The following is a 57,671-nucleotide window of genomic DNA, read 5'->3' as shown; positions in this document are numbered from 1 at the left end:
TATTTACCGTCAGGAAATTTTCAAAGACCTGGAAAATAATCCGAGGCTTTTAAAATGCTGCAAGAGTTTTACCGGCAATATAATTGAAATGCAAAAGACTTTGGAGCTGGCAGAGAGTATCGATGATCCAGTAAAAAAAGGCAGCTATCTTCTCATCTCGGGAAGACATTATTGTAATGCCATAAATGGAATGCAAAGGGAGTTGTCCCAGGCAGATATTAAATCGACGGGACTCCTGGAATTGCGGAATATTTTACAAAAGAGTAATGAGGACGTGGAATTTGAAAGCTTTTCTACTCGTGTAGATGAGGCATATGGAGAATTTAAAAAGCTTAGGATAACTCTCTCCATGAATGACAATGAGATACAAGTCATAGGTCAAGAAGAAGAGGAGACAACTGAGTCCGTTCAGGCAAGATTGGAGCATTTTTTAGAGGCTTTTGATGTTATTCCTGACGAGAAAAAGAAGAAAAAGTATGTAAATAATATATTCCCTTCGCCGTTGGAAACGAGCAAGTTTGAAGATTTAATTGTATCGATTCTAGGTAGAAGTAATCCGGAGGCTTTTCTTGCATTAAAGAAATTTGCAAGTATAAAGTTGCCTTTTGGACGAGATAGTTTTGATAATCTCAAAAATGAGTTGTTGTTTTTTGTGGCAATATTTGAATTTGAGAAACAGCTGAATAATTTTGGATATACTCTAAATTATCCTCAGGTTGACACTGAAGCTAATCTCCAAATTACAGAAGTATATGATCTGGCACTTGCATGGCACAATAGATTGATAGATTACAATGTGGTGAGAAATGATGTAGACTATAACGGATGTAATTTCCTCGTGATAACCGGGCCAAATCAAGGGGGAAAAACTACGCTGGCGCGTGCTGTGGGGCAGACTATTTATCTGACTATGCTTGGGTTCAAAGCACCATGTAAGGCTATGATTACACCTGTTTATAGACAACTTCTCACACATTTCGAAGTGGAAGAGAGCTTGGAGAGTGGTGCCGGTAAGCTCAAAGATGAGTTGAAAAGGCTGAAGCCGATGATGCTTGATAATAATTTTAACAATTTTGTAATTCTCAATGAACTATTTACCACAGCTACAACCTATGATGCTATTATCATGGCGAAAAAGGTCATAGACCATTTTGTAGATCATAAATGTTCCGGCATATACGTTACACACATCAAGGAAATCGCCGATGAAGACGAGATAGCGGGAATTAAAAGTATGGTTGCTCAGGTTGATGGTTCTAGGGAAAATAGGCGAACATATAAGATTTTGCCAATGAAAGCGAAGGGGCTAGGTTACTCGGAAAATGTTCTGAAAAAGTATAATCTAGATCTAGAAAGCCTAACAAAGCGACTTAAGAATATGGAGAAAGGTGATTGAGATGAGACCATTTTTACTATATAGAGATAAATCCTTGAAGAATGCTCGCATGTATAGCTCCTTCCAGGACTTGCAAAAAGATCTGAATCTTAATGTTGTTATGAATGTTATGACCGGTAAAAGTCCAGAGAAAATCGAGGCAATCAAGACAGTGATGATTACCCCCCTTGAAAATGCGGATGAACTTGAGTACAGATATGCCATCAGCGATGACTTGTGGGCCAACAAAGGGCTTTGCAAAGAACTTACAGACTTAGCTGATATGGCATATAACGAGACTAGACAATACAAAGCTGAACTCGAGCAAAATCGTGGGAAAAGTTCGGAGCGAGCAGGCGTCATATTAGCAGTTTTAAGATATGTGGAGCTTGCGCTGGATATATTTGCCAATCTCAAAAGTATAATAAATAATAAAGATTATACGATTAGCTCAGAGGGATTGAGAGCATTTGGTCAGCGCATTAACAAGCTTCCGATAGAAGAAATGATAGAATTTCATAAGCAGCTTTTTTTCTATGTTACCGGGGGCGAGGGAGTTTTCTCGCTTCGTCTCAGTGGCGGTTTGAAAATCGATGAGAGTATTTTCCTCGACTGCAATACCAAGAAGCATCCAAAGCTAAGCAACAGCTCCAAGTCATTCAAGAAATTCTACTACCGCGTCTCAAAAAAGGACAAGGTATTGATTGAGGGAGAAGAGTTAAACAAAGATATCAAAGTATATATAGAGGCTCACATCAAAAAGATAATTGATGAATATAATGATTTTATTGATGAGCTCATGACTTATTTTTTTGATTTATATAGAGAAGTTAACTTTTACAATGGCATAAATAATTTTAGGGAGCGCATGGGTCAATTGGGATTTTCTCTTTGCAAGGGGAACGTGTCAGAAGATAGACACAAAAAGTATTTTGAGGATTTGTATGAGATAAGTCTCGGAATATTTTCTCAAAAATATCCCGTGCCCAATACATTTACCACAGATAAACTTATGACACTTATCACAGGCGCAAATCAAGGCGGAAAGTCCACTTTTCTACGAAGTATAGGCATTGCCCAGGTCCTAATGCAATGCGGAATGCCAATACCGGCAAAAAAGTATATAAGTCCGCTATATTCCAATATTCATACTCATTTTACGAGAAAAGAAGATGCTCAGATATCGTTAGGTCGTCTAGAGGATGAGTTGAATCGAATGAATACAATAATAAACAATCTGTCCGAGGATAGCCTTGTTCTGCTCAATGAATCCTTTGCTAGCACGACGGAGAAAGAGGGCTCTAAAATTGCAGAGAATATCTTAGTTCCATTGTATCAGAACAAAATCCAGGTTATGATGGTGACTCATCTTCATGAATTTGCAAGAAAAATGTTCGAATCAAACAGTCAAGATATAAAGTTTTTGATTGCTGACAGACGCCCAAGTGGAGAGAGAACCTATCGTATGATTGAGGGTGAACCCCACTATTCAAGCTACGGAACAGACTTGTACAAGGAAATGATCGGAGATATTTAAATTTTTCTACAAAACTTGTTGACAAACATTCGTTCGTGTGATAATATATATTCAGAACAGAGGTTCGGATAGTTTGTTCGGATAATATGTTCGGTAATGAGAAAGTATTTTAACAAGTTGTGTAGGAGATGATTTATTATGAAGAAGAGTTCAGTTAAATATATTATTGTTTTTTCTGCAATTGTTATTGCCTTTGCCTTAGGAATATGGGTAGGTAATTATTCTAATGCAGAGCAGACATATTCATTAAATTTTGATAAAGTGGTTTCATATGATTCTGTTTGCATCGGATCAGGTGATACGATTTGGTCGATTGCCGAGGACAGAATGGAAGTGAGTGATGAGGCATCACTACAGACTTACGTAGAAAAGATTAAGTACGTCAATGACATGGCATCAGATGAGATTCATGCTGGAAAGTATATTATTGTACCAAATTTTGAGGTATACAGATAAGTTCTAATTAAGCTAATTCCTAATACATACTCAAACATATATCAAACTATCGTATAACATTGACATATTATTGTCAATGTTATATGATATTCTTATGCAGTAGAAAAAAAGTTAGGAGTGTGTATAGATGACTAGAAGTAGTAGATATTTCAAAATCACTTTGAAATTCTTAGTATTGCTGACTGTTTTGTTTATAGGAGCATGTTGCGTCATAAGTAACAATTCTAGTGCTGCTACAATAAAGCTTAAGATTAATGGCGGAAAAACTAAGAAGTACAAGAAAAAACAGTTCGTTGTTAAGTATAATAATAAAACTGTATCAAAGAAAAAGTTCAAAGGAATTATCATCAACGGATACAAGTATGTAGCTTATGATGATGTATTAAAAAAATGTGGTATCAAGGCCACTATAAGCTCTAATAAGAAGACTATAACAGCTTCTAGAGATGGACAGACTGCCTTGTTTACCATAAAGAGCAAAACTGCTAAGGTGAATGATTCTTCTGTCAAAATGAAAGCAGCACCTGCAAAGGTGAGATTTGTATCAAAGAAGAAAACAAAATATTATGTACCAATTAAGTATGTAAGCGAGTATCTTCACTTAAATTACACTGTATCAAAGTCGACGATTTATGTGAATAGCTCGATTGCAATAAATTACAATAATGCAGATCATATTTCAACAGTTGATGGAAAATTTAAATATAATGATAATGTTCACTCATTGAAAACTATGCCTGTAGTTAAAGCTGAAAATGCTATATATGTTCCGGTAGAAGAAGTTTGTAATGAGATTATGGGTCTTGAGTACAATTACGATGCCAAGACCGGCAAGATTGTTATTACAAACAATGATACGGGAAAAACGGTAAAGCTTACTAAGGGTGAGTTGAATCTAACAATTGATGGAAAAGATGTGGCTATGAAGACGACTGCGCTTGATATTAAGCGTTTGGATACTCAGACAAGCGTTCTATGTATTCCAGCTAATGTTGTATTAAAAGGACTCGGATATTCATACACATGGAATAAGAAAAGCGCACAGCTTACTATTCAAAGTCAAACTTTCTTTGATTGGAAAGGAGAGAACTCCGATAAAGAAGATTCAAGTGTAAATTATATTAAATCAGTCAAATCTGAGTTTGTAAAGCTCACAGGTGGTATTACTTTTTCAATTGCAGGAACCAATACCGACCTTATGAACAAAGTCACTGTAAAGAGAAATGATTCTGTTATTTCTATAAAGTTCCCAACAACTACTAAGTATAATCCTAAAAACTATACTTATGAGGGCTTTATAGGAAGTGTTAAGAAGTTTGAAGTTATAAATAATGGTAATGGTGAAATCGAGATGAAGATAACTAGTGATAAGACACTTGACTTCGCCTATACAAACCTTGATAATACGCTTACTGTTAATGTTATGTTACCTCAGGTTAATAATCTTGGTTCCTATGAACTCAAGATTCCAAAACCTACCGGAGCTACTATATCTAATGTAACAAATGAGGATTTGTACTCAGTTGAGAATCCATCATATAAGTTCAAAATTATGATTAAGGGAAGCCATGCAGCGTTCTTTAAGAAGAATCCTGCAATCATTAACTCAAACGTTATTAAAAAGGTTTCTGTGAGTTCTTCATCATCGAAGACAACATTTACCATCAAGACCTCTAAATTACAGGGATATAAGATATATGAAACTAATGACAGTTTTGTTGTTAATATCGGAAATCCTAAAAAGATTTATAAGAATATTATTGTTTTGGATGCCGGTCACGGTGGATATGATTCTGGTGCTACTAACAAGGGCACAAAAGAAAAAGATCTAACATTCAAGATGATGTATACTCTTATGAAGAAGAAATTTGCAAGCAATGCTCCGACAATTAAAGCATATTGGACCAGAAGAACTGATAAGTTTATCACCCTTGCAAGTCGTGCTGCATTTGCCAGTAAAGTTGGCGCAGATGTATTCGTAAGTTTACATATGAATTCAGCTTCCGGCGGATCTGCAAATGGTACAGAAGTTTACTATTCAACTAATAACAATAAAAGTAGCTTCTCCGGAATTACCAGTAAGAAGATTGCTTCATTGTTTAAAAGTAATTTGGTAAATAAGTTGGGGATGAAGAGCAGAGGTGTTAAGACCGCCGGATATTACGTAACAAAACGTAATACTGTACCGGCCGTCCTTATTGAACTTGGATTCTTATCTGGAAGCTCTGATTATGGAAAACTTGTAAATTCAACATTCCAGTCTAAGGCAACCAATGTAATATATAATTGTATTGAGTCCTTATTTAGTAAGTATTCTACTGGAAGATAAAAACTCCTTATAATTAATCCTTTCGTAAGGTTACAGCATTTGCGGCACGCCGTTTCTTCTCATCGGCTAGTGCCGCATAGTGCTTTCTGGTGGTATTAACATCATTATGTCCAAGTACTTCAGCAACAAGATAAATATCACTTGTTTCCTGATACAAATTGGTTCCATATGTGCTTCTAAGCTTATGTGGCGTTATATGCTTTACTGTTGTAACATGCTTGGCGCAATCGGTAACAAGGTTTTCAACAGCTTGAACTGTAATCCTTCTTTTTTGTATAGAAAGAAATAGAGCCTCTTCATGACCTTCTTTGGTTACAATATGTTTTCTTTGCTCGATATAATCGCTCAATGCAGATGCAACCTCATCTCCAAAGTACACAAAGTCTTCCTTGCCTCCCTTGCGTATGATCTTTATTCTATTATTTTTAAAATCCACATCATTTATATCAAGTCCTACACATTCAGATACACGAATACCTGTTCCCAGTAGAAGAGTAAATAAGGCAAGATTTCGCACTTTATTCTTCTCAAAGTATGTTTTTTTCATTCCAGTCAGATTATCAGCACCATGCTCAACATAATCAAGTAAATCAGCAACTTCGTCATAATCTAGACGAATAATCTCTTTTTTATGAAGTTTTGGCATATCTATAATCACTGTAGGATTATTATCAATCAATTCACGCTTATAATAATATGCAAAAAAACTCCTGAGAGCTGCAAGTTTGCGATGAAGACCTTGTTCATTATTAGTATGCACAACGCCGTCTTTGTCCTCATAATACTTTAAATACTCAAGATATTCTTCAATATCAACCGCTTGAAGCTTTTCAAGATCATCTAAACGTATATCAGTGATTTCTTTATTCTTAAACGTAGGATTGCTTGTAATCAAAAAGTAGAAAAATATTCTGATATCATAAACATATGATATTCTTGTTTTTGCAGATGTATTTGGTTCTATGGCACGAAAATAATCCTTTGCAAATACCGGCATAGTACTCAGGACTTGCCTGAGCTTAAGAGTGTTTGCACGTGCGGTTTCTTCGTGATAGTTTAAATTATTCTTTGGATTGCTCATAATATTCACCTCAATAAATATTATATCATATCCCCATTTTCCTTTCAAGTCTTTTTGAAAAACTGGAGTTTGTCCAAGAGAGCTATAAGACTATCCCATCTATTGTCTTACGAAAGACGTGAGTAAGACCAGCAATATGCGTTTATTGTCTTACGAACGCGTGAGTAAGACCAGCGCTATGCGATTCCGAATACATTCCCCCAAAAAAAATCCACCAAATAACTAGTATCTGGTGGATTAGGCATTTAAATTTAAATTTAAATAAGTTTTTTTAGTTGTTCCTTATCTTCTGAAGATAATTTTGCATTAGACAAATAATCTCTAATAAATGTTGAGATAGAATCTTCAAATAAATTCTTTAACAATACGTTAGTCTCAATTTCCTGTACTTGTTTTTTAGAAATTGATGCTTTACAAAGGAAACCTGGATCCTCACGAGTTATTGCACCTTTGTCTATTAGACGTTTAATGTAAGTATATGTTGTATTCTTTTCCCATCCGATATATTCTTTGATAATCTTAGCGATGTCTTTGGCAGCCAATACCTTATTGCTCCAAAGCAACTCCATTACATTAAGTTCCCCCTCGTGTAGACGGATCTCTTTGTTCTTTTGTACATTCATCCACGTGTACCTCCTCAGTTAATGCGCGTAATACCAATTTCCATTATGACATTTTGATTAATACATTGGTTTGGATATAGTATATCCAACTATAACTACTTTCAATATAACTACCACAACACTACAAATATTTTACTCATTATCTACCTTTTTCTATCAATGTAGAAAGCTTTCTCATGCCAACAAATGCTACAATTGTGGTAACCTGGAAAATGCCACATAGTATCCATTGTTGTATCTTGTGATTCTATACTAGTAGAATCACGATTTAACGCATAAGGTACATAACTTTTTTACTATATAAACCAAAAAAATGGAAACTAATATTATTCTACTACAATAGAATTAAAAAGTCAAGAGTTATCCGACAGAATTCTTAAAAGATTATCAAAATATTCAGGTCTTTTTGCTTCGAATTCAACATATTCTTTGGATGTAGGATGGATGAATCCAATATTTTTTGCATGTAAGGTCTGTCCCTGGAGATTTTTAAATTGTTTATCTACTATTCCATATAAAGTATCACCTAATAATGGATGATTGATGCTCTTCATATGTACTCTAATTTGATGTGTACGACCTGTTTCTAAGTTGAGTTCTATATGATTATATCGTTGATTCAGATGGCTTATAACTCTATAATGAGTTATTGCCGGTCTTCCATCAGGAACTACTGCTCTCTTTTTTCTGTTCAAAGGGGATCTACCGAGAGGTTTGTCAATTGTACCCTCATCTTCTTTGAAATTATTTAGAACGATTGCTTCATATGTCCTAGTTATAGAATGTTCTCTGAGCTGATCTGCTATAAATCTGTGAGCTTTATCATTTTTGCATACGATAAGAGCGCCAGTTGTATCTTTGTCTATTCTATGAACGATACCTGGTCTAAGAACGCCGTTAATTGCTGATAGATTGTCTTTGCAGTGATACATTAATGCATTGACTAATGTTCCGCTATAATGTCCATTTGCCGGATGCACAACCATATCTTTGGGCTTATTGACGATAAGAACATCATCATCTTCAAAGATAATATCTAGCGGAATATTTTCTGGCTTTATATCTAATTCAACAGGCTCTGGCACGGTAACCTCTATATCAGTTCCATCTTTGACTTTAAAGCCCGTTTTGGATACAATTATCCCATTTGCCTTGACATTTCCTTCTTTGATAAGCTTTTGAACATAGGAACGCGAAAAATCGTTAAATCGCTCGGTGAGGAGTTGATCAATTCTCATTTCTTCATCAAGTTCTGTCCTAAAAGACTTTACTTCAGGCATGTTCTTCTTCCTTTCCTTTATCCTTAGCTTTATCTTCGGATTTTAGACTATATATAATAATCAATGCAGCTGCTATACACACATAGCAATCGGCGACGTTAAATACGGGGAAATTGATGGCTGATACATATATAAAATCCACTACATATGTATACAATACGCGGTCAATCAGGTTTCCTATAGCACCGGAAATCAGTAGAATTATTGCTATTCTAAGCAATAGATTTCCTTTTGTATAGTCTGATTTGATCAAATATACAATGCTGATTATTATAATAATGGCAGTTATAATAATAAATATAACTCTAGCGCCTTGGAACATGCCCCATGCTGCTCCCCTGTTCTCAAGGTAGTGCAACTGCAAAAAGCCCTTTATAATATCAATATCCGGCTTTTCCTTGAGAGTATTTACTGAAAATATCTTAGTTATTCTGTCTATAAAGACAAGTAAAACAAACATTACAAAAAATATAATGTTTGTTTTTAATTTACTTGTTTGAGTTGTCATCAAATTATCTCCCAATAATATTAAAAGTCATCTACGGATCCAAGAAATTCAAATGGATCATCGGAATTATTTCCACCTTTGTTATTCTCGTTCAAATCTTTGAGCAAGGAATCTAAGGTAGGAATACTTCCTGTGGTATTACCGAGCATAGAATTGCCGGCTTTATCAGTTGTAGAATCATCTCTGACTTCTGCAGGTTGACTAGATGCCTTTGATTCATCTGATACAGCTTCCTTAACTTGGCTCAACTTATCTACGGCAGCCTCCTTGACTTCACTTGCTTTTTCCGCAACAGCTTCCTTGGCTGTCATGGCTTTCTCAGCAACATTTTCTTTTACCGCATTAACTTTTTCTGCGACATCAGCCTTATTGTTTGCTGCCATCTGTTCCTTCAATTCACTGATAGAAGGAACTCGAATCGTTTCTTCTGAAACCTGTTTTGGCTCCTCAGAAGGTTTATCCTCTTCTACAGGTGCTGCCTCAACTTTTGGCTCGACTTTTGGCTCAACCGAAGCAACTTCAGGAGCACTATTACTCTTCTCGCTCTCTTCTATCACCTTGCTAGTCTCTTCGAGAGTCGTTGTCAAGTCAATAGTATCTGCATTGAGAATCTTATTCTCAAGTTCTACGCTGGCTAACTGCTCATCTGTCATCTCTGTTGCAGACACAGTCTCCAATGTCTTACTAAGAGAAGGATCAACCTTTAAAGAACTTGTGTCTATAGTGGCAGTCTTAACTGGTTCTATATTGATATTCGAGTTGAAATCTACTGTTGCATCAAACTCCTCCGGAGCCTTGATATCAAATTTCTCGCTATTAACAAGTTCTTTGTGTGCATCCAAAGCAACATTAATGCTTGCTTTGTATTTTTCGTATATATCTACAAGCTCTTGGCACTTTGCTTTAAGCTCGTCATACTTAACCTTTGTATCACTTAAAATTGCTTCAGACTTTTGCTTTGTCTCATTTAATACTTCTTCTGACTTAAGATTAGCCTCATCAATTGCAGCATTTGCCTTGATATCAGCATCTCTCAACAGAGTCTCAGCCTTGGTATTGGCATCTTCGAGAACTGCTTTTGCATTATCATTGGCACTTTTTTCAATCTGTGCAGCTTTTTGAATTGCAGCATCCTTGGTCTCTTTTGAAGTTTTCTCAGCTAAAACCAAAGCTTTCTGAAGTGTTGATTCAATAGAACGATAATATTGTATACCATCACTTAACTTCTTAATGTTTTTGTTGAGTTCTATTCTTTCAACTTCTAGCTTGTCTTTGGCTTCAAGAGCCTCATTGTAATTAGAGTATACAACTTCTAAGTATGCATCCATCTCATCGGCTTCATACTTTTTTCTTTTTGCCTCTACTTTCTTTTGTTTTAATTCATCAAGTGATAGCATAGTATAATCCTCCTAAATCATTTTCTAGAAATCTTTTGAAAGAGTTGGGATGGATGGTTCATCATCCGCATCCTCTAAAAGTCCACCAACAATATTTACACCATTTGGTGAGAATATATATATAGATCTTGAAATTTCATGATAATTTCCGTCGATGGCATAGATACAACCTGAAATAAAGTCCATGATTCTCTGACCTTCGTCAATATCATAGTCCTCAAGATTTACGATAACTGGCTTGCCCTCGATAAGAGTTTCACAAATTTCCTCTGAATCTGTAAAAGTAGTTGGCTGGAAAAGCTTAATCTCTGACATTGATCTGTTCAAGGAAACCACCTTTCTGCTGTTCAAGAATCCCGACTTAGGTCTAGAATCCTCATCCACTTCTCTTGAGACTGGTCTAGGCTTTGGCTGAGCTTTGCGAACAGGTCTTGGCTGCTCTTCTGGCTCATTATAGCTGTAATCATCGTAATCGTCAAAATCATCCTCATCAGAATCTAATTTGAAAAAATTCAATACACTTTCTAATCTAGGCATCGTTAATAATTCCTTTCTCTTTTCTTTAATGGTATTCTCGACTTCCAAAGATTCCGGTTCCAACTCTAACAAAAGTTGCACCTTCTTCGATGGCAACTTCATAGTCACCTGTCATCCCCATTGAAAGTTCTCTCATATTAATATTATCAATGTTTTTACCGTTTATGTCAACTAGTAATTTCCTTAAATTCACAAAATGTTGTCTATTTTTTTCAGGATCATCAACATATGGCGCAATTGTCATAAGACCTTTGACTGAAATATTGGGAAAAGTAGCAATTTCTCGCAGAGCATTTTCCACTTCTTCCGGCATAAATCCAAACTTGGATTCTTCTTTGGCAACATTGACTTCTATCAGAATATTTGCAACTTCGTCATTCTTCGCATATTCTTTTTGAATCTCCTTGGCAAGTCTTACTGAATCAACAGAGTGAATCATTTCGACTAGTCCGGGCAAATTCTTGACTTTGTTGCGCTGTAAGTGACCTATCATGTGCCAATGTGTGTCTTCCGGGAGATCAGGATGTTTTTTTACGATTTCCTGAACTTTATTCTCTCCAAAAGTGTTCACACCAGCTTCTATCGACTCTTCCATCATCTCAATTGGCTTTGTCTTGCTGACGGCAATAAGTGTCACTTCACTTCTATCTCGTCCTGCTTTTTGACAGGCTTTTTGGATATTTTCCTCAACTTTAACAAGGTTTTCCTTAACCATTTTTGTATTCCTCCATATTTGGTAATAAATTACTGAATAAAATCATTTTCAGAAATCTGATCCGGGTTAACTACTATATGATCAAAGTTTGCAATTCCACCTTTGGTATTCTCCGAAATAATGATATATTCATTGTTCTCATATACGGATTCTATCTTCTTAAACTGACAATATCCTGAATTCACGCAGTAAACTCCCTTGACTTTAATAGTTTCGGATACTGTATAGGAATTGGCAGTCTTAGGATTCAAAATATTCTCTCCGGGAGCTATCAAGGATTTTTCTACGTAATATTTGCCATCATCTACAGAATAATTACTTATCTTGGTAAATTTTCCTGTACTGGCAAGTATAACTCCCTTAGAATCAAAGTCATTGTCTCCTGCAGTTGTTATATATTGTTCAGGAATGACAGATAATTCCTTAGTTATAATGGACGTTTTAGGTATCTTTAGACCATCGGCGGCATTTAGATTGAGCTGCACATCGATATAACGGTCATTGAGATATTTGCCCATAAAACGGGATGTAGATAGTGATACGAACCTAGCATCGCCGTGAATTAGAAATTCAGTTGATGCATTAAAGGACACACCATCTTTCTTGATAGTTACTCGAATTGATTTTTTATCTTTTATTGAATTGTATATTTCTTCCGTAATCGGAATGACAATAGACCACCGTTGTGAGTTAACAAGCTTGTATACGGCAGTTCCCTTTTCTACTTTTTCCGATGAGCGAAGCTGATTCTTGTTTGGAGCAGCTACACTCTCAAAGGTCTCTGAAGAAACTGATTCAACAGTCAAATCCTCCATTCCATCAATCGAATAAGAAACAATTCCGGATTTATTGGTTTTGACTTTAGTGAACTCAGACTTAATGGAACCGGACTTCATCATTTTGTTGAAATCACTGTATAAGTTGCTTCTACTCTGCTCAAATACCATATTCTCAAGTTCATACTTGAAACTTGAGATATCATCATAACTTGAGGGCTTTTGATCGTTGTAATAATCATCGATTAACTCCCTCATATTGGCGATATTATTGATATTGCTAACTTCCTTGGACTCGACCTTTTTTAGCAGTTCGCTTATCTCATTGTTGCTGTCAATGGTATAAATAACCTCATTTTTGGCAACCTTGCTTGTATCTGCATGGAAAAAGTTGATAAATCCATCTTGCTTTGTTCGATATACTGTCTCATCTCTAACTGCAACACCTGTGATACTGCTGTTATCAGAAATCTTAGTCTTATTGACTTCGTATATACTCACATGCTTTTTTGAAACATATGTTACAAATATAAATACAACATATATCAAAATAACCAATGTGATGAGCGTGGCAACATGTGGTCTAAATGGTTTTTTTGTTAGTTTAACAATCTTTGAACTAGCCATTCAGAACAATCCTTTCTCTTATTTTAACAAATCACGCCAATCAAGATCACCGCGATCAAGGGCCTTAATCATAAGTTCAGCTGTCGCAAGATTTGTAGCAAGCGGAATATTGTGCACGTCACAAAGCTGAAAAAGTGTTGTGACCTCTGGTTCATGAGATTTCTTGGTAAGTGGATCTCTTAGAAAAATAACCAGGTCAATATCATTACTCTCAATTTGAGCCCCCAATTGCTTCTCTCCGCCCAAGTGTCCGGCAAGATACTTGTGTATATTGAGATTTGTTACCTCTTCTACCAACCTACCGGTTGTAGCTGTGGCATATACATTATGTTTGCTTAGAATGCCTCTGTAGGCAATACAAAAGTTCTGCATCAGGATTTTTTTCGAATCGTGTGCAATCAATCCAATATTCATGAAAATCCCCCATTCATTTTATATAATCTAATAATTTGTTTCTTGATCAAGCGTTTCCACGAAACTTCCCACACCACCTCTATTTGGCTGTATTCCTATGTTAATGAGTATACCCACAGCCATGGAACTACTGATTAACGACGAAATACCATTACTCAAAAAAGGTAAAGGGAGTCCTGTATTCGGTAAGAGCGATGTTGCAACTCCAATATTGAAGAATACCTGAAAACAGAACATTGATCCTATTCCCAGTGCAATCATCATACCTTGATAATCCTTTGCTCTCTTTGCAGCGATAAATGACTTTATAATTATGACAGATAATAGTGATAAAATAGCCAAACAGCCTATAAAACCGAACTCCTCACTTATAGGCGTCCATATAAAGTCACTTTCTATGACATCAACGGCAGTATAATTTCTAGCTCCCGATGAACCCTCTATTAACATTTTACCATAAAGCTTACCAGATGCAATGGATAAAACAGAGTTATTTTGCTGATACATAACACTCAAGGCTGCTGATTCAGGATTGAGCCATCCCGTGATTCGACTCAACTGATATCCATGCAGAAGCTTTTGGTTGGGTTGTTGTACATACCATATCAAAAAACCTGCTATAGGTATTAATACGGCCGCTATAGGTGCGATTATTTTTCTTCCAATTCCGGATGACATAAGCATAATAACGAATACCATCACAATTACAACACTTGATGACAAATCGGATTGCACCAAGATAAAAAGTGTCGGAAGAAGTGCCAGGCCACAAGCCATAAAGAAAATCTTAAATGATTGCAAATCGTCCTTATAGTGGGCGAAAAATGTGGCCAAAGTTAATATGATAATGATCTTTACAACCTCGGATGGCTGAAACATCAAAATCTTGAAGTCTAGCCAACGATAGGAATCTGTACCTGAGTTAGAACCCAGCGGGGTAAACTTGGTACAAAAGACGGATATAGTGCCTATAACATACAGTATTGGCACATATGAGCACATGGTATGATAGTCTATAAGAGAAACCACCACCATAATCACAACCGTCAGAGAAATAGCAATAAACTGCCTCTTAAATGACGATGCACCTATAATTGACAATACATAGGAACTGATTATAGATAAAAGTGTCACTATAATCAGGATGCTATAGTCATATTTTTTCCAATTATACCGCTTGGCTTGCTTCCATCGGTTAAAAAATGCTTTTATCTTTGTTAAAATCAAAGCTTTCTCTCCTTAATATTAGTCGTGAACCCCACCGGAATTACTTGCTGCAGCAGCTGCTGTATTTTTCAACAAGTTCTTGCGGGCATCCTTATCCTTACTGTAATAGTATTGATAAACAAGGCTTGCAAGAGATGCAGCATTGCTGGAGGTAAATCCATTAGGCATAACAACAGTTACAGATATCTCAGGATTGTTATATGGAGCAAAACTCACAAACAAAGCATGGTTAGGCTCATTGGCACTAATCTGCGCTGTACCGGTTTTTCCGGCAACTTTTTTATTAACTTTCTTGAACAAATCTGTAATACTTCCGTTGTTTACCACCTTATACATACCATTTTTGATGGCCTTTAAAGTGGATTTCTTGACATCAAGCTTGTTTCTCACCTTTGCATCATTTTTCTGGTTGCTCTTGGCTTGACCATCATAGATGCTATTGATAAGTGTGAGGTCATAGCAATTACCGCCATTGGCAATAGTTGAAACATATCTTGACAACTGAACAGGCGTATAACTGTTAGTACCCTGTCCAATTGCAGAACGAACAGAGTCGCTGTCAGACACATTTGGATCGGTCTCAGACAACTCAATACCTGATTTACTTGTCAACCCAAACATATCTGCATATTTCTTTAAAATATTCAGACCCTTTTCATTATTTACAACGCCGCCGGATTTGCCACTCAATCTGTAACCTAATTCATAGAAGAAGTAGTTACATGAATGTTGAATCGCCTGGCTTACATTGATTGTGCCGTGACTCACCGATGACCAACATTTAGGAGAGGGATTGATCTTGGTAAATTCTACCCTATCCTTGATAGTTGTATATGGGTCAATTATTCCCTCTTCAAGTCCAGCTGTAGCTGAGACCATCTTGTAAGTCGAACCGGGAGCAGTCTTCTGCTGGGTCGCTCTGTTTAGAAGCGGTGAAGCACTGTTATCATTAATTTTGCCATAATAACTGGCATTTACTGAATTGGCAAATTTGTTATTGTCATAGCTTGGATAAGATACCAATGACTTAACTTGTCCGGTATTTGGAACAGTTACAACAACGGATGCTGAACATGGTGTGAGACCAAGTTCTCCGGGTGATATCTCAAGTGTCTTAATCTTAGAGCGTATAAATTGGTATGGAGAAATCATACCTGTTCTAAGTTTTGCCTCAGTATTCTTGTCATGTTTTAGATATCCCTGCTTGTAGAGAATAAGACACAACTCTCTTCCGTTGACAGTTCCGTTGTATATCAAAGTATGATATATCAACTTGTCGAATGACAGATTATCGTCTAGAGATGAGAATATGTAATCTATCATCTTTTGATAGATCTCTTCGGTTCTATAATAATCATCACCGATATCCAGTTTATCAAGATCTATCCAATCGTTAGAAATGGCATAGATCAAAAATTTACTCAAACTGATTTTACCATTGGCATATGCATTATAAGTGGCATCTGTCTTATCCATCTTATTTGTGGCTATAATCTCATCATTTCTTAACATTGTATAAACAAAGTCAAGGTAGCTCTTAGTGGACTTTGACAAGGCCTTGCCGTGAGTTCCGTTATCGTAACTCAACAGAGACTTGAGCCTATTAATAATACCTCTCTTGTGAGATGAGAACTTACTATAGACATCTCTCTCAATATCTGATGCGTCTTTCTCAGCGAAAAGTGATATGTCCACCAGACTATTTTCAACAATAGCGCAATATGCATCATATATTGGGACTTTGATATTGTCCGCCTTCTTGCCCTTTGATCCGGCTCGCTTGCTGTTAGTCAACTTAGAAATTAACACTCCTGCTATGGATTTTTCAGTCAACTTGTATACAGCCTTCTGAAGATCTGAATCGATAGTCAAGTAAATATCATCACCGGCCTTGGCGTCAACGTGATCTTTGGTATCAACAACTCTGGAACTACTGTCCACCACAAGTGTTTCGCTTCCCTTCTTTCCGCGAAGAACATCTTCGTAGGTTTTCTCGATACCTGTCTTACCAATTTGGTCAGTAGATGTATAAGTTGTATCATTATTTTCCTTCATGGCTTCCAGAGCCTCTGAAGAAATCAATCCGGTATATCCTATAATATGCGAGAAATAATAGCTATTATAGTATACTCTCTTGGAATCTTCTAGGACTTCAACTCCTGTTAAGTCCGCAGAGTTCTCCTTGATTGCAGCAACCGTCTCCTGTGAAACATCGCTACTCATAATAACCGGCTCGTATTTTTTGTATGTATTCATCATGAGAGCATATCTAATTCTCATGATATCAAGAGCTTCTTCGTTGGTATAAACTTTGCCCTGAGCTTTCTCAGCTTCAGGATTGAAGAATCGAATTTGATTGACTTTTGTGCTATTTCGAATATAATCAAAACACTGGGCAGCAGTCATCTCCTTCTGCTCTGCAGTTAGCTGATCCACAGAATTTAAAAAGTATATTTCCCTTTTGAATCTCATCTGAGCATTTTCATCTACATTAAAGGCAAATTCGCCTTTTCGATTAATCTCAATCGGAAAATCCACAGAAATCTTGTCACCATTTTTCTCTATAAGTTTAATACACTTCAATATAATATTATTGAGTTCAGTATTGTCTTTGACCTGTCCTACATCCTCAATAGTTATGGCAAAACTCTGTTCATTTGAAGCCAGAAGTTTTCCGTTGCAGTCAAAAATCTGTCCCCTGGAGCTCTTGAGAGTTCGGCGTTTTTCTTTGTTGATTGTCGCCTTCTTCTCATAAACTTCTCCTTTTACTATTTGTAAGTAAAATAGTCTGCCTATCAGCGCTCCAAATAGAACAATATATATAATAATCAGAAGGAAAATACGTGATTTAATAAGTACTTTTATATGATCCAGTAGTCCTGAAAACACTATTCTTTCCTCCTTTTCTCATCTGTTACGTTTTCCGATAGTCTTTCTATCTTCTCCAATAACCACACAAAAACAACCGCAACTAACAATGTATAAACTAGTTCCGGTATTATTCTCGTATTAAAGAAAAACATAAAATTCAAACGTCCTCTTGGTAAATATTCAGTGATATAATAGTATACTCCATAGATAATATCACTTGCTCCAATCAGGATACAAGGCAATACAAAGTGTCCTGAGAAATATATTTTCTGGCAATAGCCACAAAAGAAACCAAGAGACATTAATATCAATGCCAACAATCCGATGATGCTTCCATAGACCAAGTCATACATCATGCCACAACAGAATCCTATTATGAGACCTGTGGTTCTGCCGCGCATATAGGCATACATAACCGTTACAATCAGCAGCAAGTTGGGCATGACGTCAGCAAGTTTTAGATACTGCAAAACTGTAGTCTGAAGAAGAAAACAAATCAACACCACTAGAATGGGCATTCCTCTCTTCTTAATCATATTTCTTAATATCCTCTATTTCAGATGAATCTTTCAAAGTTGTGATAATAAGTACCTCTTTGAGCTTATCAAAGGAAACTGCCGGTATAAGATATGCAGTTTTGGACAATCCATCAGACTCATCACTTATATTTGATACATATCCAATCAACAGACCCGGAAGAAACTTGTCACTTATCTGGGATGTGACGATGGCATCTCCCTCCTGCGCCTTGGCAGAGTTGTTGATGAGATTTACATCTATATATCCATTATAGATACTCTCCATATTACCCTTAACAATACATGTTTCACCAGTTTCTTCAAACATGGCACTTACATTACTCTTGTCATCGATAATAGCGCGAACCTTGGCATAATGACTTCCAACTTCAGATACAATACCTACAAGTCCTTTTCCGGCAATGACATTCATGTCCGGTTTGATACCATCTTCGCGTCCCTTGTCAATTGTAAACAGATGAAACCAGTTATTACCATCTCGGCTGATAATTGTAGCAGCAACTTTTGGATAATCCGGATACTTTTGATCCAAATCATATAACTCACGATATGTATCTAGGTCATTGTTCTCTGTAGCTAAAACTGAATTGTCATAGTTCAGTTCGTCTACTTTTTTCTTGAGTTTTTTGTTCTCTTCTATGAGATTCTCCTTGGTTCTAAACAACTCAACTTGGCTTGAGATCTTCTCTCCAACGGAATTGATTCCACGTTGCATAGGAGAAAGCACATCACCTACTACCGTCTTAGGTCCCATGAACTTATCTGAGAACTTGAAACTCAGCACTATCAAGCAAACGCAAGTAATGCACAAAATGACATATATGTACTTTGGATGAATAGAAGGTCCTTTTCTTCTTTTCTTAGCCAAAATTATTCACCGTCTTTCTTTAGAGTGCAAGCTTTGCAAGTTCCGGATTTTCGATTACGGCACCAAGGCCCAAAATAACTGTATTTTCAGGCTCTTCAAAAACATTTACCTTCAAGCCAAGCTCATCAAAGATAAATTGTCCGAGATCCTTGATCCTGCTGGATCCACCTGTGAGATACAAACCTGACTTATAAATATCAGATGAGATTTCCGGTGGTGTCCTCTCAAGAATAATCTTGATTGAATCAACGATATTCTGGAACAACTCACTGAGAGCCTCGTGAATATCCTTAGAAGTGACAGTGATTTCACTAGGCAAACCTGTCACAAGATTTCTACCACAGATTTCCATAGATTCGTCAGTTTCATAGGCTGACGCAATATTTTTCTTGAGCTGTTCTGCACTTCTCTCACCAATCACAAAGTTCTTATCCTTACGAATCTTGGCGATAATCGCTTCATCAAATCTGTTACCACCTACAGGGATGAGTCTACTTAATACGATTCCGCCGAGAGACAAAACTGAGATCTCAGCTGTATTAGCTCCGATATCTACTACCAATGTTCCGATAGATTTACGAATATCAAGATTCATGCCAAGCGCATCTGCAATTGGCTTTTCAACGATGTGAATTTTCTTGGTCTTGAGAGTGGTATTGGCAATCAAATCAAAGTATGCACGTTTTTCAACCTCTGTAATATCTGTAGGAACGGCAACAAAGCACTCAGCTCCCTTAAATCTCTTCTTTCCGTTCAACTCGGCGAAGAAATAGTCGATAAGTGCTTGCATATTTCCGATATCCGCGATAACACCATTTTTGATTGGATATGAAACTTCAAGATTCTCCGGAGCTTTCTCATACATTTCAAAAGCCTCGTCTCCTACTGCAAAAACATGTGATTTCCTATAAATCGCGATAACACTCTTCTCGTTGAGGATGATACCCTCTCCATTTTTATATATCTTTATTGAACTTGTTCCAAAGTCGATTCCTAAAGCTTTAAAAGACATTCTTCTTACTTCCTCTCATTTTACTTGTAAAAAATCATACATAGTTATTCTACCACATTTCTTTTCAAATGTATATACCATTTTTAAGTGACTAACACTCTATCAAATTTTTCTTCACCATTTGATCTAGAGATTTGATGATTCCAAATTTTCCATGTTGCCAAGTTAGTCCGCCCTGGAAATATACACTAAAAGGCTCTTCGATAGGGGCATCTGCGCTTAATTCTATTGATGAACCCTGTATAAAATTACCTGCCGCCATAATTACATCACTGTGATAACCCGGCATGGCATATGGTTCCGGCATAACATAACTATCTACGGGAGCTCCCGCCTGAATCCCCTCACAGAAGGCAATCACTCGCTCTTTATTGCCAAGGGCGATGGCCTGTATAATGTCATATCTCTCTTCATCTTTGCCGGGACTTGTCTCAAATCCCAAGTTTTCATATATATTAGCGGCAAAAATAGCCGTTTTGAGCGCACTTGCCACAACTGTTGGTGCAAAGAAAAGTCCTTGGTAGAAAGATCTATTGATATCTAGAGAAGCACCGACTTCTTTGGCGAGTCCCGGCGCCGTAAGCCTTGATGCACAGAGGTGAATCAAATCCTTCTTACCAACTATATATCCTCCCATTGGGGCAAGTCCGCCACCTGGATTCTTGATAAGAGATCCGATAACCATATCTGCACCCACTTCTGAAGGCTCTATTGTCTGAACAAATTCTCCATAGCAATTGTCAACCATGCAGATTACATCAGGCTTAATATCCTTGATAAAAGCGATGAGTTCACCTATTTTCTCGACAGAAAAAGTCTTTCTCATTGCATATCCCTTAGATCTTTGAATAGTTACAAGTTTTGTCTTGGAATTGATAGCCTTCTTGATATTTTCATAATCAAAGGAACTATCCTCTAACAAATCTACCTGATTATATGTAATCCCAAACTCACTTAAGCATCCCGGCTCTTTTTTTCCGTTGATTCCAATTATGCCCTCCAAAGTGTCATAGGGTTTTCCAACCGGACTAAGCAGCTCATCGCCCGGTCTGAGAATCGCAGATAACGCAATTGTCAATGCATGGGTTCCACATGTGATCTGAGATCTCACAAGTGCATCCTCGGTTCCAAAGATATCTGCATATACTTTTTCCAATGTATCTCGACCATCGTCGTCATATCCATATCCGGTACTGCCGTTCATGTGTTCAGCACTAACTCTATTTCGATTAAATGCATTGAGTATTTTTATCTGATTATACTCCGCAACCTCATCAATTTTTTTAAATCTGTCTTCGAGTTTTTGTGAAATATTCCGCGTATAATCAATGACTTTTTTTGATATTCCATTTTCTAAATAAAGCTTTTCAAGTGTACTCATTTTATATTCCTTCTTTATAATATTTTTTTATTATATACTCTGCCACCTTATCATCATTTTCAAACTCATCTTTGTCAATGAATATGGTTTCTTTTTCTCGTCTGAACCACGTCAATTGGCGCTTTGCATAGTGTCTTGTGTCTATCTTGATCTGATTTTTCAGTTGTTCTAAGTCTATCGCACCATCAAAATAGTCAAAAAACTCTTTGTAACCAATAGCCTGCATCGATGTGAGATTTCTATCATATCCCTGTTTGACAAGATTTTTAACTTCTTCAAGAAGTCCCATATCAAACATTATATCAACTCTTCTATCGATATTTTTATATAGTTTCTCTCTGTTCATATTGAGAACAAAGTAGTTGAAATTATACGGAGATTGGTTTTTACTCTGCTCTTCATTATGGCTGGAAAACTTCTCTCCCGTGTTGTTATAGTAATCAAGCGCCCTTATAATTCTCTTGTAGTTATTGGGATGAACTGTCCCTGCATATTCCTTATCAACACATAAGAGTTTTTCATATAGCTCTTGTCCTCTTCCTGTATCAACCAATTCCTGCAATTCACGTCTATATGACTTATCACTCGACTCCTCTGTAAAGTTTATGTCATATAATAGAGCTTGTATATAAAATCCTGTCCCGCCTGTAATTAGCGGAATATTTCCACGAGATATAATCTCTTGGATCTTATTTTTGGCCATTTCTTGATATTGAAATACATCAAAATTCTCCCCGGGATTTACAACATCAATAAGATGATGTCTAATATCTCCCATTTCTTCTTTTGTAATCTTCGCTGTTCCTATATCCATCCCCTTATATATTTGCATTGAATCTGCAGATATGATCTCACATCCAAGTTCTCTGGCAAGTTTTAAGGATATTGCGGTTTTTCCGACAGCTGTCGGGCCAGCGAGAACAATCACTCTACTCTTTGGCAATTGATTACCTCCAAAATCATCAAACAATTCGCTTGAATTTCTTCTCAAATTCATACTTAGACATGGATATGGTTGTAGGCCTTCCATGTGGACAGTGATAAGGCTCGTCTGCTCGGAGCATTTCTCTGATTAATTCTTCAGCTTCTCTGAAACTCAGGACATTATTGCCTTTAACTGCCGCTTTACAGGCGATTGTAGCACATCTATCTGTAATTAGTTCTATCTTACTGCTGAGCGTATCATTTAGAAGTCCATCTAATATAGCATAGAACAACTCCTTGGTATCCAGCTTGATAAAGTGATAAGAGACTGTAGTAATAGCTATATCATCCCCGCCAAAATCCTCGATTTCAAAGCCCAAATCATAAAATGCATCTCGGTATTCATCGATCAACTGTTTTTCCCTGGCTGTCAAGGTGATAACCACTGGCTTTAACAGCTGTTGATGGTAGATTTTTTTGTCCTTTAAGTCCTTAATTATCTTCTCATATAACACTTTCTCGTGAGCGGCATGCTGGTCTATTATCAGCATCTCATCATTGTACTCAATCATCCAATAAGTACCAAATACCTGACCTATTAATCTGAATGATTCTTCCGTCTCTTCCTTGAAAATATTCCGCTCTTCTTTATTATTGATGAGCTCCAGCATGGTCTGCTGCATTTTCTTGGTATCAAGCTTCTTGGCTTCTTCAATTCGCTTTTCTTCAAATGGTTCAGGTGCCTTATAGCTAATTTCCTCTATATCAGGATTTGCTGCGGCAACCGGAACCGGGATTTCCGGTTCTCTCGGTGAAACCAAGGTAACCTCAGGCTCTCTTGGCGAAGCCAAAGTAACTTCAGGCTCCTTAGGCGCAGCTAAGGTAACTTCAGGAATTACTGTCGCCTTTTTAAGAGCTTCTTTGATAGAATTTGCAAAGAGATCGTAGACCTCCTCTTGATTCATAAAGCGAACTTCCATCTTGGTTGGATGAACATTTACATCTAAGAGAGAAGATTCTATCTCCAAAAACAGAGTTGCAAATGGAAATCGACCGCCCATTATATATCCGGAAAAGCCGGATTCTATGGCTTTAAATAACAACGGACTCTTGACAATTCTTCCGTTAATATAAGTATTAATCAGAGAACGAGTATTGCGATTAATCTCCGGTTTTCCGATATAACCACTAAGTCTCATGTCATACATAGTCGTATCAATCGGCAGTAGAGCCTTGGCAATTTCACTACCATATTGAGAAAAAATATTATTCTTGACATTTCCATTGCCGGATGTGTTGAGTTTGTTCTTTCCATCCACAATAAAGTTGAACCTGATATCAGGATGAGAAAGGGCAAAATGCATCATAACCTCACCTATTCGAGTTGATTCTGTCCTCTCAGATTTGAGAAACTTCAATCTCGCCGGTGTGTTATAGAAAATATTCCGAACGATAAAAGTTGTTCCGTCCGGCGCGCCAACCTCTGTAAAGGATATCTTCTTGCCTCCGTGAATCTCATATCGATTGCCAACCATAGAATGCTTAGCCTTCGTAATCAGTTCAACTTGAGATACCGATGCAATACTTGAAAGCGCCTCTCCTCTGAAACCAAGGCTGGTAATAGAGAGCAAATCGTTGATATCCTTAATCTTGCTCGTGGCATGGCGCTCAAAGGCGATGGGAATATCTTCTTTTTCTATTCCCATTCCATTATCTGTTATTCTGATAAATGAGATGCCGCCTTTCTTAATCTCAACAGTAATGGCATTAGCACCTGCATCGATGGAGTTTTCAACCAACTCCTTGACAACGGCAGCAGGTCTCTCTATAACCTCACCGGCCGCAATCTTATCTATTGTATCCGAATCAAGCAAATGAATCATAATTCAACCTCCAAGAGTTTACATAGACTCCTCGTTAATCTTTGTCTGCCAGTTATAGATTCTATTCATCGCATCCATCGGTGTCATGGAAGACAAGTCAAGGTTTTTTAGTTCCGAGATAATGTCATCATGACTATAGGAACTGAAAGTGTCAAATATAGATAACTGCCCAAATGACTCCTCTTCCTTCTTTGGAATCATATTAATTATAGAATTATCAGCATTTACTGCCACTTCAACTTCTTTTTGAGATTGGTTTGCCTCTAAGCTTTGGACTATTTCCCTTGCTCTTTCAAGTATAGGAGCAGGGACGCCGGCAAGTCTAGCCACTTCTATTCCATAACTTCTATCAGCTCCGCCTTTGACAATCTTTCTTAGGAATACGATGTCTTCGCCATCTTCTTTTACCGCTATACACCTATTGACAACTCCGGGGAGCTTGCCCTCTAGCTCAGTCAGCTCATGGTAATGTGTTGCAAATAGTGTTTTCGCGCCTATGTTATCTTTGTTTACTATATATTCAGCCACGGCCCATGCTATGCTAAGTCCGTCAAATGTGGATGTACCGCGTCCTATCTCGTCAAGTATAATCAGACTATTATTCGTTGCATTGTGAAGGATGTTAGATACCTCCGTCATCTCAACCATAAAAGTACTCTGTCCACTTGCCAAGTCATCAGAAGCGCCAACTCTCGTAAATATTCTGTCTACAAGTGATATATCTGCCGATGATGCCGGAACAAAACTACCCACTTGAGCCATAAGACAGATTAGAGCTGTTTGCCTCATATATGTTGATTTTCCAGCCATATTAGGACCGGTAATGATAACCAGACGATTTTCATCCGTATCAAGACATGTGTCGTTCTCTATGAAAAGATCATTTTTGATCATCTTTTCTATAACTGGATGTCTTCCGTCTTTAATGTTAATTTTTCCTGCTTTATTGATATTTGGTCGACAATAATTATTCTTCTCTGCCACATAGGCAAGAGAGCAAATCATGTCTATCTTCGCAACTGCCTTGGCCGTCTTCTGGATTCTATCCACTTGTGAGAATATGTGATCTCTGATTTTACAAAATTCCACATACTCCAAGTGATAAAGCTTTTCCTCCGCCCCAAGGATAATATCCTCATATTCTTTAAGCTTAGCTGTAGTATATCTCTCAGCATTAGTGAGGGTCTGCTTTCTCACCCAATCTATTGGAACAAGATCTTTGTAAGAATTAGTCACCTCTAAATAATATCCAAATACTTTATTATACTTGACTTTGAGATTCTTAATTCCGGTCTTTTCTTTCTCCTCCTGCTCCAAATCAGCCAACCAAGTTTTTCCATCAACTTTGGCATTGCGAAGCCTATCAACTTCAGAATTATATCCTTTTTTGAGTATTGCACCATCATGCAATGACAGTGGTGCATCATCATCAATTGCACTGAGAATCAAATCATGAATATCTGTCAAAGGATCAAGGTCCTTCGCTATTTCAGTAAAATATTCCGCCTCAAATCCCTCACAAAGAGTTTTTATAGATGGCAGCATGAGAAGTGACCCCTGCAAAGCAAGTAAATCTCTTGCATTAGCGGATTTGTAACTAATCTTACTGAGAAGTCTTTCCAAATCATAAATCGGAGTCAGATATTCCCTAATTTCCTCTCTTGTGATTATATCATCATTAATCTCATCGATTGCATCATATCTAGCTAAAATCGCCTGTTCATCCAACAGCGGTTGCTCGATACAGGTTCTGAGATATCTGGCACCCATGGCCGTCTTAGTCTTGTCGAGTATCCAGAGAAGCGATCCTCTCTTATTCTTCTCTCTAAGTGTCTCCACAAGCTCTAGGTTTCGCCTTGTATTTCTATCGAGGAGCATGTATGCCCCGTCAGAATAGGTCTGAATGCTCAGAATATGCGACAAGCTGGTTTTCTGGGTTTCCACCAAGTACTGCATAACCACACCGGCTGCTATCATACCAAATTGGTACTCTCTCATTCCGAGGCCATCTAGATTTGATACTTTAAAATGGTCCAAAAGCGTTCTCGCGCATATATCTTCATCAAAATAGTGAGCCGGCATCACTGATACCGTTATTCCCATCCTATCCTTTAAGTCCTCAAAATCTATACCAGAAATGAGCAATGCCTCATTACAAATCAACTCTGTTGGCAAGAATTTGTTGATCTCATCTAACAACTTGGCATTTTCATATACTTCTGTGAGGAAAAAATCCCCTGTACTCGCATCAACAGTGGCAATTCCAATTCCACCGTCAACCATAGCTACTGACATGAGAAAGTTATTTTTAGTCTCATCAAGCGCAGCTGAATCGATAGTTGTTCCAGGGGTGACAATTCTTACAACTTCCCTTTTGACAAGTCCCTTAGCTTCCTTAGGATCTTCAACCTGCTCACAAATAGCAACTCTATATCCTTTGGCAATCAATCTGTTGATATATGTATCTGCAGAATGAAATGGGACACCACACATGGGTGCCCTCTCATCAAGACCACAACTCTTACCGGTCAAGGTAATTTCCAGTTCTTTGGAGACGAGTTCAGCGTCATCAAAGAACATTTCATAGAAATCACCTAAACGGTAAAATAGTATGCAGTCATTGTATTCATCTTTAGTAGCCAAGTACTGTGCCATCATAGGAGTTAATCTTGTTCTATCAATTGCATCCATATAATGAACTCCTTCTAGTTAGTACTTCCACCATTGTTCTGTGTGGTATTATCGCCGTTATTTCCGGCATTTCCACCTTCTCCGTTGTTACCGCCATTGCCGCCTTCTCCTGAGTTGCCGCTGTTACCGCTATTGCCACCTTCTCCTGAGTTGCCGCCTTCTCCTGAATTACCACTGTTTCCGGAGTTGCCACCATTGTCACCACTATTACCTGAATTATCCGAGTTACCTGAGTTACCATCATTGTTTGAAGTATCAGGTGCCTTAGTCGCTACCGGTTTTTTGGTTGCAGCAGGCTTCTTAGTTGCCTTAGCTTTCGGCTTCTTAGTTGGTTCTGGTTCATCATCATTATAATCATCCGGCTCCGGCTCATCATACTTCACCTTAGGCTTCTTAGTTGGTCTAGGTGTAGTTCTGGTTGTATTCTGATTAATACGTGGTGCCACCGTAGGTCTGGCATCTTGTTCAGAAATCTTAACCGGTTTAGACTTGCTGAGGTAGATGGTATTAATATATCCCTCTACTCCATCATGACTTACCTTAGTCCACTCTGAATCATATTCTATAATCTTAACTTTTTCACCGTACTCGAGCTTTTTAATAACGGATGCTGTAAGGCTTCCGTCAGATCTCATGTTAACCTTCGAAGTAGTATATGCTACTTTTGCATCTTTAAGACCTTCATCATCCTCGTCATCAAAGTCCTCTTCGTTACCACTTACAATTGCATTATCATAAGGATCAGGAGTTTCAGATGTATCCTGAACAACTGCATCTCCGGATACTGCTGAATCAGAAACTGAAACTACACTAACATCCGTCTCTTCTTCTGTGTTTCCACCCAAGAATAATTTTCCGACAAAAACAAATGCTGCAATCAAAACAATTGCAACCACACCTGTCCATGTTCCTACAAAAATCTCAAATCCTTTTTTGGTATCGGGTTTGTATTTACCACTCATATTATGCCTCCAATATTTATATTCATATTAAATTTTCCCACATATTCCATTATAACATAGATAGTCGATTTGTCTAGCAAATTCTATAAAATATTTATTTTTTTTAGAACAAATGTTTGACTTATCTCTTTTTATATGATATTATAGTACTATAAATCGAACGTAGGTTCAAAACATTTGTTTTGTGTCCTATACATTGTATGAATTTTAGGAGGCATATCATGGCAAGAGGAAGAATTTCATCCAAGCAATCAGAGATTCTGGAATATATTAAAGAGCAGATTCTTGAAAAGGGTTATCCACCTTCAGTTAGAGAGATTTGTACTGCAGTTAATCTCAAGTCAACTTCATCTGTTCATGCTCATCTTGAGACTATGGAGAAGAATGGTTATATCCGAAGGGATCCATCTAAGCCTAGAACTATCGAGATTGTCGATGACGACTTTAATCTCATGAAGCGCGAGATGCGCCATATCCCAGTTTTGGGAAGTGTCGCAGCTGGAGAACCACTATTCGCTGAGCAGAATATCACAAACTACTTTCCTCTTCTTTCAGAAGAGCTCCCTAGCGGAAATCTTTTTATGTTGAAAGTTAGGGGAGATAGCATGATTAATGTTGGAATATTTGACGGCGACATGATTATTGTAAGACAGGACTCAAGTGCATCCAACGGAGAGATAGTTGTGGCATTAGTAGATGACTCTGCCACTGTAAAAACATATTACAAAGAGAGTAATCGCTATCGTCTGCAACCTGAGAATGATGACATGGATCCTATCTATGTCAATGAAGTCCAGATTCTTGGAAAGGTAATAGGTCTTTTTAGACTTATGTAAGACCAGCGGCTATGCGATTATTGTCTTACGAACGACGTGAGTAAGACCAGCGCTATGCGATTCCCAAACAACGAAGTCCCTTGAATTCAAGGGACTTTTTTAAACTCTTCGGCATCCACATCTTTTCCATCTCTCCAGATGCTCTCCAAATCATAGAACAATCTGTCATCAGGCATAAATACCTGAACTATTACATCACCGTAATCCATAAGTACCCAAGTAGAATTTCTATTTCCCTCAATCTTCTTATTGACGATACCATTTTCAGCCATGCGCATCTCAACGTTATCTACAATAGCTTGAACCTGTGAAATATTTGTACCATTTACGATGATCAGATAATCTGCGAGAATAGAAATCTCACTAATATCTATAATCTTAATATCTTTGCCAAGTTTTTCGTCAATTGCCTTATATGCAATTCCTGCCATTTCTTTTGAAGTCATCTCTTACCTCCATATTTACATAAACTGCTTATAATAATCTCGTGTTATAACCAAAGGATCATCCTCAGAAATATTCTCCCCAGAATATTTCAAATAGCTCAAAGTGCACTCAGCGCACATATATACAGCTTTTTCAAGGTCTATAAAAGCTGTTTTTCTTATTTCAGAAAGAGAAAATGGTCTGGGGTTACAATCTCTTCCCGGCTCTATATAATCAGCAATAAATACAATCATCTCAAGTTTAGACATCTCAGGATGGCCAAGCGTATGCCATGTTATAGAATTTAATAAATCCTCATCTGTTTCCAGATAAAAATGTTCAGCCATATAAGCGCCCAATTTTGCATGTAACAATGCAGGTGTATTCTTCTCTTGATCTGTGATTAGAATTCCATATTCCATGCATTTATCGATATATTCATAATCTTTATAGAACTTTGCACAATCGTGAAGTAAACCGGCGCGGTATGCCTTATGTTCATCACAATCATGTGCGGCCGCCAAGTTAGATGCAGTCATGGCAACTCCCAGTATGTGAATATATCTGCGATTATTTACACAGGATTTAATTGTATTTATAACCTTTTTGTCCGATGGTTTCGACTTAAACCCGGGTTTTGTTCCGTAAAAGCCATTAAACTTGATGTAATTTACTACATCTATTGGCACAAAGGGACGAACTTCCCTTTTTTCTCGGAACATTTTTCTCAAATTACTGGATGAAATATCCATCAAGGGCATGTCCACCTTGATAATATGTGCATCGAACTTTTTGTTGTACTTCTCGATTAGTCCATCCATGATTTCTTCCTTGATATCGCCTCTGTTCACCACCACAAGTTGGCACTTCTTGACGATAACTTCGGGCTTTTTCCAACTCTCAAACATCTCAAGGGAATCCCCGCCAATGATGAAGAAAAATCTATCTTCCGGACATGTTTTCTCAAGTTCTGTAAGCGTATCAACTGTATAAGTGGTCTTGTCGCGCTTTAGTTCCATATCAGAGAACTCAAAATGCTTTATAGGCGCGATAGCATGTTTGACCATTCGACTTCTGTCCTCATCCGGCAGAATAATAGAATTATCCTTGTGCGGAGGTCGCTTGGAAGGCATAAACCAAACTTTATCCAAATTCAGTTGGTCGTAGACAGAGCTTGCCATGGCAAGATGCCCGTTGTGAATCGGATTAAATGTTCCGCCGAGAATCCCAATATTGGCCATTACAATCACCTAACCTTTAGAAATTGATTACTTGTCTTCCTTCTTATTAGCCTTTGGAAGAACAATTGTCTTCTTATTCTTAGATTCGCGGTATAAAACAATCTTTCTACCGATAACCTGAACAACCTGTGATCTTGTTCTCTCAGCAATTACATTGGCAATTTCCTTAGGATCGTCAAAACAATTCTTAAGGACACCGAGTTTTATGAGCTCTCTAGCCTCAAGGGCCTCATCCACAGAATTAACCATCTCCGGTGTCACAGATGATTTTCCAATATGCAATATGGGATCCATAGTCATGGCAAGCCCCTTTAAATAAGCTCTTTGTTTACTTGTCATCTCAATACCTCATTATTTATAATACTCGAAGGACCATCCGCATACATTTACGGTATCCTCGTCTTCTATTCCAAGTTTTTCAAGTTCCTCTATGATGCCATTTTCCTTCATAAACTTCTGGAAGAACTCAAATCCACGCTCAGAATCCAAGTTGGTATAACCGAGCATTCTCTCAACTCTAGGTCCCTCGATTGAAAATGTTCCGTCATCTTCACGAACAACGCTAATCGGCTCATTGCTTATATCTTCTTCTTGGATTTCAAACTCTTTTTCAAATACCACATTTGGTTTTTCAACCTTATCAAGCATCTCCTTCACATAATAGAGAAGCTCCTTGACACCCTGTCCGGTAACAGCAGAAATCGGAAATACCTTGATTCCCTGTGGCTCAAACTCGTCTCTGAGCATAGACAATACTGTTTCCTCGTCATCACCATAGAAACAATCAATCTTATTGGCCGCAATAACCTGCGGTCTATTGGCAATCTCCTCATTATATGCTCTCAATTCATCGTTGATTACTTTTATATCATTGATAGGATCTCTTCCCTCAACAGATGCGGCATCAATCATATGAATCATTACTCTCGTACGCTCAATATGCTTAAGGAATTGATGTCCCAAACCAACACCATCAGATGCGCCCTCGATAAGTCCCGGAATATCCGCAATTACAAAACCATCTGTCCCCTCAAGGTCTACAACACCCAGATTAGGATTTAGTGTTGTAAAATGATAATTGGCTATCTTAGGTTTTGCATTAGTTACTCTGGACAAAAATGTTGATTTTCCCACGTTAGGAAATCCTACGAGTCCCACATCAGCAATAGTCTTGAGCTCAAGAATTACATCAAGTTCTATTCCAGGTTTTCCAGGCTGTGCATACTTAGGAGCCTGCATAGTCGGTGTGGCATAATGTTGGTTGCCCTTTCCGCCGCGACCACCTTTTAATAGAACTTCTCTCTTATTTTCATAAGACATATCTGTGATTACCTTGCCCGTATTGGCTTCTTTGATAATTGTTCCAGCGGGAACTTTTACCACGAGATCTTCTCCATCTTTTCCATGGCATCTCTTTCTTCCGCCGGGCTCGCCATCACCTGCGCAATATTTTCTAATATGTCTAAATTCATTCAATGTATTGAGTCCCGGATCGACTTCAAATATCAAATCTCCTCCGCGACCACCATCACCACCGTCCGGACCTCCAGCGGGCACATAGAGTTCTCGTCTAAAACTCACATGACCATCTCCGCCTTTACCGGAACGAATATATATCTTAGCTTGATCTGCAAACATAACATACCTCTTACTAATATGCGTTTCAAAAAAATGGCTGCCATATTACTATGACAGCCAAACGTTAACAAATATTATTCTGCAACTGGATATACACTTGCCTGCTTCTTGTCTTTTCCCTTTCTCTCGAAACGAAGAATACCATCAGTTAAAGCAAATAATGTATCATCTCCACCTTTTCCAACGTTGTTACCAGGATGAATCTTAGTACCACGCTGTCTGTAGAGAATATTACCAGCTAAAACGAACTGTCCGTCTGCTTTCTTAGCACCAAGGCGCTTTGACTCGGAATCTCTACCGTTCTTTGTAGAACCCATTCCTTTCTTATGAGCGAACAATTGAAGGTTCATTTGCATCATGACTTTTCCCTCCTAACCATAGTTTACTGTAAATAAGTAACATACTCACTATACGTTTTCTCGATCTCCCTGATTCCAAGATCTAGAGACTCTAGCAAAAGTATAGCTTTGTCATCTACTGGTTCTTTGCAGGTTAATTCCAATATACCATTGTCCTTATCAGACTGATCTACGGTAAATCGTGTCTCTGTTAAATTTTCTATCGAATTAATGGTATTAATTGATAGAGCAGAAACTCCTGCACAGACAATATCGGTTCCGGATTCTGAATATCCGGCATGTCCAGATATACGAAAACCATACGGTCTTCCGCTATCAGACCTCTTGATCATCACCTTAATCATAAATATTAAGCGTTGATCTTTTCAATCTTTACCTGAGTGAATGGCTGTCTATGACCATTCTTCTTATGGTATCCGGTCTTTCTCTTATATCTGTAAACAATAACCTTCTTTTCCTTGCCTTCTGCTACAACAGATGCTGTAACTGAAGCACCGGAAACAGTTGGAGTACCAACCTTTGTCTCTTTGTCACTTACAACAAGAACCTGATCGAAAGTAACAGTCTTTCCAGCTTCAACGCCAAGTTTCTCAACTCTGATAACGTCGCCTTCCTCTACTTTATATTGTTTACCACCGGTTGCTATAATTGCGTACATATAGCACCTCCTAATAAATTTACTCGCCAACTACGGTGCCTCCAAACAAAAATGCATAGAGAACTAAACCTCGTTGTGCGGCATACCCATATACCATAACATATGATTAGTACTAATGTCAAGGGGTTTGGGAAAAAAATTTAATATTTTAACAAAGTAAATCTTTATATAGAAATTATTTTACCCATTAACTATCTTTCCGTCTTCTATACGAACAATCCTATCTCCATATCTCGCAATTTCGTTGTCATGAGTTACCAGGATAATAGTTTTACCTTTCTTTCTTAAGTTACTGAGAATTTCCATGACCTCTTTGCCATTCTTCTTATCCAGAGCTCCTGTGGGCTCGTCTGCAAGTATCAACTTAGAGTTTTTTACCAACGCCCTTGCAATCGCACATCTCTGTTGCTGGCCTCCAGAGAGCTTTGTCACTTTCTTTTTGGCAAGATCTTCAATCCCTACACTTTTTAATGCATCGAAAACAATTTCACGCTTCTTCCTTCCTGATAATCCCAATATGTTTAGCGGCATGACCACATTCTCATAAACTGTATATCGTTTCATAAGCGCAAATTGTTGAAAGATAAATGATATATTATCTCTTCTAAATTCGTGCAATTGCTTTGATTTTAATTTTTCAATATGATACTCCTTATCCCCCCAAAAACTGTACTCGCCATCTGTCAAAGTATCCATGGCGCCAATTATATTCAGAAGTGTACTCTTACCTGAGCCGGAACTTCCCATTATAGAGATTATTTCTTCCTCAAAGACTTCAAAATCCACTCCGTCTAATGCTTTACATTGATAGTCATTTTTTCCATAATATTTTTTTAGATTTTTAATTTCAATAATCTTACCCAAATTTTATCTCTCCTTAATTCCACTGGCAAGTTTTTCACTGCTAACATACTTATAGCTCACCAGATAGTTAAAAAACAGCATGACAAAAACTGCAAAAATCACCCATAAACTTGTATCTCTTACATATTCCATTCTGATTTTCTCCCAGTTAATGCCAACATAAAATCCAAATATCAAAGAGCATATACCAATTCCCATAAGCATAGCTATGAAATATTCTTTAAAATATTCTGCTAGCACCTGCATATCAGAATAACCGTATGTCTTCTTGATAGCCATCTCAGATTTCCTTCTCTTAATCCACATAGAGTTGACTGCCAAAAGATTGATAAATGTAAACACGGCAATTATTAACATGATTTTATCTTTCAGAAAATCAATCACTCTGTCGGATTCGCTAAGTCCATCATAGTCCGGCGCTGAATCCGAAAGTTCAAACTCTCTCTTGGTACTATCAATAATCGTCTTTACAGAATTGACGGCATCCTCTCCTATTTCCTTATCTGAACCTACAACCAAAGTTTTTTGATCTTCTATATTACAAAAAAGATTTACTAATTCTCTTTTTAAATACTCATTTGAAAACGGATTTACCAATACAACCCTGTTATCATTTTTTAGAGTAGTATTCCTCAATACACCCGCAACCACTACATCTGTGCCATCCAAATTGATTTTACCATCAAGCACATATGTCAAATTCTCCTTGCCAATCAAAGCATAAGCCGTCTGATTTTTAGTCATATCAACATATGTTTCAGATATCTCTTCAATAAGCGGATTATTGCTAGATAAGTATACTTTAACTTTCCTTTTTTTCTTACCGCTTCCTGTCATCATGTTGACCTGAGTGCTTATATTGGCATTTTTATAATTTGCAAGCTTTTCAAACATGGCAGACATTTCCCTTTTTGAAGGAGTAACCTTTAAAAGTTCTTTATATCTTTTTTTAATCATTTTTTCAGTAATTTCATCACTTGTTTCTGTATCGTAGTAGACAGTTTTAAAATATATCTCATTATCGTATCTCTTAGAAACCTTTTCATCGCTGCTCAAAACACTATTTAAAAGCATTCCAATTGCGAAGAAAGATAATACGAGACCGCTTAAAAGCACAATCAAGTATATTAAATTGTCATGAAAAACACTTGTTAATTTCATCTTATATTTCAAGCCTCCTTCATCATCTCATATGGCATTTTCTTAGATAATATGCATATTGGCACAACTGATGCAATGATAGATATTATAATATCTATCAAGACTGACAGAGGTATAACTCTTGTATGTAATATCCAAAAAGTCATATCCGGAATTTTATTCCCATGCAATTGTAATTCCATATCAAAACTATATACTATAGTGCATAAAAGTGTAATTGCAACAACCATTGAACAAGTAAACTGCATCAGAGTTTTGGTTAATTGGATATAAATAAAGTCTCTTAAAGTGGCACCAGATACATAATAAATCCCATATGTTTGTTTATTATCAATTATATACATGTATTGTTGTACAAAATAGATAATAATAACTGATGCCAGCAGTGTTATGGCAAATACTAAGAGAGAATCTATGATTTTATTATAATCATTATCTATCTCCCTTAGAGCATCATCTAGGCTCATTACCCCCGATGATATGTCTTCATTCTTTATAGCATTTGCCAATTCATCCTTTGTTGTTTTCGGATCAAAACCATCCTTTATCCTATAACACAAATCACCCTCGTAATCATCTTTAGGAACAATCATAATCCAATTATCAATTTTCACAGTACTTCCCAATTGACCACTATCACCATTCCACACATTACAGCTTATGATTTTGGTGCCCTTTTCAGTTATACCGCGAACCAAATACTTTTGATTTCCCAATTTGATGGTTTTCCCAAGAAGAGCTTCTCCCCAATCATAACCCAAGTAAATCTCTCCATCAAGCTTATCATTCTTTACATCTGTCAGTTTGCATTTTATATTATATTGATCCAAAAAATTTGCCGGGATAGCATGAAATCCCCTACTGTATGACTCACTTAAAGCTTGATTGGACTTGCTATACTTTGCTAAGTCGCTGGTGGGAAACATACCTCCATTAATATATGATGATTCATCTATTAAGTCATAAAATTCAAGCTTATTTGAAAACTTCTTTTTAATTTTCTTCATTGCAATATCGTATTTATCAAAATCGATTTCTTCCTCCGATCCTATCATTGCAGAAATAATACCATATCGCTCTATGTCGTATCTCAATACATCTTTAAATTCTTTATTATTTGTATCAGAATATGATAACAGGAATAATGATATTGCAGTTATTATGAATACTATAATTCCCGCTACAAAAAAAAGAAACCACATCTTAAGGTTTTTTACCATTTCTTCATAAGCGAATTGTATAATATTTCTCAGTTTCATATGTATCTCCTTTAAAAAGTCCCAAAACAACAAAAGCACGGCTTTATGCGGTGCTTTTGTTTGTTAGATTTTGAAACATTTTTTACTATATTATACCATTAAAATGCCTTCATAAGTGAATAATATGAATTCTTAGGCATCTTCAATGACTTGAAGAAAAGTGGTTTGTCACTTGCTCTCCATGAAATCTTGTCATAAAGTCCCCACATAGTGATTCCTGTAATTCCCTTTGTCTTTGTCACATCGCGAGTCTTCTGAACATTTGCAATTGCTTTCATAAGCTCTAATGCATACTTTGTCTGATCTTTATCAGTGCGTGTATTGTCATTGAATGTAGTTGTGATATCAAGCTCAGTGATTTGAACTTCAAGTCCTGTGGCAATAAACTTTTTAAGCGCTTCAGCATACTTAGAAACACCAGGATAAGTTACATCCACATGACTCTGCATACCAATTCCACCACAAATCTTATTCTTCTCGCCCTTATTTACATAGTTGATGAGATCGACGATTTTATCAGCCACATCATACTCATTAAAGTCATTGTAGAAAAGAGTTACCTTATCTGTAGCTTTGTATGCCTGAAGTTCCTCGTAGGCGAACTGGAATGCTCTCTTAACATACTCACATTTGGTTGTAATCTCAGTACCATATACACTACCCCATGTAAAGTTGTTCCCAAAGTTTACGCTGTGAAGATACTCATTTACAACGTCCCATGCATATACGATTGAACCTGCAGATCCATTCAATGCAATTTCTTTGTCCATTACATGCTTCATGTATGACTTGATATAGAGCTCCATACGAGCATTCATAACTGACTTGCTTGCAGCTTTCTTGTTTTCATAATTTGCTGACAAGAACCATGAAGGAGTCTGTGAATGCCATACCAAAGTATGTGCACGAAGTCTCAAGTTATTATTCTTACATATCTCAAGAACTTTATCAACTGTATCAAAGTTGAGCTTTGGAACTTTGGTTTCCTTGTATCCGCTAGGAACAACATATCCAAGTTTCTTAGCTTCTGCAACTGAAATAGATGTGATTGATGAACCGAGAATTGCATCAGGCTTCATCTCATTTTCCATTGTAACACTGTTAAAGTGCTTGTTGACAAAAGCCATTGTTGACTTAGTTTGTAATTGCTTTCCTGCGCTCCAACTGTTGTAGTTGATACATGTACCAAAGTTGGTGAACAATGGTGCAAACTTCTCCTTCATGCTTGTAACAGGTCCAAGAACAGTTACCTTACATGTGAGTTTCTTCTTTCCAACTTTTGCAATTATCTTAGCAGACCCCTGCTTCTTAGCCTTAACTACACCCTTCTTAACTGTAGCTACTGATTTTTTCTTGCTTGTCCACTTAATTTTCTTCTTCTGCTTTTTAGTTACATTCTTTACCTTTAGTGTAGTCTTACCACCAATCAATAGAGAAACAGATTTCTTGTTGAGCTTTGGTGCTTTCTTCTTTTTCTTCTTTGCTACTGCTACATCACCACTTGCAGCTGATGTCAAAGCAATTGTAGCCGCCAATGCAATGGCAGTAAACTTGTAAAACTTGTTTTTCATTAGAAAAATACCTCCTAGAATATATGGTCGCCTAAAGCAACACTTTTCAACTCTTACCATTATATCATAATATGGATTTATGTCAAATTGATGGTAATCTGCTTAACTGCAAAAAGTCCCTATCGCATTAAAGCAATAGAGACTTCTTGCATATTTTTCTAAGCTACTATGACAATAATATCCTAGATATTACTCATTATCTTCTGGCAAATGCCATTCCCAATTACGAACCTCAGGCAAATCGATACCCTCTTCGTGGATGTACTGCTTGTGAGCCACAAGTGTATCATTCATCTTCTGGATGAGGAATGAAGCCTTGTTTCCAAGCTGTGGAAGATTCTGAACAACTGACTTAGTAAGATTGAAACGGTCAATCTTGTTCTGAACTCTCATGTCGAATGGAGTTGTGATTGTTCCCTCTTCCTGGTAACCGAATACATGAAGGTTTCTATTAGTTCTATAGTATGTCAACTCATGAATCATTGTTGGATATCCGTGGAATGCGAAGATGATTGGCTTATCCTTTGTAAAGATAGCATCATACTCAGCATCTGTCAATCCGTGTGGATGCTTAGAGTTTGACTCAAGTTTCATAAGGTCAACAACGTTTACGAAACGGATCTTAAGCTCTGGAATATTATCACGAAGGATAGTAACAGCAGCAAGTGCCTCCTTAGTAGGAGTATCACCACAACATGCAAGTACAACGTCTGGCTCTTCACCCTGGTCGTTACTTGCCCACTGCCAGATACCGATACCCTGTGTACAGTGCTTAACAGCCTGCTCCATAGTCAACCACTGATGTGATGGGTGCTTTGAAGCAACGATAACGTTAACATAGTTCTTACTTCTGATACAATGATCGAAGCATGAAAGCAAACAGTTAGCATCTGGTGGAAGATACATACGTACAACGTCTGCCTTCTTGTTAGCGATATGGTCAAGGAATCCTGGATCCTGATGTGTAAATCCGTTGTGATCCTGTTGCCATACGTTTGATGTAAGAAGAAGGTTAAGTGATGCAATCTTCTGTCTCCATGGAAGCTCTGAAGTAACCTTGAGCCACTTAGCATGCTGAGCAGCCATTGAGTCTACTACACGGATGAACGCCTCATATGAAGCGAAGAATCCATGACGTCCAGTAAGAAGATATCCTTCCAACCATCCCTCACACATATGCTCACTAAGCATAGAGTCCATGATACGACCATCGTTAGCAAGCTTATCATCTGTATCGATAATCTCTGCATTCCAGTCACGGTTTGTAGCCTCGAATGCATGATAAAGTCTATTAGACATTGTCTCGTCCGGTCCGAAGATACGGAAGTTCTTAGTCTCTTCATTGAGTTTGAAGATATCACGAACGAATGCACCAAGCTCGATCATATCCTGCTTTTCAACAGCACCTGGCTTAGGTACATCCACACCATACTCACGGAAATCAGGGAGTCTAAGGTCTCTGAGGAGAAGTCCACCATTTGCATGTGGGTTTGCACTAATTCTAGCATCTCCTTCTGGAGCAAGTGCCTTAAGCTCTGGAATAAGCTTAGCATCCTCATCGAAGAGCTCCTCTGGCTTGTAGCTCAAGAGCCACTCCTGAAGCTGCTTAAGGTGCTCAGGCTTCTCCATTGTGATAGGTACCTGGTGAGCACGGAATGAGTTCTCGATCATATTTCCGTCATCATCATACTTAGGACCTGTCCATCCCTTAGGTGTACGAAGAACGATCATAGGCCACATTGGACGCTCTGTCTTACCATTCTCACGTGCATCCTTCTGGATAGCTTTAATCTTTTCAATAGCCTCATCAAGAGCAGCAGCCATCTTGCTGTGCATCTTCATGATGTAATCCTTGTCGCTCATCTCATCCTCAACGAAGATTGGCTCCCATCCACATCCGCGGAAGAAACTCTCGATCTCGTCATGAGAAATACGAGCAAAGATAGTAGGGTTACTAATCTTGTAACCATTCAAGTGAAGGATTGGAAGAACCGCACCATCAGTTACAGGATTAAGGAATTTGTTACAGTGCCATGCTGTAGCAAGTGGACCAGTCTCAGCCTCACCATCTCCAACGATTGTTGCAGTGATAAGATCTGGGTTATCAAAAACGGAACCAAATGCATGGGCAATTGAGTATCCAAGCTCTCCACCCTCGTTGATTGAACCTGGTGTTTCAGGTGCAACGTGTGAAGAAATTCCCCCTGGGAATGAGAACTGCTTGCAAAGTCTCTTCATACCTTCAATATCCTCACTTACGTTTGGATAAATCTCGCTGTAGTGACCTTCCAAGTATGAGTTTGCTACAAAGAAGTTTCCACCGTGTCCTGGACCTGAAATCAAAACCATGTCAAGGTCATACTTTTTAATTACTCTGTTAAGGTGAGTATATACAAAGTTCTGACCAGGAACTGTACCCCAGTGTCCAACAATCTTTTTCTTGACATGCTCACGCTTGAGTGGCTCACGCAAAAGTGGATTATCAAGCATATAGAGCTGTGCTGCTGCTAAGTAGTTTGCTGCACGCCAGTAAGCGTTCATCTTCTCAAGATACTCAGCAGTAATAGGTAACTTTTCTGGACAATCTTTAGTGTTTGCCATTTTTCATTTGCTCCTTCCGAAATTCTTATTATTTTATATATTGTTATATAAATCCGTTATTTATTATAACATAGATTGAGTTTATAGCAAGACTTTTTTTTCGAAAATATTTGTTTTCGTTATTCATCACAAAAATTTCTCGTTTCCTAGAGGGCATTAGTGCAATTTTCCCATGATTTCATGAAGAGGTCGCCTTATCTTTTTTCGAGTCACCTCTACAATTCCAAGTTTTGTGGCGTCCACAACTACTGTTTCCACAGGATCTTCATCAAATTCCTCTTGTAATCTTGCCATAAGGGCCTGCATGTTCTCGGAATTTCTCATATTGATAAAATCTATAAGAATGATTCCGGATAAATTTCTGAGGCGAACTTGCCTTGCGATTTCCACCGCGGCCTCAGTATTTATCTTCAAAAAAGTCGATTCCTTGTTGCGATTGTTCCTGATAGCTTTCTCTGTATTGACATCAATCACATTAAAAGCTTCAGTTTGCTCGATTACAAGCGATGCCCCACTCCTCAGCCAAACATGTTTTGAGAGCAACTTTTCTATATTATTCTGGATTGAATACATGTTATCTAGGCTGTACGACTTATCTTCATATAATTGTACTATATTTCGCCCGTCATCCACCTCCTTTAGTTTTTCATACACATTTAACAAATCAGTTGTCACGCGGTCAACTCCACCAGAGGTTATAAGATTTTCTGCTCTGGCTTCCACAGACAACTTGGCCTTGTGTATACAAGAGTAAATGGTCCTTGACTTGCTATTCCTAAGAATTAGTTCAAGTCTTGCCATGTTCCTCTCGATTTCTCTCCTAATCTTGTCATCACTCGCATCCAAACATGATGTTCTCAAAATCACTCCAAATCCTCTGCCTCTAAAGCTTTCCATAATATCAAACAACTCTTCGCGTCTTGTTTTGCTCTTAATCTTTCTCGATATAGTAAAACTCTCTTCAGGATATGTAATAACACAGTACTCTGATGACAATTCCAAGTCCATACTGACCACGGCCTGTTTGGTCTTCATTGCCTCTTTGACAACTTGAACTGCCACTTCATCCCCTTGTCTTACTTTTTTGCAGTCACAGGACATATAGCATATAATCCCTTTTCGCACTTCCACAAAAGCTGCTCCAATATTTTTGACAAGATTTGTCACCTTGCCTATATGAATATCACCTACTCTCAGTTCATCTTCTCCGGACGGCTCAGCAATTATATCAGACACTTGGCCATCTCGAATGATTTCAGCGATATAACAATCCCTTATCTGGGTAATAACCATCTTATTCATACGCTACTCCTTAATCCCTAAAGTACATATTCATGCGATGAACTTGATAGGAATATGGCTTTAACTCAAAATCCCCAAATTGACACAGTGCGTCCAGCACCTGATCCGGCTTAAGATTCATCACACTTCCCGATGTCAGCTGAAGATAAAGCATTTCTTCGCTGTCATATTCGTTGTTTAGATCACCATACTTTAATCCCACTTGATTCTCAAAACTCTCAAGGTCAAATGCATAATGAAGTATATATGGCTTAATATCAATTTCCTTGAAGCTTCTCTTAGTTTTTTTATTATATATGATTTCTTCTCTGCCCATAAATTCAGTAAAATATTCCGATAATTTTACTCCATTCGCATCGCCAATAACATTGGTAGAAAAGGTCTTCCCATCCTTAAAACTAATCATATAATCACATCGCTCGAGAAGAGACATGGATGTCTTGGCATCATCAGGCAGTATGACAAAATCATTTATAAATATTTCTTCGGTCATAAAACCGTTGATATATTTTATAAAATCCGACTTTTCCATCTCAGGAAGACTCTCAAATTGTATGTCAATTACATCGCCATCTGTCGTTGCTCCCACACTTAGGGGTGCTGCAAAACTCATAATTTGATGTGGATTAAATCCCTGAGAGTAGGACACGTCAAGATTGGCCCGCCTGATTGCCTTTTGAAAAAATCTCATGCAATCCAGATGACCTATAAATTTCATCGTACCAGTTTTAGTAAACTTAAATCTTGTTTTCATAGCACACTCCCGTCTTAAACTTCATGACTCCACATCCACTGCATTTCATGCGACAATTTGGTGTGACTTCCTCATCAAGAGATCTCTGATACTCTCTCTGAAGGAACTTCTTAGTCACTCCTATGTCTATCACATCCCAAGGAAGTATCTCATCCAAATCCCTCTCTCTGTAATTATAGAAAAATCTGTCAACTTCCATATCATTTAATACATCTTCCCATATGTCAGGTTTGAAGAAATCTGTCCATGCATCAAAGATGCATCCTCTTCTATATGCCTCTTCGACAACAGGTCCAAGTCTTCTGTCGCCTCTGGCAAAAAGTCCCTCTAGCTCAGAGGTAACAGCATCATGACATTGATACTTAATTGATCTCTGATTTAACTGATCTTTTACTTTTGAGAGAAGAAATTTTCTCTTCTTTTCAAAGTTATCTGCGGTATCCATAGGCGCCCATTGAAATGGTGTAAATGGCTTTGGCACGAAAAAAGACGTGCTCACTGTAATCTCTGGCCGACCATTTCTCTTCTCTTTAGGCAGCTCAAAGTATCTGGCTGCTATCTTATCTGCAAGTACAGCTATCCCCTCTATATCATCATATTTCTCATGTGGCAATCCCAGCATGAAATATAATTTTACCTTGTTCCAACCGCCGGTAAATGCCTCCCAAGCACCATCTAATATGTTATCTTCCGTCAAACCTTTGTTGATAATATTACGCATTCTCTGGGTTCCAGCTTCGGGCGCAAATGTAAGCGAGCTCTTCTTGACATCTTGTATCTGACTCATGACATCCAGAGAAAATGCATCTATACGAAGAGAAGGCAACGATATATTAATCTTTCTTCTCTTACATTCTTCTATTAGAAAATATACCAATTCCTTTAATTCATTGTAATCACTTGAGCTGAGAGAACTGAGGGTTATTTCCTCATATCCGGTTGAATCAAGCATCTCCTCAGCTGTTTTCTTCAGATATTCAAGGTCTCTAGGACGGATTGGTCTATAAATCATACCAGCCTGACAAAACCTACATCCTCTAATACATCCGCGCTGTATCTCAAGCACTACTCTATCCTGAGTCGCCTTGATATAAGGCACCAAAGGTTTTTTAGGGTAAAATGTTTCGCTGAGATTAACTACGACTTGTTTTTCAACTGTTGGCGGAACATTTTCATTGATAGGATTAATTGACTTAATGGTTTTATCGAGGTTATACTCAATTTCATATAAGCTGGGAACGTATATTCCAGGCACTTTGGCAGCTTCAAGCAAGAATTCACGTCTGGATTTACCAGATTTCTTCCACTCCTTGTACTTATCCATCAATTCGCGATATGTAACCTCGCCCTCTCCGATGTAAAATATGTCAAAGAAATCAGCAATTGGCTCAGGATTATAGGAACAAGGTCCCCCGCCGATGACAAATGGATCATCCCTTCTCCTGTCCTCAGCATGAAATGGAATCCCCGACAAATCGAGAATTTGTAGAATATTGGTATAACACATCTCGTATTGTAGCGTGATTCCAAGAAAGTCGAACTCACTAATCGGAGTTTGAGTTTCCAACGAAAACAGTGGAATCTCCTTCTCTCTCATGATTTTATCCAAATCAGGCCATGGAGAATAGGTCCTCTCACAATAAATATCTTCATAAGAATTAAACATATCATAGAGAATCTGGATTCCGAGATGGGACATACCTATCTCGTAAACATCGGGAAAACACATGCAGAATCGTATATCAATCTTGTCCAAATCCTTGCTGACGGAATTAATCTCATTGCCGATATATCGAGCCGGTTTCTCAATTTGCATAAGTATCTCATCACTTAAGGCCAATTTCTTTTTACCTGTATAACTCATATATAAACCATCCTATCTTTGATTCTTAATCTTCTTTCAAAAAACTTATTGTAAAAAGTATATCATCATAAGTGAAACTTAACAAGATTAAATTGATTTTTTTTGCTCACTATGATACTATTAACTAGTATTATTATATCAGAAAGCGAGGAAGGCATTTATGTTTTGTCCAAAATGCAAAAACGAATATGTAGACGGTATTACAATATGTGCAGACTGCGGTATTGAGTTGGTTGACACTCTCCCAGAGGAAGTCGATCCAGAAGCACCATTTTTACTTGGAACACTCCCCAATGAAGAGTTAGGTATGATTTTTGTAAAGTACTTTAATTATGCCGGGGTAAATAGTTGTGTATTGGTTGAGAGAGATGAAGAATCTGAAGAGGGAAAATATGATTTATATGTAAGTCATGCCGAATTGCCTAAGGCAACTATTGTTCTCAATAATCTCTTGGGAAATCCAGAATCTGATTCTGATGAGCGCGTTGATCTGGAAAAAATAGTCCCTGCAATTCAAGCTGAGCTTGAAAGCATAGATGGCGAAGAAGGATCAGAACTCCTCCAAGAGCTTAGATCAGAGCAAAGTACAGTTTATGTCAATTACAAAGACAAGTACAATGATCACAAGTTTACCGGGTATTCATTTATAACATTCTCAGTAGTTGGGCTTGCATTTGCAGCACTTAATATGGCTGGAATTATACATGTTTTCAATATGTTCTCCACCCTTGTTATCGCTCTCATGTTTATCGTTTTCCTGGGAATTGGTATCTCTTCTCTTAGAAAAGCCAATTCAATTAAGGGAAATCTAGAAAACGAAGAAGAAGCAGAAAAAAATGTTCGTGCGTATATGGAAGAAACCTTTACAAGCGAATATCTCTCCTCTCTTGGAGATAGTTCACTTTCAGAAGAAGAGAATTATATCAATGTAACTGAGATTCTCACAAATGAAGCAGTCAGTAAATTCCCTGATTTAAATCCACAGCTCATAGAACAGCTTGTGGATGAGTACTACGAGAAATCTTACGATATATAATTGTCTTACGAACGACGTGAGTAAGACCAGCAATATGCGTTTATTGTCTTACGAACGACGTGAGTAAGACCAGCAATATGCGTTTCCACTCCAATTCAAAACTCAGGTTTAGTCAGACTACACCTGAGTTTTTTTTACTATTATTTAAAAGATGATATAATACCTAAATCATATTCTTCATAATCCACTTGCCAGCTTTAGACAAATGCTTTTTCTTAATCTTTTTTGTTGTTTTGGTTGAGCTCTTGAGAAGTGCAGATGCTTCGTCCTTATTACAAACACTCCATGCAACTCTCCCAATCTTATACTTATTGAAAAGCTTTTTCCATGCTTTTGCAGACTTTTTATCAAGGCGACCATTTCCAGATGCTTCGCATATAGAGAACTCAGAGCAAAACACAGGTAGACCTTTGGACAAAGCAGTTTTAACTTTGTTTCTAAGATCGTCTTGATGTGTTGCAGCATAAAAATGAATAGTATATAGCAAATTTTTGTCTGTCTTGATTGGACTGTTTGCTACTATATCTACATCCTGAGACCAAGTAGGTGTGCCGACAATAATCGGTGCCTTCTTGGCATTCTTTCGAATGAGCTTTATCATCCTTTTAGCATATGGCTTAATATCATTTTCCCAGGTAGCTCCTCCATTGGGTTCATTGCAGATTTCATATAGAACATTAGAATAATTGCCATACTTCTTAGTAAAATACTTGAAAAAATGTCTGGCCTCGCTCTCATTTGTCTTAGGATTGCTGTCATTTAGGATATGCCAATCAATGATAACATACATCCCAAGATCTGTGGCAGCCTTAACACCTGCATCAACTTTAGAATATAGATTTCTATTATATCCTGCATTTACATCGCTATATAATGCAAGTCTAATGGTATTAGCGCCCATTTTCTTGAAGCTCTTAAAACATGCCTTATTAACATAGTCTGGGAACCAAGCTATACCATGTGTGCTAACACCTTTTAAAACAACTTTTTTACCTTTTGAATTTACTAGATTTGTCCCCTTTACATGTAATGCAGCAGGCTTCTTCGCCTCCGCTTGCTTGGAGATACACAAGAGGCAACATCCAAATGTAAGTACGACAAATGCTATGCTTGTTATAATCTTCTTCTTATTCAACATAATCCCTCTTTCCTTTTTCGTATTAAATCAATTATACCATAAAATCGTGTTAATTTGCAAATTTTTATATTTTTTTCGAAAATATGATTGTAAAAAAATCGAATTAGTAGTATACTATAAATGTTTATTTATACCTTTGATTTTCATAATCAAAAGATTATAAATAAAAATGTGTACAGATTATATATGTGTAGAAGGAAAGGAAGGAAAAATTTATGACAACACAACAAATGAAATATCTGATTGCGGTTGTTGAGGAAGGAAGCTTTTCAGGAGCAGCGCGAAGGATGTTTGTATCACAGCCATCCATAAGCCAAATGATCAAGGCACTCGAAAAACAGGAAGGATCACCTCTTCTAGAGAGAAACTCCAATCCACTTAAGCTTACGCCGGTTGGGGAGGCGTACTATGAAGCTGCAGTGAAGATTGAGTCCGTATATCGAGAGCTGGACAACAAACTAGCTGAAATCAATCAATTGAAAGTTGGTACTCTAACCATTGGAACATCTCCCTTTAGGGCATCTTGTATGCTTCCACGGAGTATCGCACATTTTCAAAAACAGTTTCCGGGAATCAAGGTTGATATCGTTTCAGATAACATCGAGAAACTCAAACAATATTTGGTTGACGGCGAGATTGATATCTGTATCGAGAATGATATTTTTCAGAGCCAACAATTCGTAACTGAAGGGCTATCTACGGAACATTTTTACCTGGCTGTAGATCCCAACAATCCATGGTGTAAGGACAAGCAGGAATATGTCCTCACCAAAGATGACATTGTAAACGACTCGGAGAAACTATACTCTGCTCCTGCTATCGCTCCAAGTCAGCTCGAAAGACTTGAATTTATATTGCTTGACAAACAGAGTGAATTCTTTGAAGTTTCACGAAATGTATTTGACAAATGTTCCATCAATCCCAAAGTAGCTCTCTATTCATCAAATATAGAGACTAAGTTCCATTGGATCAACTCTAACCTCGGTGCCGGCTTCATTCCGGACACCATGATAAAGTTCGGAAACTTTATACAACATCCATACTATTTTCGAATCAAAGAACCGAGAAGATCCGCTGGCATGTGCCAAAAAAATATTGTTGTAGCATATAATCGAATGCATTTTCTTCCAAGAATTGCAAAAGAGTATATCTCTCAATTAAAGATGCTCATCGGCATGGGAACATGGCTTGTCAACGACAAGATATTCTGATCGGAAAAATAAAAATTCCGCACCTTACAATCTTTGGCAGCAAACTTAGATTGAAAGGTGCGGATTTAGTTTGATATAATATATTACCTATTCTTCGTCCTCAAAAATCCCAAGGCCAAATTTCAAGTTGAGAATCTTAAGTTCCTTATCCTTGATAATTGCCCCCTTTGAAGGTTTTACTTCGATTTTGTGAACTCCGAATTCCTCACACTCAATATATTCGGATACTCTATTATCCCATGAAAAATCATTATAAAGACTGAGAGTCGTGCGATATGTCCCATCTATATACAAATCCAATAAACATTTATTGAGATCGGTCCTCTGAGTTATTTCAGCAAGTATAGCATCAAACTCGCCAGTATAGCTATAACCATTATTATATTCCATATTCTCAACAACTGTCATATTTTTAAACATTCCGGTAAATGCAGGATTTTCAGGAATCTTGTATGTCAGGCTGTCATCTGGCTCCATTAAGCAGAACTCAAAAAACTTTAATAAGTTATCTGCCAGAAACTTATGTCCTTCTGGGTTTGGATGAACATAATCTAAAGCATAGTCATCCCAGACAAACTCACCATTCTCAATATTATCCAGTACAACTTGTCCCAAGTCGATACAGGGAACATTATAATGCTTCGATATTGCCAACACAGACCCTCTGGTAGCATGTCCCTGATTGTTGGTAAATATCAGATTACATACCATGCAACCTGCTTCCAAGAACCTATGAACGATTCCCTCATAAGTGTCATGAAGATAATAAGCTCCCGTGTCATTGACACTATAATCAACAAATATAATATCGGGTGGATTCTTGCAAATTTCAGCAGCACTAAATATACCATTGGAAGAAAATGTTCCGGAGCGGCTGTAGTTGATAAACAGCGGTTTACTCTCAGTGCCAAGACGCTCTGTCCATTCTCTATCTAAAACGCTGAAATAATCTACTCCCTTGGGTACATTTTCGCCGTTACTGATACTCGTTCCTAAGACCCCTATCTTAATCTCATCCATTGCCTTATTCTTAAAAATCTTTCGCAACGGATTCATAACTTCATCGGAATACTGATTAACATCTAAGTAAAGCATACTATTCTCCTCTCAAAAACTAACTTCATATAACCCAAAGTATGTTATTACTTTTCTTTAAAAAAAGTAAGTGGCACTAAAAAACTAGTACCACTCTAGAAAAAAGTATGAAAAAGGATTATCAAATAATCACTCGTCTGCAACATTCAATCGATAAAACATTTTAAATTTTGCTCAAACATCTTATCTACAATACCTATTTTATCACAGATAAATACAAAGTCAAATAGAAATTTTTTTATAGTAACATAAATAAAAGGTTATACCCTAGCAAAATAGGTTTCTCCGGGCTCTAAAGTTACTAAAATATTATCAATTTCCATCCAAATTTTTTTGTCAGTTGGGTTGTGAATAATGCTTGAATCCGCCGAATATTGCAATTTTTCGCAAACATTGCAATATGAACAAATCTCTCCATTAGTGGCATACCATATGTCATCATGACCACCAATCATATCAAAGAATTCATCCACTAATTCCCAGTTATCGTTCCTGTCAAACTCAAAAGTATGCCCCCAAACATAGAACATTTTTGGTTCATTTTCCGGTTTTAAATTGACAAAATTTTCTGCTATTTTTTTCAACTCCGGATCATCATGATGGCAAGTTGGGTTTAATTCCAGCCAGTCTGTTGGCAGATCAAATTCTCTGGTTGAGCAAACTGTTCTGGCATAAGTTATGCCTGCCATGCCAATAATCTCCTTTAGCTTGTCATTATATGTTCCATATGGGTAAGCAAAGCCAGTTATAATCTCTCCGAACATTTTTTCAAGTGTCACACGACATTTAACTATATCCTCCATTGCAACAGTTGCAGGTACAGTTTGCATCCATTTATGAGTGTATCCATGATTTGCAGGCTCTATGATAGGCTTAGAATAGAGCTCCTTAGCATGATCATATGACAAGAAAACATAAGTTGGATCTTTAGGATTTTGGTCTTCTTCTTCTGGTATCTCTGAAGCGATTATGTTAAATGTTCCTTTAATACCATACTCTTCCATTTTTTTTATCAATCTGGCATCTCCGGTTGTGTTGTCATCATAACTAATTGTAAATGCCTTGGCTTTACCGCCTGGAAACCTAAAATTTATTCTTTGCATAAGAATACCCCTCTTTTAAATATATAAATTTATCCCTCAGCAAATGCGAGGGACTATAAATGTAGAGGGAATCTCGTCAGAATGAGATTCCCTCTTTATCTCAAAATTATAATTATTTAACTTCTGCTTTCAACATCTCTGTAAGCTGTGGAACGATCTTGTTAAGATCTCCTACGATACCGTAGTCAGCAACATCAAAGATTGGAGCATCTGGATCTTTATTGATAGCAATAATGATATCAGACTCTTCCATTCCTGCAGTATGCTGAATAGCACCAGAAATACCGATTGCGAAGTAAACATTAGGACGTACAGTTTTTCCTGTCTGACCAACCTGTCTATCAACTGTCAACCAGTCATTCTCAACTACAGCACGTGAACAACTTACTGTTCCGCCAATAACCTCTGCAAGGTCCTCAAGAAGCTTGAAATTCTCCTTTGATCCAACTCCACGACCACCTGATACAAGAATCTTAGCATCCATAATATCAACAGTCTCGGACATATCCTTAACGATGTTGAGGATCTCAACATACTTATCATTTGGAGTAAATCCAGGATTGAACTCGATAACTTCTGCTTTAGCACCCTTCTTAGGCTCGATTTTCTGCATAACACCAGGACGAACTGTTGCCATCTGTGGGCGGTTGTCTGGACATGCGATAGTAGCAATTGTATTACCACCGAATGCAGGACGAGTCATAAGAAGCTGATTGTGCTTCTGAGTATCTTCTTTACCAGGAGCTACATTTAATGGGAAATCACCGATTTCAAGAACTGTACAGTCAGCTGTAAGTCCTGTAGCTACTCTTGCAGAAACTCTAGGGCCGAGGTCACGACCAATAGCAGTTGCTCCTACAAGCATAATCTCTGGCTTATATTCATTAATAACTGATGCAAGTGCATGTGTATATGGCTCTGTTCTGTATTCTTTCAATTCAGGGTCATCTACTACGATAACTTTATCTGCTCCGTACTCAGCCAATGTATCAACAAGACCAGATACACCTGAACCAACAAGAACAGCAGTTACTTCAGTGCCAAGATCACTTGCGAGTTCGTTAGCTTTTCCAAGCAACTCAAGTGCGATACCGCTAATCTCATTGTCTACCTGTTGTGCGTAGACATATACACCTTTGTATTCTTCTAAATTCATTATATTCACCACTTTTCCTTTAAATTAGATTACATGCTTCTCTTTTAACTTTTCAACAATGTAAGATGCTCCTTCAGCTCCGTCCAAAGCAACCTTCTCTCCGGCTCCTTTGCGAACCTTATCAGAAGCTTTCGCAATTTTTGTTGGAGAACCCTTAAGTCCAAGGTTAGAATCATCAACATCTTTCAAGTCTGCTCTGCCCCATACTGTGATAGGTGTGAGCTCTTTGTCAAATGCCTCAAAGATTCCGCCTGGAGTCATATATCTAGGCTCATTCAACTCAGAAAGAGCGGTAACAAGACAAGGCATCTTAGCCTTTAACTCATGATAACGATCGTCATACTCACGTCTAACGATTACATAATCTCCGTCGATCTTGATTTCCTTTGCATAAGAAATAACTGGAATATCAAGATGCTCTGAGATCTGTGGACCAACCTGAGCTGTATCTCCATCGATAGCCTGACGACCAGTTATAATCAAATCATAATCAATATTTCTAAGTGCGCCAGCGATTGTTGTAGAAGTAGCCCATGTATCAGCTCCTCCCAAAACTCTATCTGTTACAAGGATTCCCTTGTCTGCACCCATAGCAATTGCTTCACGAAGAACGTCTTCTGCCTTTGGAAGTCCCATTGTAAGAACTGTAACCTCAGCGCCGTTCTGCTCTTTAATACGAAGTGCTGCCTCAAGACCAGCTTTGTCATCTGGATTCATGATAGTAAGCATTGCAGCACGATCAAGTGTACCATCTGGGTTAAACTTAACTCCACCTTTTGTATCAGGTACCTGTTTAATACAAACAACTATTTTCACGATTGCAACCTCCTTACCTTAACAAGCTTCCAGAGATAACCATACGCTGAACCTCTGAAGTTCCTTCGTAAATCTCTGTAATCTTAGCATCACGCATCATACGCTCTACGTCGTACTCGCGAATGTAACCATATCCACCGTGTAACTGAACTGCCTTAGTTGTAACTTCCATTGCAACTTCTGCAGCATACAACTTAGCCATAGCAGCCTCAACACTGTAATTCTTCTGTGTTGCTTTAGCCATAGCAGCTTTATATACAAGATGTCTAGCAGCTTCTACCTTTGTTGCCATATCAGCAAGCTGGAACTGTGTGTTCTGCTGAGCTGCGATAGAGCGACCAAACTGCTTTCTCTCTTTTACATATGCAATTGTTGTCTCGAGAGCTCCTTCAGCAATACCAAGTGCCTGAGCAGCAATACCAATACGTCCACCGTCAAGTGTATGCATTGCATTTGCAAAACCTTTGCCCTCAACTCCGAGAAGGTTTTCCTTTGGAATTCTGCAATCCTCAAAAATCAACTCATATGTTGCTGAACCACGGATACCCATCTTCTTCTCTTTTGTTCCAAAAGAAAATCCTGGTGTTCCCTTTTCAACGATAAATGTTGAGAAGTTCTTCTTCTTGCGTCCTCTCTTGTCCTCAGTAATGCTTGTAATAGCAATAACAATATAAATATCTGCTTCTTTACCATTTGTGATAAAGCACTTTGAACCGTTGAGTACCCACTCGTCGCCATCCAAAACAGCCTTTGTCTGACATCCCTGAGCATCTGTACCAGCACCTGGCTCTGTAAGAGCAAATGCTCCGAGCTTTTCACCATTTGCAAGTGGTACAAGGTATTTCTGCTTCTGTTCTTCAGTACCATACATCATGATAGGATCTGCGCAAAGTGAAGAATGTGCACTTACGATAACACCTGTAGTACCACAAACTTTTGACAATTCCTCTACACACATAACATATGTAAGTGGATCGCATCCCTGTCCGCCGTATTCCTTTGGCACTGCAATTCCCATGAATCCGTATTTCTGCATCTTTTTAACAGTCTCTCTTGGGAACTGTTCTGTTTCATCTGTTTCCTGAGCTAATGGCTTAACTTCATTCTCAGCAAACTCTCTAAACAAAGATCTAGCGACCTCATGTTTTTGATCTAAAGTAAAATCCATTATACATGAACCTCCTGTATTAGTTTATATATATCGCCCCGCCCTTGGACGAGGCGATGTTGTAGTCATCTAATGTGCTATATTAAACACTTATTATTTTGAATAATCGTAGAATCCGCATCCTGTCTTTCTACCAAGCTTACCAGCACGAACCATCTTGCGAAGAAGTGGACATGCACGGTACTTAGAATCACTGAACTCATCATAGAGTACATCCATGATTGCAAGACAGATATCAAGTCCGATAAAGTCACCGAGCTCAAGCGGACCCATTGGATGATTACATCCAAGCTTCATTGATGTATCGATATCTTCTACAGAAGCTACACCTTCCATAACTTCATAACAAGCTTCGTTAATCATTGTGATAAGAAGTCTGTTAACTGCAAAACCAGCAGCCTCATTGATCTGAACTGGAGTCTTGCCGATTTCCTTAGAAATCTCGATAATCTTGTCATTCATCTCGTCTGTAGTATTACCACCGCGAATTACCTCGATGAGCTTCATTCTATCTGCAGGATTGAAGAAGTGCATACCGATAACTGGTCTGTCAAGTCCCTTACCAATCTCTGTAACAGAAAGAGATGATGTATTAGTAGCAAAGATACAATTAGGACCAACGATATCCTGAAGTTCCTTAAATGTCTGCTGCTTAATCTCCATTACCTCAAGAGCAGCCTCAACTACGAGATCACACTCTGTACAAATCTCTTTTGTACCTGTTGTAACCTTAGCAAGGATAGAATCAGCCTTAGCCTGATCAATCTTCTCTTTCTTTACGAGGAAAGAAAGATTCTTCTCGATTTTTGCCTTTCCATTTGCTGCAAATTCATCATTAATGTCGCAAAGACAAACTTCATAACCATCTGTCATTGCAAATGCCTGAGCGATACCAGATCCCATGGTACCTGCACCAATAACGCCTACTTTCATTATAATTACCTCCGAAATATTATTTATTCTTAAATGGAACTACTTTTAACTTCTTTTCTTTGTCTTTTTCAAGGAAGTTGCCCATTCCTGCTCTCTGATCCTCTGTCTCAAAGCAGTCTCCAAAGAGCTTCTCTTCAATTACAATTGCCTGATCCATATCAACCTGCAATCCCTCATTGATAGCCTTCTTGCAGTTGCGAACGGCAATAGGTGCCTGCATAGCAATACCTGCAGCCATCTTCTTAGCTGCCGGAATAAGCTCCTCAAGTGGGTAAACTGCATTTACAAGACCTACTCTATAAGCCTCATCAGCTTTGATATTTCTAGCTGTATAGATGAGCTGCTTAGCCATTCCTACAGGAATAACTCTTGCAAGTCTCTGTGTTCCACCAAAACCAGGTGTAATTCCAAGGCCAACCTCTGGCTGACCGAATACAGCATTTTCAGAACAAATTCTGATATCACAGCTCATAGAAATCTCACATCCACCACCGAGTGCAAATCCATTGACAGCAGCGATAACTGGAATAGGGAATGTCTCGAGCTTTCTAAATACATCATTACCTTTCTTGCCAAATGCTTCGCCTTCAGCCTTTGTAAGTGTGCTCATCTCACCGATATCTGCGCCGGCTACGAAAGACTTTTCACCTTCTCCTGTGAGAATAAGGCAGCGAACATTTTCAAGATCAACTGAATCGAGAGTCTCGTTCAACTCATCAAGAACCTGGCTGTTAAGTGCATTCAATGCTTTTGGACGATTGATTGTAATCATTCCAACCATATCTTCCACTTCATACTTAATAAATTCCATTGTTTATCTCCTATTTTTTATAATATTAAAATATTCTGCTAAGAAATTAGTCTCTTTCTACGATTGTAGAACAGCCCATTCCTCCACCGATACAAAGAGTTGCAAGACCCTTCTTAGCATCTCTCTTCTGCATCTCATGAAGAAGTGTTACAAGGATTCTACATCCTGAAGCACCAACCGGATGTCCAAGTGCAATTGCACCACCGTTAACATTGAGCTTCTCTGGGTCGAATCCAAGTTCCTTACCAACTGCTACAGACTGAGCTGCAAATGCCTCATTTGCCTCGATGAGATCCATATCATCAACTGTGAGACCAGTCTTCTCGAATACTTTCTTAGTAGATGCAACAGGTCCAACACCCATGATCTTAGGATCTACTCCACCAAGAGCACCTGCTACGAATGTAGCCATAGGCTTAACACCGAGCTCCTTAGCTTTCTCTTCGCTCATAACAACGATTGCAGCAGCTCCATCATTGATTCCAGAAGCGTTACCAGCAGTAACAACTCCGCCTTCTTTCTTTCCACTGCAGCATCTAAGACTTGCAAGTGTCTCTGCTGTTGTACCGGCACGTGGTCCCTCATCTGTATCAAATACGATTGTCTGCTTTTTCTGCTTAACTTCAACAGGAACGATCTCGTCTTTGAATTTACCTTCAGCCATAGCCTTCTCGCACTTCTGCTGGCTGTTGGCAGCAAACTCGTCCAACTCCTCACGAGTAAGACCATACTGCTCTGCAACGTTCTCTGCTGTAATCATCATATGATACTGATTGAATGCATCCCAAAGAGCATCATTAACCATTGTATCAACAAGTGTTGCATTGTTCATACGATGACCGAAACGACCGTTCATGTCAGCGTATGGTGCCATAGACATGTTCTCCATACCTCCGGCAACAACGATATCAGCATCGCCTGCCTGAATCATCTGCGCAGCCATATTAACACAGTTAAGTCCTGATCCACATACTACGTTAACTGTAACAGCTGTTGTTTCAATAGGAAGTCCTGCATTGATAGAAGCCTGACGTGCAACATTCTGTCCGAGACCTGCCTGGATAACACATCCCATATAGACGTGATCTACAGCATCCTTTGGAACCCCTGCTCTCTTAAGTGCCTCTTCAATAACGATTGATCCAAGGACTGGTGCAGGTGTTGTGCTAAGAGCTCCACCCATCTTACCTATTGCAGTACGACATGCGCCTGCTAATACTACTTTCTTTGACATGATTAATAAATCCTCCTTAATATTTTTGGCAAATACTGCCATATTTTTATATCTCTACGAATAAAAAATTCGCATTTTACAAAACTAATGATTAATATGATTCACAACTGCCTGAGGAACGTATTCGTCCACATCTTGCTTATATAATAGCAACTCTTTAACTGCCGATGAGCTTATGTGAAAATGTTCCGCTCGAGTCATCAAAAATACTGTCTCTACACTTTCGCTCAATCTGTGATTAATCGTCTCTAGCTGCTTTTCATACTCGAAATCAATATCATTTCTCAAGCCGCGAAGCATGCAATGAATACCATTGTCTTTGCAATAATCTACAGTGAGTCCCGAATAAGTATCAACTCTGACATTATCAAGGTGACTAGTGGCCTCTTCAATCATAGTAATTCTCTCTTCAATAGAAAACATAGGATTCTTGGAATTATTCTCAAGTATAACGACTATCAACTCATCATATAGAGTCGAACCTCTTTCAATTAAGTCAAGATGTCCGAGTGTAATCGGATCAAAACTTCCTGGAAAAATCGCCTTCATAATCTCAAAATCCTTTCGTATAACTACAATTGATTATACTAAACGAATAAGTTTGTTAATTTTTTCACAAAGTTTTGTGAAAAAAAATAAAAACCTATGTAACTATAATAACACCGCCCAATCGCTATGTCAAGGAAAAATATACCCCAATAATGATATGCCCAACCTCAAAACTTCTTGGCTTTTACAACTTTCACCTTCTTGTTCCCTGCATTCTTCATTATTATCTTCTTGTACTCTTTGTACTTTGACTTTGGGACAATCACCTTGATTTTGTGCGGTTTTCTACCAAAAGTATAAAAGAGTTTTTTCCCCCATTCCTTAACTTTAACTGACTTAATTTTTATTGTTTTAAGCTTTTTCATATCTGAAAAAGATCCTTCTCGGATATTGGTGACTCCGGATGGTATGGTTACTTTTTTCAGACCGCAGCCTATAAGACAGTACTTATCCAGTACTCTTAGTGATTTTGGTAATCGAAGTTTTCTGAGTCTGGGATCTGAATCTAGGAAGCTGTCTCCTAACTCTCTTACCCCGTTTTTTAGAGTTAACTCTTTTAAAGTCGAAATAGCAGCTAACGAGCCTTCTCCTATTTTTTTTACCGTACCAGGTATCACTAGTTTTTCTATTATAGAGAAGCCAAATGCTCCATCTCCTATTTTCCTCAAGCCAGACGGCAGAGATATTTTTTTTAAATTTCCACAATTCAGAAATGAATCTGCCGAAATTTTCTCTATTCCTTTCGGCAAAACAACCTCTTCTAGTTCAGTAAAATCTTCAAAACACATATATCCTACACTCTTCACATTTCCACTTATCACAAGTTTTGTAGCATCCATTGCTTTAGTATACTGCACCCATCCTGCAGCAGCTC

Annotated in this window: 52 protein-coding genes (1 of these 52 only partly in view); 7 read left to right on the top strand and 45 right to left on the bottom strand. The window is 37.9% G+C overall.

The genetic code is table 11. From position 1 onward, the window contains the following. From L877_RS0109035 to L877_RS0109020, 4 genes are all read left to right on the top strand, one after another. A protein-coding gene (locus L877_RS0109035) for a MutS-related protein (protein ID WP_026835791.1) crosses the window boundary here: on the top strand, positions 1-1,396 show its 3' portion. 173 nt of this gene lie to the left of the window's left edge; only the last 1,396 of its 1,569 coding nucleotides appear in the window; its start codon lies beyond the left edge, outside the window; its stop codon occupies positions 1,394-1,396. A gap of 1 nt (position 1,397) precedes the next feature. Further along, positions 1,398-2,912: a MutS-related protein gene (locus L877_RS13620; RefSeq protein WP_051437779.1), complete on the top strand. Its 1,515-nt coding sequence runs from the start codon at positions 1,398-1,400 to the stop codon at positions 2,910-2,912. 138 nt (positions 2,913-3,050) lie between these two features. Continuing rightward, a complete protein-coding gene (locus tag L877_RS12835; protein WP_034785503.1) occupies positions 3,051-3,368 on the top strand; it encodes a LysM peptidoglycan-binding domain-containing protein in 318 nt (105 codons plus the stop codon). 127 nt (positions 3,369-3,495) lie between these two features. Next, positions 3,496-5,697: an N-acetylmuramoyl-L-alanine amidase gene (locus tag L877_RS0109020; RefSeq protein WP_026835790.1), complete on the top strand. Its 2,202-nt coding sequence runs from the start codon at positions 3,496-3,498 to the stop codon at positions 5,695-5,697. A 13-nt stretch (positions 5,698-5,710) separates the two neighbouring features. On the opposite strand, the gene L877_RS0109015 is transcribed toward L877_RS0109020, so the two are convergent. The 19 genes from L877_RS0109015 to L877_RS13615 form a co-directional block, all read right to left on the bottom strand. Next, on the bottom strand, positions 5,711-6,778 hold the full coding sequence (locus tag L877_RS0109015) for a tyrosine-type recombinase/integrase (RefSeq protein WP_026835789.1): 1,068 nt from the start codon (positions 6,776-6,778) through the stop codon (positions 5,711-5,713). 257 nt (positions 6,779-7,035) lie between these two features. Then, positions 7,036-7,401 (bottom strand): BlaI/MecI/CopY family transcriptional regulator, encoded by a 366-nt coding sequence (locus L877_RS0109010; protein ID WP_026835788.1) that lies wholly within the window; start codon positions 7,399-7,401, stop codon positions 7,036-7,038. 353 nt (positions 7,402-7,754) lie between these two features. Further along, complete coding sequence (locus tag L877_RS0109005) at positions 7,755-8,681, bottom strand: RluA family pseudouridine synthase (protein WP_034785500.1); 927 nt, start codon at positions 8,679-8,681, stop codon at positions 7,755-7,757. Beyond that, on the bottom strand, positions 8,674-9,189 hold the full coding sequence (lspA, locus tag L877_RS12830; protein WP_051437778.1) for a signal peptidase II: 516 nt from the start codon (positions 9,187-9,189) through the stop codon (positions 8,674-8,676). Before lspA ends, L877_RS0109005 begins: the two co-directional genes overlap by 8 nt. Positions 9,190-9,209: 20 nt before the next feature. Beyond that, positions 9,210-10,586, bottom strand: coding sequence for a DivIVA domain-containing protein (locus tag L877_RS0108995; RefSeq protein ID WP_026835786.1), 1,377 nt, complete (start codon positions 10,584-10,586; stop codon positions 9,210-9,212). A 24-nt stretch (positions 10,587-10,610) separates the two neighbouring features. After that, positions 10,611-11,123 carry a cell division protein SepF gene (locus L877_RS0108990; RefSeq protein WP_207637253.1) on the bottom strand — a complete coding sequence of 171 codons (513 nt, stop codon included), beginning with the start codon at positions 11,121-11,123 and terminating at the stop codon, positions 10,611-10,613. Between the two features lie 25 nt (positions 11,124-11,148). Beyond that, positions 11,149-11,838, bottom strand: coding sequence for a YggS family pyridoxal phosphate-dependent enzyme (locus L877_RS0108985; protein ID WP_026835784.1), 690 nt, complete (start codon positions 11,836-11,838; stop codon positions 11,149-11,151). Positions 11,839-11,867: 29 nt separating this feature from the next. Beyond that, complete coding sequence (locus L877_RS0108980) at positions 11,868-13,241, bottom strand: biotin/lipoyl attachment domain-containing protein (RefSeq protein WP_026835783.1); 1,374 nt, start codon at positions 13,239-13,241, stop codon at positions 11,868-11,870. An 18-nt stretch (positions 13,242-13,259) separates the two neighbouring features. Beyond that, on the bottom strand, positions 13,260-13,655 hold the full coding sequence (gene mgsA, locus L877_RS0108975; RefSeq protein ID WP_026835782.1) for a methylglyoxal synthase: 396 nt from the start codon (positions 13,653-13,655) through the stop codon (positions 13,260-13,262). A 27-nt stretch (positions 13,656-13,682) separates the two neighbouring features. Further along, positions 13,683-14,882 carry an FtsW/RodA/SpoVE family cell cycle protein gene (locus tag L877_RS0108970; protein ID WP_026835781.1) on the bottom strand — a complete coding sequence of 400 codons (1,200 nt, stop codon included), beginning with the start codon at positions 14,880-14,882 and terminating at the stop codon, positions 13,683-13,685. Between the two features lie 18 nt (positions 14,883-14,900). Then, positions 14,901-17,771 (bottom strand): penicillin-binding transpeptidase domain-containing protein, encoded by a 2,871-nt coding sequence (locus L877_RS12825; RefSeq protein WP_034785498.1) that lies wholly within the window; start codon positions 17,769-17,771, stop codon positions 14,901-14,903. Next, positions 17,771-18,289 (bottom strand): rod shape-determining protein MreD, encoded by a 519-nt coding sequence (gene mreD / locus L877_RS0108960; protein WP_026835780.1) that lies wholly within the window; start codon positions 18,287-18,289, stop codon positions 17,771-17,773. Before mreD ends, L877_RS12825 begins: the two co-directional genes overlap by 1 nt. Next, entirely contained in the window at positions 18,282-19,160 is an 879-nt protein-coding gene (gene mreC, locus L877_RS12820) for a rod shape-determining protein MreC (protein WP_034785496.1), read from the bottom strand. The genes mreD and mreC overlap by 8 nt, the downstream gene beginning before the upstream one ends. Before the next feature lie 19 nt (positions 19,161-19,179). Further along, positions 19,180-20,172 carry a rod shape-determining protein gene (gene mreB / locus L877_RS0108950; protein WP_026835779.1) on the bottom strand — a complete coding sequence of 331 codons (993 nt, stop codon included), beginning with the start codon at positions 20,170-20,172 and terminating at the stop codon, positions 19,180-19,182. A 91-nt stretch (positions 20,173-20,263) separates the two neighbouring features. Beyond that, positions 20,264-21,553, bottom strand: coding sequence for a methionine gamma-lyase family protein (locus tag L877_RS0108945; protein WP_026835778.1), 1,290 nt, complete (start codon positions 21,551-21,553; stop codon positions 20,264-20,266). 1 nt (position 21,554) lies between these two features. Continuing rightward, a complete protein-coding gene (gene miaA, locus L877_RS0108940; RefSeq protein ID WP_026835777.1) occupies positions 21,555-22,496 on the bottom strand; it encodes a tRNA (adenosine(37)-N6)-dimethylallyltransferase MiaA in 942 nt (313 codons plus the stop codon). Positions 22,497-22,515: 19 nt separating this feature from the next. Continuing rightward, positions 22,516-24,360, bottom strand: coding sequence for a DNA mismatch repair endonuclease MutL (gene mutL / locus L877_RS0108935; RefSeq protein WP_026835776.1), 1,845 nt, complete (start codon positions 24,358-24,360; stop codon positions 22,516-22,518). 18 nt (positions 24,361-24,378) lie between these two features. Continuing rightward, positions 24,379-27,051, bottom strand: a complete 2,673-nt coding sequence (gene mutS, locus L877_RS0108930; RefSeq protein ID WP_034785494.1) for a DNA mismatch repair protein MutS — start codon at positions 27,049-27,051, stop codon at positions 24,379-24,381. A gap of 14 nt (positions 27,052-27,065) precedes the next feature. Further along, entirely contained in the window at positions 27,066-28,013 is a 948-nt protein-coding gene (locus tag L877_RS13615; protein WP_026835774.1) for an SH3 domain-containing protein, read from the bottom strand. A 221-nt stretch (positions 28,014-28,234) separates the two neighbouring features. On the opposite strand from L877_RS13615, the gene lexA reads away from it, so the two are divergent. After that, on the top strand, positions 28,235-28,849 hold the full coding sequence (gene lexA, locus L877_RS0108920; RefSeq protein ID WP_026835773.1) for a transcriptional repressor LexA: 615 nt from the start codon (positions 28,235-28,237) through the stop codon (positions 28,847-28,849). Positions 28,850-28,935: 86 nt separating this feature from the next. Here lexA and rsfS read toward each other — a convergent pair whose 3' ends face one another. The 15 genes from rsfS to L877_RS0108840 all read right to left on the bottom strand — a co-directional run bounded on the left by rsfS (position 28,936) and on the right by L877_RS0108840 (position 44,547). Then, positions 28,936-29,295 carry a ribosome silencing factor gene (gene rsfS / locus L877_RS0108915; RefSeq protein ID WP_026835772.1) on the bottom strand — a complete coding sequence of 120 codons (360 nt, stop codon included), beginning with the start codon at positions 29,293-29,295 and terminating at the stop codon, positions 28,936-28,938. A 15-nt stretch (positions 29,296-29,310) separates the two neighbouring features. Next, positions 29,311-30,516 (bottom strand): nicotinate-nucleotide adenylyltransferase, encoded by a 1,206-nt coding sequence (gene nadD, locus L877_RS14410; protein ID WP_084554838.1) that lies wholly within the window; start codon positions 30,514-30,516, stop codon positions 29,311-29,313. A gap of 27 nt (positions 30,517-30,543) precedes the next feature. Next, a complete protein-coding gene (gene yhbY, locus L877_RS0108900; RefSeq protein WP_026835771.1) occupies positions 30,544-30,855 on the bottom strand; it encodes a ribosome assembly RNA-binding protein YhbY in 312 nt (103 codons plus the stop codon). A 12-nt stretch (positions 30,856-30,867) separates the two neighbouring features. Further along, positions 30,868-32,154, bottom strand: coding sequence for a GTPase ObgE (obgE, locus tag L877_RS0108895; RefSeq protein WP_026835770.1), 1,287 nt, complete (start codon positions 32,152-32,154; stop codon positions 30,868-30,870). 74 nt (positions 32,155-32,228) lie between these two features. Beyond that, the gene (gene rpmA / locus L877_RS0108890) at positions 32,229-32,513 is read right to left on the bottom strand and encodes a 50S ribosomal protein L27 (RefSeq protein ID WP_026835769.1); all 285 of its coding nucleotides are present in this window, start codon (positions 32,511-32,513) and stop codon (positions 32,229-32,231) included. 23 nt (positions 32,514-32,536) lie between these two features. Continuing rightward, the gene (locus L877_RS0108885) at positions 32,537-32,857 is read right to left on the bottom strand and encodes a ribosomal-processing cysteine protease Prp (protein WP_026835768.1); all 321 of its coding nucleotides are present in this window, start codon (positions 32,855-32,857) and stop codon (positions 32,537-32,539) included. A 5-nt stretch (positions 32,858-32,862) separates the two neighbouring features. Continuing rightward, positions 32,863-33,171: a 50S ribosomal protein L21 gene (gene rplU / locus L877_RS0108880; protein ID WP_026835767.1), complete on the bottom strand. Its 309-nt coding sequence runs from the start codon at positions 33,169-33,171 to the stop codon at positions 32,863-32,865. Positions 33,172-33,351: 180 nt separating this feature from the next. After that, the gene (locus tag L877_RS0108875; RefSeq protein ID WP_341349149.1) at positions 33,352-34,035 is read right to left on the bottom strand and encodes an ABC transporter ATP-binding protein; all 684 of its coding nucleotides are present in this window, start codon (positions 34,033-34,035) and stop codon (positions 33,352-33,354) included. 3 nt (positions 34,036-34,038) lie between these two features. Next, positions 34,039-35,196 carry an FtsX-like permease family protein gene (locus L877_RS0108870; RefSeq protein WP_026835765.1) on the bottom strand — a complete coding sequence of 386 codons (1,158 nt, stop codon included), beginning with the start codon at positions 35,194-35,196 and terminating at the stop codon, positions 34,039-34,041. An 8-nt stretch (positions 35,197-35,204) separates the two neighbouring features. Next, positions 35,205-36,455, bottom strand: a complete 1,251-nt coding sequence (locus L877_RS0108865; RefSeq protein WP_026835764.1) for an FtsX-like permease family protein — start codon at positions 36,453-36,455, stop codon at positions 35,205-35,207. A gap of 98 nt (positions 36,456-36,553) precedes the next feature. Further along, positions 36,554-38,026 (bottom strand): endo-1,4-beta-xylanase, encoded by a 1,473-nt coding sequence (locus L877_RS12805; protein ID WP_051437777.1) that lies wholly within the window; start codon positions 38,024-38,026, stop codon positions 36,554-36,556. A 189-nt stretch (positions 38,027-38,215) separates the two neighbouring features. After that, positions 38,216-40,627, bottom strand: coding sequence for a phosphoketolase family protein (locus tag L877_RS0108855; protein ID WP_026835763.1), 2,412 nt, complete (start codon positions 40,625-40,627; stop codon positions 38,216-38,218). A 156-nt stretch (positions 40,628-40,783) separates the two neighbouring features. Continuing rightward, positions 40,784-41,929, bottom strand: coding sequence for a ribonuclease E/G (locus L877_RS0108850; protein ID WP_051437776.1), 1,146 nt, complete (start codon positions 41,927-41,929; stop codon positions 40,784-40,786). Positions 41,930-41,939: 10 nt separating this feature from the next. After that, positions 41,940-42,683, bottom strand: a complete 744-nt coding sequence (locus L877_RS12800) for a TIGR03936 family radical SAM-associated protein (protein WP_051437775.1) — start codon at positions 42,681-42,683, stop codon at positions 41,940-41,942. Then, positions 42,667-44,547, bottom strand: a complete 1,881-nt coding sequence (locus tag L877_RS0108840; protein WP_026835761.1) for a TIGR03960 family B12-binding radical SAM protein — start codon at positions 44,545-44,547, stop codon at positions 42,667-42,669. Before L877_RS0108840 ends, L877_RS12800 begins: the two co-directional genes overlap by 17 nt. Before the next feature lie 160 nt (positions 44,548-44,707). Between L877_RS0108840 and L877_RS0108835 the strand changes: the two genes are divergently transcribed. After that, a complete protein-coding gene (locus L877_RS0108835) occupies positions 44,708-45,583 on the top strand; it encodes a hypothetical protein (protein ID WP_026835760.1) in 876 nt (291 codons plus the stop codon). A gap of 163 nt (positions 45,584-45,746) precedes the next feature. On the opposite strand, the gene L877_RS0108830 is transcribed toward L877_RS0108835, so the two are convergent. Next, positions 45,747-46,721, bottom strand: coding sequence for a glycoside hydrolase family 5 protein (locus L877_RS0108830; protein ID WP_026835759.1), 975 nt, complete (start codon positions 46,719-46,721; stop codon positions 45,747-45,749). Between the two features lie 215 nt (positions 46,722-46,936). Between L877_RS0108830 and L877_RS0108825 the strand changes: the two genes are divergently transcribed. After that, positions 46,937-47,932 (top strand): LysR family transcriptional regulator, encoded by a 996-nt coding sequence (locus L877_RS0108825; RefSeq protein WP_026835758.1) that lies wholly within the window; start codon positions 46,937-46,939, stop codon positions 47,930-47,932. Between the two features lie 87 nt (positions 47,933-48,019). Here the strand turns inward: L877_RS0108825 and L877_RS0108820 are convergent, their stop codons facing one another. The 10 genes from L877_RS0108820 to L877_RS12795 form a co-directional block, all read right to left on the bottom strand. Then, the gene (locus L877_RS0108820) at positions 48,020-49,027 is read right to left on the bottom strand and encodes an SGNH/GDSL hydrolase family protein (protein ID WP_026835757.1); all 1,008 of its coding nucleotides are present in this window, start codon (positions 49,025-49,027) and stop codon (positions 48,020-48,022) included. Between the two features lie 260 nt (positions 49,028-49,287). Then, positions 49,288-50,130 carry a polysaccharide deacetylase family protein gene (locus L877_RS0108815; protein ID WP_026835756.1) on the bottom strand — a complete coding sequence of 281 codons (843 nt, stop codon included), beginning with the start codon at positions 50,128-50,130 and terminating at the stop codon, positions 49,288-49,290. A 112-nt stretch (positions 50,131-50,242) separates the two neighbouring features. Continuing rightward, on the bottom strand, positions 50,243-51,286 hold the full coding sequence (locus L877_RS0108810; RefSeq protein WP_026835755.1) for an electron transfer flavoprotein subunit alpha/FixB family protein: 1,044 nt from the start codon (positions 51,284-51,286) through the stop codon (positions 50,243-50,245). A gap of 24 nt (positions 51,287-51,310) precedes the next feature. Further along, positions 51,311-52,102, bottom strand: a complete 792-nt coding sequence (locus L877_RS0108805; RefSeq protein ID WP_026835754.1) for an electron transfer flavoprotein subunit beta/FixA family protein — start codon at positions 52,100-52,102, stop codon at positions 51,311-51,313. A 13-nt stretch (positions 52,103-52,115) separates the two neighbouring features. Beyond that, positions 52,116-53,270 carry an acyl-CoA dehydrogenase gene (locus L877_RS0108800; RefSeq protein WP_026835753.1) on the bottom strand — a complete coding sequence of 385 codons (1,155 nt, stop codon included), beginning with the start codon at positions 53,268-53,270 and terminating at the stop codon, positions 52,116-52,118. A gap of 93 nt (positions 53,271-53,363) precedes the next feature. Then, positions 53,364-54,203 (bottom strand): 3-hydroxyacyl-CoA dehydrogenase family protein, encoded by an 840-nt coding sequence (locus tag L877_RS0108795; RefSeq protein WP_026835752.1) that lies wholly within the window; start codon positions 54,201-54,203, stop codon positions 53,364-53,366. 19 nt (positions 54,204-54,222) lie between these two features. After that, on the bottom strand, positions 54,223-55,014 hold the full coding sequence (locus tag L877_RS0108790; RefSeq protein ID WP_026835751.1) for an enoyl-CoA hydratase-related protein: 792 nt from the start codon (positions 55,012-55,014) through the stop codon (positions 54,223-54,225). Between the two features lie 46 nt (positions 55,015-55,060). Then, positions 55,061-56,248 (bottom strand): acetyl-CoA C-acetyltransferase, encoded by a 1,188-nt coding sequence (locus tag L877_RS0108785; RefSeq protein ID WP_026835750.1) that lies wholly within the window; start codon positions 56,246-56,248, stop codon positions 55,061-55,063. A gap of 84 nt (positions 56,249-56,332) precedes the next feature. Then, a complete protein-coding gene (gene coaD / locus L877_RS0108780) occupies positions 56,333-56,797 on the bottom strand; it encodes a pantetheine-phosphate adenylyltransferase (protein WP_034785492.1) in 465 nt (154 codons plus the stop codon). Positions 56,798-56,964: 167 nt separating this feature from the next. Beyond that, positions 56,965-57,671, bottom strand: a 707-nt coding sequence (locus L877_RS12795; RefSeq protein ID WP_034785490.1) for a leucine-rich repeat domain-containing protein, incomplete at its 5' end; no start/stop codon positions are given.

This window comes from Eubacterium xylanophilum ATCC 35991, from assembly GCF_000518685.1.
In the GTDB taxonomy this organism is placed as follows: domain Bacteria; phylum Bacillota; class Clostridia; order Lachnospirales; family Lachnospiraceae; genus Eubacterium_F; species Eubacterium_F xylanophilum.
The sequence above is the reverse complement of the archived record's forward strand: the minus strand, read 5'-3'. Positions and strand labels throughout refer to the sequence as shown.

Bases quoted from the DNA above. Each gene is read 5' to 3' on its own strand.
- L877_RS13620 (WP_051437779.1), top strand. From the start codon at position 1,398: ATGAGACCATTTTTACTATATAGAGATAAATCCTTGAAGAATGCTCGC.
- L877_RS12835 (WP_034785503.1), top strand. From the start codon at position 3,051: ATGAAGAAGAGTTCAGTTAAATATATTATTGTTTTTTCTGCAATTGTT.
- L877_RS0109020 (WP_026835790.1), top strand. From the start codon at position 3,496: ATGACTAGAAGTAGTAGATATTTCAAAATCACTTTGAAATTCTTAGTA.
- L877_RS0109015 (WP_026835789.1), bottom strand. From the start codon at position 6,778: ATGAGCAATCCAAAGAATAATTTAAACTATCACGAAGAAACCGCACGT.
- L877_RS0109010 (WP_026835788.1), bottom strand. From the start codon at position 7,401: ATGAATGTACAAAAGAACAAAGAGATCCGTCTACACGAGGGGGAACTT.
- L877_RS0109005 (WP_034785500.1), bottom strand. From the start codon at position 8,681: ATGCCTGAAGTAAAGTCTTTTAGGACAGAACTTGATGAAGAAATGAGA.
- lspA (WP_051437778.1), bottom strand. From the start codon at position 9,189: ATGACAACTCAAACAAGTAAATTAAAAACAAACATTATATTTTTTGTA.
- L877_RS0108995 (WP_026835786.1), bottom strand. From the start codon at position 10,586: ATGCTATCACTTGATGAATTAAAACAAAAGAAAGTAGAGGCAAAAAGA.
- L877_RS0108990 (WP_207637253.1), bottom strand. From the start codon at position 11,123: ATGCCTAGATTAGAAAGTGTATTGAATTTTTTCAAATTAGATTCTGAT.
- L877_RS0108985 (WP_026835784.1), bottom strand. From the start codon at position 11,838: ATGGTTAAGGAAAACCTTGTTAAAGTTGAGGAAAATATCCAAAAAGCC.
- L877_RS0108980 (WP_026835783.1), bottom strand. From the start codon at position 13,241: ATGGCTAGTTCAAAGATTGTTAAACTAACAAAAAAACCATTTAGACCA.
- mgsA (WP_026835782.1), bottom strand. From the start codon at position 13,655: ATGAATATTGGATTGATTGCACACGATTCGAAAAAAATCCTGATGCAG.
- mreD (WP_026835780.1), bottom strand. From the start codon at position 18,289: ATGATTAAGAAGAGAGGAATGCCCATTCTAGTGGTGTTGATTTGTTTT.
- mreB (WP_026835779.1), bottom strand. From the start codon at position 20,172: ATGTCTTTTAAAGCTTTAGGAATCGACTTTGGAACAAGTTCAATAAAG.
- L877_RS0108945 (WP_026835778.1), bottom strand. From the start codon at position 21,553: ATGAGTACACTTGAAAAGCTTTATTTAGAAAATGGAATATCAAAAAAA.
- mutL (WP_026835776.1), bottom strand. From the start codon at position 24,360: ATGATTCATTTGCTTGATTCGGATACAATAGATAAGATTGCGGCCGGT.
- mutS (WP_034785494.1), bottom strand. From the start codon at position 27,051: ATGGATGCAATTGATAGAACAAGATTAACTCCTATGATGGCACAGTAC.
- L877_RS13615 (WP_026835774.1), bottom strand. From the start codon at position 28,013: ATGAGTGGTAAATACAAACCCGATACCAAAAAAGGATTTGAGATTTTT.
- lexA (WP_026835773.1), top strand. From the start codon at position 28,235: ATGGCAAGAGGAAGAATTTCATCCAAGCAATCAGAGATTCTGGAATAT.
- rsfS (WP_026835772.1), bottom strand. From the start codon at position 29,295: ATGACTTCAAAAGAAATGGCAGGAATTGCATATAAGGCAATTGACGAA.
- nadD (WP_084554838.1), bottom strand. From the start codon at position 30,516: ATGGCCAATATTGGGATTCTCGGCGGAACATTTAATCCGATTCACAAC.
- yhbY (WP_026835771.1), bottom strand. From the start codon at position 30,855: ATGACAAGTAAACAAAGAGCTTATTTAAAGGGGCTTGCCATGACTATG.
- obgE (WP_026835770.1), bottom strand. From the start codon at position 32,154: ATGTTTGCAGATCAAGCTAAGATATATATTCGTTCCGGTAAAGGCGGA.
- rpmA (WP_026835769.1), bottom strand. From the start codon at position 32,513: ATGATGCAAATGAACCTTCAATTGTTCGCTCATAAGAAAGGAATGGGT.
- L877_RS0108885 (WP_026835768.1), bottom strand. From the start codon at position 32,857: ATGATTAAGGTGATGATCAAGAGGTCTGATAGCGGAAGACCGTATGGT.
- rplU (WP_026835767.1), bottom strand. From the start codon at position 33,171: ATGTACGCAATTATAGCAACCGGTGGTAAACAATATAAAGTAGAGGAA.
- L877_RS0108870 (WP_026835765.1), bottom strand. From the start codon at position 35,196: ATGAAATTAACAAGTGTTTTTCATGACAATTTAATATACTTGATTGTG.
- L877_RS0108865 (WP_026835764.1), bottom strand. From the start codon at position 36,455: ATGAAACTGAGAAATATTATACAATTCGCTTATGAAGAAATGGTAAAA.
- L877_RS12805 (WP_051437777.1), bottom strand. From the start codon at position 38,026: ATGAAAAACAAGTTTTACAAGTTTACTGCCATTGCATTGGCGGCTACA.
- L877_RS0108855 (WP_026835763.1), bottom strand. From the start codon at position 40,627: ATGGCAAACACTAAAGATTGTCCAGAAAAGTTACCTATTACTGCTGAG.
- L877_RS0108850 (WP_051437776.1), bottom strand. From the start codon at position 41,929: ATGAATAAGATGGTTATTACCCAGATAAGGGATTGTTATATCGCTGAA.
- L877_RS12800 (WP_051437775.1), bottom strand. From the start codon at position 42,683: ATGAAAACAAGATTTAAGTTTACTAAAACTGGTACGATGAAATTTATA.
- L877_RS0108840 (WP_026835761.1), bottom strand. From the start codon at position 44,547: ATGAGTTATACAGGTAAAAAGAAATTGGCCTTAAGTGATGAGATACTT.
- L877_RS0108835 (WP_026835760.1), top strand. From the start codon at position 44,708: ATGTTTTGTCCAAAATGCAAAAACGAATATGTAGACGGTATTACAATA.
- L877_RS0108830 (WP_026835759.1), bottom strand. From the start codon at position 46,721: ATGTTGAATAAGAAGAAGATTATAACAAGCATAGCATTTGTCGTACTT.
- L877_RS0108825 (WP_026835758.1), top strand. From the start codon at position 46,937: ATGACAACACAACAAATGAAATATCTGATTGCGGTTGTTGAGGAAGGA.
- L877_RS0108820 (WP_026835757.1), bottom strand. From the start codon at position 49,027: ATGCTTTACTTAGATGTTAATCAGTATTCCGATGAAGTTATGAATCCG.
- L877_RS0108815 (WP_026835756.1), bottom strand. From the start codon at position 50,130: ATGCAAAGAATAAATTTTAGGTTTCCAGGCGGTAAAGCCAAGGCATTT.
- L877_RS0108810 (WP_026835755.1), bottom strand. From the start codon at position 51,286: ATGAATTTAGAAGAATACAAAGGTGTATATGTCTACGCACAACAGGTA.
- L877_RS0108800 (WP_026835753.1), bottom strand. From the start codon at position 53,270: ATGGATTTTACTTTAGATCAAAAACATGAGGTCGCTAGATCTTTGTTT.
- L877_RS0108795 (WP_026835752.1), bottom strand. From the start codon at position 54,203: ATGAAAGTAGGCGTTATTGGTGCAGGTACCATGGGATCTGGTATCGCT.
- L877_RS0108790 (WP_026835751.1), bottom strand. From the start codon at position 55,014: ATGGAATTTATTAAGTATGAAGTGGAAGATATGGTTGGAATGATTACA.
- L877_RS0108785 (WP_026835750.1), bottom strand. From the start codon at position 56,248: ATGTCAAAGAAAGTAGTATTAGCAGGCGCATGTCGTACTGCAATAGGT.
- coaD (WP_034785492.1), bottom strand. From the start codon at position 56,797: ATGAAGGCGATTTTTCCAGGAAGTTTTGATCCGATTACACTCGGACAT.